The organism is Streptomyces sp. NPDC003284 (assembly GCF_053589675.1).
In genome coordinates, this window is the sequence record NZ_JBSFSI010000016.1 from 114,643 (window position 1) to 172,313 (window position 57,671).

48 protein-coding genes and 1 pseudogene (2 of these 49 only partly in view) are annotated in these 57,671 nt (G+C 72.8%); 25 read left to right on the forward strand and 24 right to left on the reverse strand.

The features are described from left to right. Positions 1-319, forward strand: partial view of a LysE family translocator gene (locus tag ACWDYF_RS28405; protein ID WP_389469387.1) — the 3' portion only. It extends 320 nt beyond the left edge of the window; the window shows 319 of its 639 coding nt (coding positions 321-639); the start codon falls outside the window, past its left edge; it ends in the stop codon at positions 317-319. Between the two features lie 223 nt (positions 320-542). Here ACWDYF_RS28405 and ACWDYF_RS28410 read toward each other — a convergent pair whose 3' ends face one another. After that, positions 543-1,487: an amidohydrolase family protein gene (locus ACWDYF_RS28410; RefSeq protein WP_389469390.1), complete on the reverse strand. Its 945-nt coding sequence runs from the start codon at positions 1,485-1,487 to the stop codon at positions 543-545. Positions 1,488-1,545: 58 nt separating this feature from the next. Between ACWDYF_RS28410 and ACWDYF_RS28415 the strand changes: the two genes are divergently transcribed. After that, positions 1,546-2,076: a MarR family winged helix-turn-helix transcriptional regulator gene (locus ACWDYF_RS28415; protein ID WP_381744551.1), complete on the forward strand. Its 531-nt coding sequence runs from the start codon at positions 1,546-1,548 to the stop codon at positions 2,074-2,076. Between the two features lie 132 nt (positions 2,077-2,208). Here ACWDYF_RS28415 and ACWDYF_RS28420 read toward each other — a convergent pair whose 3' ends face one another. Both ACWDYF_RS28420 and ACWDYF_RS28425 read right to left on the reverse strand, forming a co-directional pair. Continuing rightward, a complete protein-coding gene (locus tag ACWDYF_RS28420) occupies positions 2,209-4,011 on the reverse strand; it encodes a vWA domain-containing protein (protein ID WP_389469393.1) in 1,803 nt (600 codons plus the stop codon). Next, positions 4,008-5,069, reverse strand: a complete 1,062-nt coding sequence (locus ACWDYF_RS28425; protein WP_389469395.1) for an ATP-binding protein — start codon at positions 5,067-5,069, stop codon at positions 4,008-4,010. The genes ACWDYF_RS28420 and ACWDYF_RS28425 overlap by 4 nt, the downstream gene beginning before the upstream one ends. Positions 5,070-5,884: 815 nt before the next feature. Between ACWDYF_RS28425 and ACWDYF_RS28430 the strand changes: the two genes are divergently transcribed. Continuing rightward, the gene (locus ACWDYF_RS28430; RefSeq protein ID WP_381744619.1) at positions 5,885-8,302 is read left to right on the forward strand and encodes an SdrD B-like domain-containing protein; all 2,418 of its coding nucleotides are present in this window, start codon (positions 5,885-5,887) and stop codon (positions 8,300-8,302) included. Positions 8,303-8,534: 232 nt separating this feature from the next. Then, positions 8,535-9,215, forward strand: a complete 681-nt coding sequence (locus tag ACWDYF_RS28435) for a hypothetical protein (protein ID WP_389469400.1) — start codon at positions 8,535-8,537, stop codon at positions 9,213-9,215. 7 nt (positions 9,216-9,222) lie between these two features. On the opposite strand, the gene ACWDYF_RS28440 is transcribed toward ACWDYF_RS28435, so the two are convergent. Next, positions 9,223-10,563, reverse strand: coding sequence for a right-handed parallel beta-helix repeat-containing protein (locus ACWDYF_RS28440; RefSeq protein ID WP_389469404.1), 1,341 nt, complete (start codon positions 10,561-10,563; stop codon positions 9,223-9,225). Between the two features lie 87 nt (positions 10,564-10,650). On the opposite strand from ACWDYF_RS28440, the gene ACWDYF_RS28445 reads away from it, so the two are divergent. The 3 genes from ACWDYF_RS28445 to ACWDYF_RS28455 all read left to right on the forward strand — a co-directional run bounded on the left by ACWDYF_RS28445 (position 10,651) and on the right by ACWDYF_RS28455 (position 13,505). After that, on the forward strand, positions 10,651-11,817 hold the full coding sequence (locus ACWDYF_RS28445) for a Dyp-type peroxidase (RefSeq protein ID WP_389469406.1): 1,167 nt from the start codon (positions 10,651-10,653) through the stop codon (positions 11,815-11,817). A gap of 181 nt (positions 11,818-11,998) precedes the next feature. Next, positions 11,999-13,249, forward strand: coding sequence for an FAD-dependent oxidoreductase (locus ACWDYF_RS28450; protein ID WP_381744557.1), 1,251 nt, complete (start codon positions 11,999-12,001; stop codon positions 13,247-13,249). A 46-nt stretch (positions 13,250-13,295) separates the two neighbouring features. Beyond that, positions 13,296-13,505, forward strand: coding sequence for a tryptophan-rich sensory protein (locus ACWDYF_RS28455; RefSeq protein ID WP_389469409.1), 210 nt, complete (start codon positions 13,296-13,298; stop codon positions 13,503-13,505). Positions 13,506-13,533: 28 nt separating this feature from the next. Here the strand turns inward: ACWDYF_RS28455 and ACWDYF_RS28460 are convergent, their stop codons facing one another. After that, positions 13,534-13,773, reverse strand: coding sequence for a hypervirulence associated TUDOR domain-containing protein (locus ACWDYF_RS28460; protein ID WP_018567837.1), 240 nt, complete (start codon positions 13,771-13,773; stop codon positions 13,534-13,536). 301 nt (positions 13,774-14,074) lie between these two features. Between ACWDYF_RS28460 and ACWDYF_RS28465 the strand changes: the two genes are divergently transcribed. After that, positions 14,075-15,370, forward strand: a complete 1,296-nt coding sequence (locus ACWDYF_RS28465) for a cation:proton antiporter (RefSeq protein ID WP_389469412.1) — start codon at positions 14,075-14,077, stop codon at positions 15,368-15,370. Positions 15,371-15,420: 50 nt separating this feature from the next. Here ACWDYF_RS28465 and ACWDYF_RS28470 read toward each other — a convergent pair whose 3' ends face one another. The 3 genes from ACWDYF_RS28470 to ACWDYF_RS28480 form a co-directional block, all read right to left on the reverse strand. After that, positions 15,421-17,907 carry a SpoIIE family protein phosphatase gene (locus ACWDYF_RS28470; protein WP_389469415.1) on the reverse strand — a complete coding sequence of 829 codons (2,487 nt, stop codon included), beginning with the start codon at positions 17,905-17,907 and terminating at the stop codon, positions 15,421-15,423. A gap of 37 nt (positions 17,908-17,944) precedes the next feature. Continuing rightward, the gene (locus ACWDYF_RS28475; RefSeq protein WP_451584309.1) at positions 17,945-22,219 is read right to left on the reverse strand and encodes a HAMP domain-containing protein; all 4,275 of its coding nucleotides are present in this window, start codon (positions 22,217-22,219) and stop codon (positions 17,945-17,947) included. A gap of 350 nt (positions 22,220-22,569) precedes the next feature. Then, on the reverse strand, positions 22,570-22,950 hold the full coding sequence (locus tag ACWDYF_RS28480; protein ID WP_389469421.1) for an STAS domain-containing protein: 381 nt from the start codon (positions 22,948-22,950) through the stop codon (positions 22,570-22,572). 140 nt (positions 22,951-23,090) lie between these two features. Here ACWDYF_RS28480 and ACWDYF_RS28485 point away from each other — a divergent pair, with 140 nt between their 5' ends. Next, a complete protein-coding gene (locus tag ACWDYF_RS28485) occupies positions 23,091-23,570 on the forward strand; it encodes an ATP-binding protein (RefSeq protein ID WP_389469424.1) in 480 nt (159 codons plus the stop codon). 67 nt (positions 23,571-23,637) lie between these two features. Here ACWDYF_RS28485 and ACWDYF_RS28490 read toward each other — a convergent pair whose 3' ends face one another. Continuing rightward, positions 23,638-24,126: an AraC family transcriptional regulator gene (locus ACWDYF_RS28490; RefSeq protein ID WP_389469426.1), complete on the reverse strand. Its 489-nt coding sequence runs from the start codon at positions 24,124-24,126 to the stop codon at positions 23,638-23,640. A gap of 74 nt (positions 24,127-24,200) precedes the next feature. Beyond that, a complete protein-coding gene (locus ACWDYF_RS28495) occupies positions 24,201-24,773 on the reverse strand; it encodes a TetR/AcrR family transcriptional regulator (protein ID WP_389469429.1) in 573 nt (190 codons plus the stop codon). A gap of 63 nt (positions 24,774-24,836) precedes the next feature. On the opposite strand from ACWDYF_RS28495, the gene ACWDYF_RS28500 reads away from it, so the two are divergent. Next, entirely contained in the window at positions 24,837-25,874 is a 1,038-nt protein-coding gene (locus ACWDYF_RS28500; RefSeq protein ID WP_389469431.1) for an SDR family NAD(P)-dependent oxidoreductase, read from the forward strand. Positions 25,875-25,881: 7 nt separating this feature from the next. Here ACWDYF_RS28500 and ACWDYF_RS28505 read toward each other — a convergent pair whose 3' ends face one another. Both ACWDYF_RS28505 and ACWDYF_RS28510 read right to left on the reverse strand, forming a co-directional pair. After that, positions 25,882-26,757, reverse strand: coding sequence for an SDR family oxidoreductase (locus tag ACWDYF_RS28505; RefSeq protein WP_389469434.1), 876 nt, complete (start codon positions 26,755-26,757; stop codon positions 25,882-25,884). Between the two features lie 9 nt (positions 26,758-26,766). Beyond that, a complete protein-coding gene (locus ACWDYF_RS28510; protein ID WP_389469437.1) occupies positions 26,767-27,732 on the reverse strand; it encodes an amidohydrolase family protein in 966 nt (321 codons plus the stop codon). A gap of 288 nt (positions 27,733-28,020) precedes the next feature. Between ACWDYF_RS28510 and ACWDYF_RS28515 the strand changes: the two are divergent. After that, a pseudogene (locus ACWDYF_RS28515) lies at positions 28,021-28,137 on the forward strand (FAD-dependent monooxygenase); the annotation flags it as partial. Positions 28,138-28,245: 108 nt separating this feature from the next. On the opposite strand, the gene ACWDYF_RS28520 reads toward ACWDYF_RS28515, so the two are convergent. Beyond that, complete coding sequence (locus tag ACWDYF_RS28520) at positions 28,246-28,860, reverse strand: hypothetical protein (RefSeq protein WP_389469439.1); 615 nt, start codon at positions 28,858-28,860, stop codon at positions 28,246-28,248. 68 nt (positions 28,861-28,928) lie between these two features. Then, positions 28,929-29,240: a hypothetical protein gene (locus ACWDYF_RS28525; protein ID WP_389469442.1), complete on the reverse strand. Its 312-nt coding sequence runs from the start codon at positions 29,238-29,240 to the stop codon at positions 28,929-28,931. Positions 29,241-29,777: 537 nt separating this feature from the next. On the opposite strand from ACWDYF_RS28525, the gene ACWDYF_RS28530 reads away from it, so the two are divergent. The 3 genes from ACWDYF_RS28530 to ACWDYF_RS28540 are packed head-to-tail and all read left to right on the forward strand — an operon-like array spanning position 29,778 to position 34,830. Then, a complete protein-coding gene (locus tag ACWDYF_RS28530; protein WP_389469445.1) occupies positions 29,778-30,557 on the forward strand; it encodes a hypothetical protein in 780 nt (259 codons plus the stop codon). After that, a complete protein-coding gene (locus tag ACWDYF_RS28535; RefSeq protein WP_389469447.1) occupies positions 30,554-32,677 on the forward strand; it encodes a bifunctional serine/threonine-protein kinase/ABC transporter substrate-binding protein in 2,124 nt (707 codons plus the stop codon). The genes ACWDYF_RS28530 and ACWDYF_RS28535 overlap by 4 nt, the downstream gene beginning before the upstream one ends. A 2-nt stretch (positions 32,678-32,679) precedes the next feature. Further along, on the forward strand, positions 32,680-34,830 hold the full coding sequence (locus ACWDYF_RS28540; protein ID WP_389469450.1) for a bifunctional serine/threonine-protein kinase/ABC transporter substrate-binding protein: 2,151 nt from the start codon (positions 32,680-32,682) through the stop codon (positions 34,828-34,830). A 124-nt stretch (positions 34,831-34,954) separates the two neighbouring features. Here the strand turns inward: ACWDYF_RS28540 and ACWDYF_RS28545 are convergent, their stop codons facing one another. Beyond that, entirely contained in the window at positions 34,955-35,347 is a 393-nt protein-coding gene (locus ACWDYF_RS28545) for a peptidase inhibitor family I36 protein (RefSeq protein ID WP_381744575.1), read from the reverse strand. Positions 35,348-35,854: 507 nt separating this feature from the next. On the opposite strand from ACWDYF_RS28545, the gene ACWDYF_RS28550 reads away from it, so the two are divergent. The 3 genes from ACWDYF_RS28550 to ACWDYF_RS28560 all read left to right on the forward strand — a co-directional run bounded on the left by ACWDYF_RS28550 (position 35,855) and on the right by ACWDYF_RS28560 (position 39,506). Then, positions 35,855-37,273, forward strand: a complete 1,419-nt coding sequence (locus ACWDYF_RS28550; protein WP_389469455.1) for a family 2B encapsulin nanocompartment shell protein — start codon at positions 35,855-35,857, stop codon at positions 37,271-37,273. Between the two features lie 67 nt (positions 37,274-37,340). After that, complete coding sequence (locus ACWDYF_RS28555) at positions 37,341-38,615, forward strand: family 2 encapsulin nanocompartment cargo protein terpene cyclase (RefSeq protein ID WP_389469459.1); 1,275 nt, start codon at positions 37,341-37,343, stop codon at positions 38,613-38,615. Positions 38,616-38,630: 15 nt separating this feature from the next. Beyond that, entirely contained in the window at positions 38,631-39,506 is an 876-nt protein-coding gene (locus tag ACWDYF_RS28560) for a geranyl diphosphate 2-C-methyltransferase (protein ID WP_018567859.1), read from the forward strand. 136 nt (positions 39,507-39,642) lie between these two features. Here the strand turns inward: ACWDYF_RS28560 and ACWDYF_RS28565 are convergent, their stop codons facing one another. Next, entirely contained in the window at positions 39,643-40,530 is an 888-nt protein-coding gene (locus ACWDYF_RS28565) for a TIGR04222 domain-containing membrane protein (RefSeq protein ID WP_389469463.1), read from the reverse strand. Between the two features lie 323 nt (positions 40,531-40,853). Here ACWDYF_RS28565 and ACWDYF_RS28570 point away from each other — a divergent pair, with 323 nt between their 5' ends. Next, entirely contained in the window at positions 40,854-42,062 is a 1,209-nt protein-coding gene (locus ACWDYF_RS28570; protein ID WP_381744579.1) for a phospholipase D-like domain-containing protein, read from the forward strand. 137 nt (positions 42,063-42,199) lie between these two features. On the opposite strand, the gene ACWDYF_RS28575 is transcribed toward ACWDYF_RS28570, so the two are convergent. From ACWDYF_RS28575 to ACWDYF_RS28605, 7 genes are all read right to left on the reverse strand, one after another. Beyond that, a complete protein-coding gene (locus ACWDYF_RS28575) occupies positions 42,200-43,273 on the reverse strand; it encodes a lysophospholipid acyltransferase family protein (protein WP_389469467.1) in 1,074 nt (357 codons plus the stop codon). After that, positions 43,270-44,145, reverse strand: a complete 876-nt coding sequence (locus tag ACWDYF_RS28580) for a patatin-like phospholipase family protein (RefSeq protein WP_381744581.1) — start codon at positions 44,143-44,145, stop codon at positions 43,270-43,272. The genes ACWDYF_RS28575 and ACWDYF_RS28580 overlap by 4 nt, the downstream gene beginning before the upstream one ends. A 124-nt stretch (positions 44,146-44,269) precedes the next feature. Next, the gene (locus tag ACWDYF_RS28585) at positions 44,270-44,551 is read right to left on the reverse strand and encodes a hypothetical protein (protein ID WP_451584310.1); all 282 of its coding nucleotides are present in this window, start codon (positions 44,549-44,551) and stop codon (positions 44,270-44,272) included. 107 nt (positions 44,552-44,658) lie between these two features. After that, a complete protein-coding gene (locus tag ACWDYF_RS28590; protein WP_381744583.1) occupies positions 44,659-45,033 on the reverse strand; it encodes an ATP-binding protein in 375 nt (124 codons plus the stop codon). 309 nt (positions 45,034-45,342) lie between these two features. Next, a complete protein-coding gene (locus ACWDYF_RS28595; protein ID WP_018567867.1) occupies positions 45,343-46,188 on the reverse strand; it encodes an RNA polymerase sigma factor SigF in 846 nt (281 codons plus the stop codon). Between the two features lie 234 nt (positions 46,189-46,422). Then, a complete protein-coding gene (locus ACWDYF_RS28600) occupies positions 46,423-48,195 on the reverse strand; it encodes a thiamine pyrophosphate-dependent enzyme (RefSeq protein ID WP_389469479.1) in 1,773 nt (590 codons plus the stop codon). Between the two features lie 119 nt (positions 48,196-48,314). Continuing rightward, on the reverse strand, positions 48,315-49,898 hold the full coding sequence (locus ACWDYF_RS28605; protein ID WP_389469481.1) for an FMN-binding glutamate synthase family protein: 1,584 nt from the start codon (positions 49,896-49,898) through the stop codon (positions 48,315-48,317). 404 nt (positions 49,899-50,302) lie between these two features. Here ACWDYF_RS28605 and ACWDYF_RS28610 point away from each other — a divergent pair, with 404 nt between their 5' ends. From ACWDYF_RS28610 to ACWDYF_RS28640, 7 genes are all read left to right on the forward strand, one after another. Beyond that, positions 50,303-51,157 carry an STAS domain-containing protein gene (locus ACWDYF_RS28610; protein ID WP_381744587.1) on the forward strand — a complete coding sequence of 285 codons (855 nt, stop codon included), beginning with the start codon at positions 50,303-50,305 and terminating at the stop codon, positions 51,155-51,157. Then, positions 51,154-51,534 carry an STAS domain-containing protein gene (locus tag ACWDYF_RS28615; protein ID WP_389469484.1) on the forward strand — a complete coding sequence of 127 codons (381 nt, stop codon included), beginning with the start codon at positions 51,154-51,156 and terminating at the stop codon, positions 51,532-51,534. Before ACWDYF_RS28610 ends, ACWDYF_RS28615 begins: the two co-directional genes overlap by 4 nt. Beyond that, positions 51,534-51,950, forward strand: a complete 417-nt coding sequence (locus ACWDYF_RS28620) for an anti-sigma regulatory factor (protein WP_018567872.1) — start codon at positions 51,534-51,536, stop codon at positions 51,948-51,950. The genes ACWDYF_RS28615 and ACWDYF_RS28620 overlap by 1 nt, the downstream gene beginning before the upstream one ends. Further along, a complete protein-coding gene (locus ACWDYF_RS28625) occupies positions 51,938-53,002 on the forward strand; it encodes a SpoIIE family protein phosphatase (RefSeq protein ID WP_018567873.1) in 1,065 nt (354 codons plus the stop codon). Before ACWDYF_RS28620 ends, ACWDYF_RS28625 begins: the two co-directional genes overlap by 13 nt. A gap of 50 nt (positions 53,003-53,052) precedes the next feature. Beyond that, complete coding sequence (locus ACWDYF_RS28630; RefSeq protein ID WP_389469489.1) at positions 53,053-54,831, forward strand: ATP-binding response regulator; 1,779 nt, start codon at positions 53,053-53,055, stop codon at positions 54,829-54,831. Further along, a complete protein-coding gene (locus ACWDYF_RS28635; RefSeq protein ID WP_389469491.1) occupies positions 54,828-56,429 on the forward strand; it encodes a SpoIIE family protein phosphatase in 1,602 nt (533 codons plus the stop codon). The genes ACWDYF_RS28630 and ACWDYF_RS28635 overlap by 4 nt, the downstream gene beginning before the upstream one ends. 120 nt (positions 56,430-56,549) lie before the next feature. Continuing rightward, positions 56,550-57,014 carry a hypothetical protein gene (locus ACWDYF_RS28640; protein WP_026252542.1) on the forward strand — a complete coding sequence of 155 codons (465 nt, stop codon included), beginning with the start codon at positions 56,550-56,552 and terminating at the stop codon, positions 57,012-57,014. A gap of 44 nt (positions 57,015-57,058) precedes the next feature. On the opposite strand, the gene ACWDYF_RS28645 is transcribed toward ACWDYF_RS28640, so the two are convergent. Next, a protein-coding gene (locus tag ACWDYF_RS28645; RefSeq protein WP_389469495.1) for an APC family permease crosses the window boundary here: on the reverse strand, positions 57,059-57,671 show its 3' end. The gene runs 1,031 nt beyond the window's last position; 613 of the gene's 1,644 nt are visible here — the last part of the coding sequence; its start codon lies beyond the right edge, outside the window; its stop codon occupies positions 57,059-57,061.

Here is a 57,671-nt window from a genome sequence, read left to right on the forward strand (position 1 = left end):
CGACGATCCGACGGGCGCGGCGCGCGCCTTCCGCCAGGGCCTCTTGAGCTGTCTGCTCAACCCCAAGGTGGGTGTCTTCTTCGTCGCCGTCGTCCCCCAGTTCCTCCCCGCCGGCCACCCCGTGCTCGCCGTCACCCTGCTGTACGGACTCATCGACGCCGCGATCGCCGCCGGATGGCTCCTGCTCGTGGTCGCCATGGCGGACCGGCTCACGGGATGGCTGCGCCGCCCGAAGACGGCGCGTGCACTCGAAGGCACGGCGGGCGGGGCCCTCGTCGCCCTCGGCGCGGCAACAGTCGTGGAAGCCGTACGCACCTGAGACATCCGAAGTTGCCGCATCCGGCCGGGCGGGCGGGCCGGAAAGGGGTGACGGTCGCCGAGAATTCGCGGAACGTGCACAGACGCTTTTCCCTGCCGGGTCGATCCACGCCGATGTTTCTGCGTGCGGCGGGGAAAGCGTCGTACGACACCGAGTTCTCGGCCTCGTCCCGCTGAGGCGAGATTGCGCCACACGGCGGCCCCGGCCGACTGCGGCCGGCAGGTCAGCGGGCGAGGCGGGGAAAGAGCGCCTCCGCGTTGCCGCGGTCGACGGCCGCCGCCTGGCCGGGGGCGAAGTCCGGGTAGGTCTCCAGGAACTGGTTGTAGTAGGTGCCGGTCTCCTGCGGGGCGAAAGGCCAGTCGCTGCCGTAGAGGATGTGGCCGGGCTCGGCGAAGGCGAGCAGGGACGGCAGGGCGGAGGGGCTGGCGGACAGCGCGGTGTCGAAGTAGAACCGCTTGAGGTCACGCAGGATGTCGTCGGCCTTGCGCTCCCGGTTCACGACGGTGGGGGCCAGACCGGAGAAGCGGTAGGCGGCGTACGGCAGGAATCCGCCGCCGTGGGACAGGATGACGCGGACGTCGCGGTAGCGGTCCATGACGCCGTTGAGCACCATGTCCAGGGCGGTGCGGGTGGTGTCGAAGACGTAGTCCGCGAGCGGGGCGGGGGTACCGGGCAGCAGCGTCATCGGGGGCTGTGCGGGGTGGACGAAGACGTTCGCGGCACGGCGGTCCAGCTCGGCCCACAGCGGCTCGAAGTCGGCGTCGCCGAGGTACTTGCCGTGGGCGTTGGACATCAGCACCACGCCGTCGGCTCCCAGGACGTCGAGCGCGTGGACGGCCTCCGCGACGGCCGCGTCCACGTCGGGCAGCGGGATGCTCGCGAAGTGTCCGAAGCGGCCGGGGTGGTCCTTGACGACCTCGGCGCCGTACTCGTTGACGGAACGGGCCAGGTAGCGGGCCGCCGCGTCGTCGCCGAGGTGGACGCCGGGCGAGGTGACGGACATGACGCCGGTGGCGATGCCCTGCTGGTCCAGCATCGCGATCGCGCTCCGCGGAGTCCAGGCCGGGATGGGCCAGCCGCCGGAGTCCAGCCCGCGCGAGGCCAGGGTCTCGGCCCAGACCGGCGGGACGAGGTGGTGGTGGACGTCGATGCGCGCGGGGAAGTCCATGATTCAAAGCCTCCTAAAGCTTAGCTTGCTAATTACTACCTTGAGTAAGCTAACAGTCATGCGAGAGACCAGCAAACGCGTGGCAGACGACGTCCAGGACCCGGACTGCGGCGAGGCGGGCGTGAGGGAGCTGGCGCAGGCCGCTGACCGGCTGTTCTATGCGATGCGCCGCTCCCGGGCGGCCACCGTGGGCCGCTCCGGGGCCGGGCTGTCCATGGCGCAGCTCACCCTGCTGGAACCCCTCTCCGCGGACGCCAGGGGCGACGGACTGCCGGTCGGCAGGCTCGCCGCCACCGCCGAGGTCAGCGTCCCGACCGCCACCCGCATGCTCAAGCAGCTCGAAGCGGCGGGCGCGGTCACGCGGCAGCGCGCTCCGCACGACGAACGCCAGGTCCTCGTCCGCCTCACCGACGACGGCGCCGATCGGCTCGCGGCGATGCGGGCGGAACTGCGGGCACGCCAGTCCGAGGCGCTGGCACACTTCACCCCCCGGGAACGCCGCGAACTCGCCGCGCAGCTCCAGCGCCTCGCCGCCGTCATCGGCGACACCGTCCCCCAGCCCGGCGGGGGAGACACCGCACGGCCGTGACACACCCTGCGTCACCCCGCCGCCGGCGGTGTGCCCGGCGACCGCGCAGCTCTGGCGGGGCCGGGGCCGGTGGCGACGCCGAGGGCGCCGTGGCCGGGCCCGCGACCCCGGCGCCGTACGCGGCCCTGCCGCTCAGCGCACCCGGAACACCGGTCCGCGCGCGGTGAACGGCAGTCCCGCGCCCTCCGGGATCAGATAGGCGTGTTCACGGCGGATCCGCAGCACATCGCACCAGCCGTCGGTGATCACCAGCACGGGGGCCGTCGGCGGGAAGTCGTCGGCCCGCTGCAACAGGTCGATGCCGGGTTGCAGGACCGTGCCCCCGCGGCCCCTGATCCGTACCCGCCCGGCGATCTCCGTCGGCGCCAGGTACCCGGCGTCGTAGGCCGCGGCGTCGCAGAACACCACGCGGGCGGCCGGTACGTCACGGGCCTCGGCGTAGGAGGCGATCGCGCCCAGTGCCTTGGCGAGCAGCGGGCCGGACATCGAGCCCGAGGTGTCCAGGACGACGCCGAAGGTGCAGCGGGCGACCTCCTCGGGCGGGAAGCTGCGGCCCGCGCGCGGGATGTCGGGTGTCGACGCCTGCCGCCGGGCCGGCCGGGCGTAGCTGCGCACCGGCTCGGGACGGGGCACGAACTCATCGAACCAGCGGGCCAGTCGGGCGTCCCACGGGACGGGCGGGTGCGCGAGTGCGCGGATCTCCTGGACCAGTCCGGCCGGCAGCAGGCCGCGCTGTCGGTCGGTGTGCAACTGATGGCCCTGGACGAGGGCGCGCCGGTAGAACTCGTCGAGGTCGACGGGGTCGGCGATCCGGCCGGGCAGTGGTTCGCCCAGGATGTCGCCGACGCCCTTGCCGCGCAGCGTCGCGAGCCGTCGTCCGCGCCGCAGTCCGGTGGTGAGCCGGTCGTACACCTCCTCGGCCGACAGGCCCTTCAACTCGGCGTCGTACAGCAGCCCTTCGGGCATCGTACCGACGCCCATCTCGACCAGCCAGCCGTTGATGACGTAGTCGGCGGCGACGTTGAAGAGATAGTGGTCGCGGGCGCCGCGGCGCCCGCCGTGGCGCAGAGCCGCGTGCAGCATCTCGTGGGCGAGGACGAACCGCCACTCCTCGTCCGTGAACCGCTTGAGCGGATTGACGTAGATCTCTCCGGCGGTGGCGTCCACGGCGGCCACGGAGATGCCGTGCACGCGGGCGAGTTCGGCGTCGGCGACGACGGTCAGCCCGGCCGCGAGGCCGCCGAGCAGCGGGTAGGACGAGACGAACCAGCTGAGGGCGCGGTCCCAGGGGCACTGGGCGACGCGCTCACCGGTGAGCCGGTCCCGGCGGCCGCCCGCGACGTCCATCGCGGCGGAGACCGAACGGGTCAGGGCGTACGCGAAGGCGAGTTGCCGGTCGGGCAGGACGGTGCCCCAGTGCGGCCACTGGACCAGCAGCTGGTCGGGTTCGCCGTCCGCAGTGCCGCACCGCTCGTTGGCGGCCGGGACGCCGGTCTTGCGCCAGCGGGCGGCGAGCTGCTCCTCGTCGCCGTCGGGGTAGCTCTCGGGGAGGTGGTCGGGGGCGGTGCCGACGGGAAAGGTGGCGAGGAAGCGGTTGACGACGGTGCAGCGGGCGGCGAGGTCGAAGCGGTCCGGCTGTCCGCGGTGCTCCTTGGCGGCGGGGAGGTGGCCGAATCCGAGGTGGAGCAGGGCATGGGCGAGCGCCCAGGCCCACTCGCCGGGTTCGGCCCGCCGGGTGGGGTGGATGTGCAGCCGCCCGTTGGAGTCCGCCCGGACGAGGCCCTGGCCAGGGGCGTCGGCGTTGCCCTTGGTGCGGACGAAGTCGGCGTCGACGGCCGCGAGGGCGGGGTTGCGGCGCACCAGGTCGGCACCGGCGGCGAAGGCCTCGGCGGCCGGGTCGGGGCGGTCCGCGCCCTGCTTGCGGGACCGGCTCAACGCCGGGCCTCGACCAGGCGCGGCATGTCGCGGGCGGCCTCCACCAGGAACCAGGCGGGCAGCACCGGATTGCCGTCGGCGTCCTCGGCGATGACGGTCTGGGCCACCTCGACGGAGATCTCGGCGAGCTGCACCAGCAGCGACTTGGCGCGGTAGGAGGTCTCACGCACGGCGGGCGAGGCGTGCTCGCGCCGGGCCGGGAGCTCCTTGACGAGCCGTCCCCGGAACGCCTCGGCGAGATAGTAGAGCAGGTCGCGGTCCTCGACGCGGCGCGGCCAGGAGGCGTCTCCCTTGAGGATCGCCTCGATACCGTAGGTGTGCCGCACGATCTTGGCGTACCCGCAGAAGGAGACGGCATGGGCGGGGGTCAGCGTTCCGTGCGCCACGATCTTCAGCGTCTCCTCGTCCAGCGCCGGGCCGAAGGAACGCAGCGCGTCGGAGAGCATGTGCCAGGAGCGGGGCGTGGAGAACGGCTCCTCGGTCTTGGGCGGCTGCGACCACAGATGGTCGGGCCGGTCGGTGAGGTACTCCACCACCCAGGGGTGGATGCCGTTCTCGCCCGCCCACACCAGCCAGTCGGTTGCGGAGGCGCGCAGATGGACGTGGGTGAGGCGGTTGACGAGTGCGGAGGCGATGGGGCGCGCCAGGGCGTTGTCGGTGGCGCGGTTGCCGGCGCCGATCACGATCGAGCCCGCCGGGAGTTCGTAGTTGCCGATCCGGCGGTCGAGGATGAGCGAGTAGAACGCCTTCTGCACATCCGGGGTCGCGGCGTTCAACTCGTCCAGGAAGAGGCAGTACGGCTCGTCGCGGGCGATTGCCTCCGGCGGGCAGAACACGGAGCGGCCGTCGCGGATCTGCGGCACGCCGATCAGGTCCTCGGGCGCGAGCTGAGTACCCAGCAGGCTCACGCACTCCAGGCCCAGGGAGTCGGCGAACTTCCGCACCAGAGAGGACTTCCCGATGCCGGGAGCGCCCCACAGGAAGACCGGGCGGACTGTGGCGAGGCCGAGGAGAAGGTCCGGTATCTGGGCGGGGGTGACGGTCACTGCGGCCTGCAAGCGATGGGCTCCTTCGGGGAAATGTCCTGTCCGCCCAGTGTATTGGGGCTGCTCGGGGCGGTCGCATCCGGTTTTTCTCTCCTCCGCCGGTCTGTTGCCTCGCTGAGCGGCTTCAGTTCCGTCGGCGGCAACCGGCGCGGGAGGAGCGGGCCTTGAGGTCCGCCGTGCTCCATGAGGTCCGCCGTGCTGCATGACCCCGACCGACGACCGACGACCGACGACGATCAGCCACCCGCCACGCCGGTCGCGCCGCCGCGCGCCAGGCTGCTTTGGGCACCCGGAGCAGCCGCCCGGCGGATCTCCCTGCGTGCGGGGCCACTTCCCGGAACTGCCGTACGCACGTTTGATATTCGATGGGACCGGATCCGGCCATCGCGGCGCTGTCGCACGTTTTTCCGGGCACCATTCCCCGTCGCCCGGTGAATCTCGCGGTCCCGGCGGATTTCAGGGATTTTGCTGTGGCGGCAAGGCTTCGGTGCATAGAATATCGCGCGCTGCCCGCGACGACGGCCGGGCGGTCGGCGGCGGGGGCGAGGGCGACATGACTGAGCTGCGGGAACAGGGGAGTCAGGGCGGTCCCGCCGGAAGCTCCGCACGCACGTTCGCTTTTCCTCGCCCGCGATGCTTACGGCGTGCCGGTGATATCCCGAGCGGTCACCACAAAGCGGCCCACTCCACAGCGGTGGGCCATTTTCTTTTCCGTGGAGTGTGATGCCATGAAACGAGTCGGAAGAGACTCACGCCGGTCGGCCTGGAGATTCGGGGATCCGCTGGCGCGAACGGGCTTGTCCGTCCTCTTACTGGCGGGCGGCGCCGTGGGAGCGACGTCCGGACCGGCCTCGGCCGCCGCCGACGGCACGCTGACGGTCCAGGTGCTGCGCGACTTCTTCGGCACCGGCGTGCTCAACGCGACGATGGACGTGCCCCAGCGGGGCATGAAGGCCGAGGTCTCCGACCCCGCCGGACACCACGTCACCGGCGTCACGGACGCCACCGGAAAGGTCGTGGTACCGGCCTCGGACGTGCTGAGCGGCGGCCGTTACCGCGTCGACGTCAGCGTTCCGGCGCCGTACGACGGCCATCTGCGGGCGGCGCCCGCCTCGACGGCGGAGAACCACTTCGACAGCTTCACGTCGTTCGTGGACGTGTCGGACGGCAAGGACGCCTCCGTGGTCACGGGGGTGTGGGACCCGGCCGACTACACGCTGCCGGACACGCGGTACTTCGTACCCGTCCACAACGGAGCCAACGGCACCGACGAGCGGGCGCTCGTGGCGTTCGGGACGAAGGTCCGCGGCACCTGCCCCACGGACACGGCGTGCCCGACCACGCTGGCCACGCAGGACCAGGTCGGCACGACGTTCGGGCTGGCGTACGACAAGGACCGGACCCGGCTGTTCCAGAGCGCGTTCGCCCGCCGCTACACTGCCTACGGCCCGCAGGGCGGGGGAGCCGTCTACACGGTGCCGGTCGACGGCTCGGGCGGCCCGCGGCTGTTCGCGCGGGTGCCGGACGCCGCGGTGACGCGGCACGACACCGCGAACCTGGTCAAGGATCCCGGGTTCACCGACGCGCCGGGCAAGGAGAGCATCGGCGGCCTGGCCCTGTCGGAGGACGGAGCCACGCTCTACGCGGTGGACCTGCGCTCCCGCAGCCTGGTGAGCTTCGACGCGACAGGCGCCACCGCCGCGGCACCCGAGGCGACGGTCCCGATCCCGGACCCGGGGTGCGCGAGCCCCGGCGACTGGCGGCCGTTCGGCCTCCAGGTCCACGACAACACGCTGTACGTCGGCGGCGTGTGCAGCGCGGAGAGCACGCAGCGGCGCGCCGATCTGAAGGCCGTCGTCTCCGTCTACGACGGAAAGCGGTTCACGACGGTGCTCAGCCACCCGCTCACGCAGGAACGCGGCAGCGTCTTCGGTTCCGGCGACCGGGTCACCCACTGGAACCCGTGGAACACCCGACCCGACTCATGGGACGACCGGAAGTCGGGCGGCGTGTTCATCGACCCGCAGCCGGAGCTGGCCTCCCTCGCCTTCGGCCGCGACGGCTCCATGGTCCTGGGGTTCCGCGACCGGTTCATGGACGTGCTCAGCTGGGGCGGACTGGACCCGCGCCCGGGGAACGACACCGCGGAGAACGGCATGTCCGGCGGTGACATCACCATGGTCTGCGCCACCGCCACCGGCGAGTACCAGTGGGAAGGCACCGGAAGCTGCCCCGACCACGCCACTCCCGCCGACAGCGGCGGCCAGGCAGCCGGTGTCGTCGAGTACTTCCCGGGCGACTTCTACGCCAACGCGCACCAGGAGACCGCGCTGGGCTCGGTGGCCTACATCCCCCAGCAGCAGTGGGTCGCCAGCACGGAGTTCGACCCGGTCGTGCACGTGGCGACCTCCGGGACGGGATACCACGACATCACGACCGGTCAGGGACCGGGCAACAACCCGACCGCCAACGGCTTCCAGTTCGTGAGCCAGGAACAAGGCGGTTTCGGCAAGGCGGGCGGGCTCGGTGACATCGCGTACGCCGCGGCCAACGCGCCGGTCCAGATCGGCAACGTCGTGTGGTTCGACGGCGACCACAACGGCATCCAGGACCCGGGGCACGTACTGCTGCCAGGGGCGACGATCGACCTGCTGGACGCGGACGGCAAACAGGTCGCGACGACCAGGACCGATGCCGCCGGCGAGTACTACTTCGGTGGCGTCGGCGCCGACTACCAGCTCACACCGGGCGCGAAATACACGGTCCGGTTCGACGTGTGCACCGCGGACACCGGCCAGGTGCCCGAGCAACCCCCCGCGAGCGAGCTGAGGTTCACCCTCCCGCGGGCCGGTGCCGACCGCGCGCACGACTCCGATGTGACCCCGCCGACCACCGGCCCCCTGTGCGACGGCCGCGCACCGGTCACGGCACCGGACAGGCCCGGGGGCGTCGATCACACGATCGACGCCGGGGTGTACATCCCGAAGGCGGAACCGAGCCCGAGTCCCACCCCGACTCCGTCGCCGACCGCCACCCCGTCGCACGTCCCGGCCTCGCCGCCGGCTTCCGTGCCGCCGTCCGCCGCACCGCCCGCGAACAACCCGGCCCCGGCCGACGGAGGTCCGGGCTCGATGGCGCACACCGGTATGTCCGGGGTACCGCAGATGATCGCCCTCGTCGGACTGCTGGTGGGCAGCGGCCTGGTCGTCGCGTTCGTGAGCCGGCGGCGCCTGCGCAAACACTGAGTCACCTGGCCGACAGCGAGCTGCCGACCGTCGGGCGGCGCCGTGACCGCCCGGCGGTGAGGCAGCGGCGAGCGAAGAAGGGATGAGGCGAAGAGTGTCAGCGTCGAGCCGCACGCGGAGCGTCAGAAGCCGGCAGGCTCCACCGGACCGTGCGGCCGACCGACGCCGATGGCGGTGGTCACGCCGGACCGTCGCCGTCGTCGTCGGCCTGGCGGTCGCCGTGGTGGCCGCCGTGGCCGGGTTCCTGTTCACCGGCGGCGGCTCCGGCCCCGGCGGGCCGCGCGCGCTGACCTCGGACGAGTCGAACCGGCTGGCGATCACGCGGTTCCGCAACTACCAGGCGCACGGGCGCGCCGTGACCATCACCGTGCCGGGCACCGCCGGAGCGCTGACCGTCACGGCGTCCGTCGACTACCGGGGCAAGGCCGGCTACGGCGTGGTGCGCGGCACCGGGCGCGGCACCTCCAGCGACGGGCTGATCGGGTGGACGGCCACCTCGGTGTCCGTCCACCCGATGGCGAACGCTCCGGCGTACGCCCCCGCGGTGCCGCCCCGCTCGGACTGGTACCGCCGCCCGCTGCTGGCGTCCGGCAGCGCGCTCGACAGCTCGCTGGCGATCGCGCTCGGCCTGGGCAGCGACCGGCCGGACAACGCCGAACTGCTGCCGCAGAACGGCGCCGCCTGGCAGGGCCGGGACGAGGTGGGCGGCCACCGGGTGGACATCATGACCGGGCCGTCCGCCGGGCACCGCTCCGGCACGGCGGGCAACGTGCGCTACTGGCTCGGCCCGGACGGCACCATGTACCGGGTCCGCGTCAGCGTGGGGTCCGAGCCGCAGCCGGTGGACATCGACTTCGACACCCACCGGTACGTTCCGGTCGCGCCGGTGACCGGAGCCGCGGCGAGCCGGTAGCCGCCGCTCAGGACACCCGCACCCGCGCGTTCGCGGCGAGCAGCGACACCGGCGGCAGGGGGACGTCCGCCGTCCTCGGCAGGGCCGGAACGGCGGGGACGGCGGTGGCGCCCGCGGTGGCGGCCCGGGGGAACTGCGGCTGCGGGCCCGGCGCCGCGACCTCGGTGAACGGGATGCCGCCGGGTGCCGTCGGCGCCGTCCACGCGCCGGCGGGGGAGAGCGACCCGGCCGGACGCGGACAGGCCGCGGTCACCGCGAGCCGGGCGGGCACGGTGGTACGCAGCGTGTTGCCCCGCAGGCAGTTGCCCCGCCCCCGCGCGGCGGTGGGGAACGTCCAGCCGACGTCGACACCGTTGCCGCCGAAGGTGTTCTCCACGATCCGGTTGCCGACCGGAGGCAGGTCGGCCGAAGCGGTCAGCACCAGCCCGGCGCCGCTGTTGCCGATGACGCGATTGCGCGTGAACTCGTTGTCGCTGCCGCCGTCGACGCCGATACCGATGCCCCACCCGCCGTCGGCCTGCTGCGGCGTGGCCGTCTGCTGATTGGCGGCGATCAGATTGCCCGCGATCACGGCACTTCGCTGCGGGAGCAGCTTCTCCTGGTGGTCGGAGTCGGTGGTGAGCCCGACCCGGTTGCCGGCCAGCCGGTTGCCGACCACATACATGTCTCCACCGGCGTTGGTGCCCTCATAGCCGACCGCGTTCAGCTCGGCGACGTTGTCACGCACCACGATGCGGCAGGGCTTGCACTGCCCGACGTAGATCCCCGAGTCGGCCGCGCCCGACGCGTACGAGTGCTCGATCACACCGTTCTGCGCGGAGAACGCGTAGATGCCGTACAGGCCGTTGCGGGTCGCGGTCACGTACGAGACCAGGAACGACTTCAGGAAGGTGACGGGCTCCTCGCCGGTGTCGTAGCCACCGCTGCGCCCCGGCATCCCGGCGGCCGCCTTCGCCGAACCGGTGACCAGGACGCCGTTCTGCGTGTTGTTCTCCACGGTCAGGTTCTGCACGGCCACCCCGGGGGCCGCGACGACCACGCCGTTCGGCTGCCGCAGCCGGCCGTCGATGACGACCTTGTCCCGGGACACACCGCGCAGCGTGACACGTGCCGTGCCGATCCGCACCGACTCGTGGTACACCCCCGCGGAGACCAGCACCAGGTCGCCGGGCCGGGCCAGCGACACCGCGGACGAGATCGTCGGGGCATCGGCGGGCACCCGGATCGTCACCCGCGCACCGGTCGGCCGCCGGCCCTTGTCCGACCCGCCGCCGCCACCGCCGCAACCGGCCGTGAGGGACAGCGTGACCAGGACGGCAGCCAGTAAGCGAAGAGCTGATCGAGGCATGGGGCCAGTCTGGCACGGTGCCCCAACCGCGCGCCGCAGTATGGCGGTTCACCGGCGCGCGAGCTCTCGGTGTGGCACCCTCGCTCCATGCGCCGAGCCGCCCCCCACCCGTCGCGCCGCAGGTTCCTCGACGTCACCGGTGCCATGGTGGCCGCCGGACTGACCAGCGGGTGCACACCGGACCCCAACCGGCCGGGCCGGAGCGCCCCCTCCGCGTCGGCCACCCCCGTGCCGGTTCCGGCGACGGGCCGCCACCAGGCGGGCATCACCTTTCCCCGGACGGCCCAGCGCAACCTGCTCGCCGTGGTGGCCGACCTCGCCCCCGACGTGTCTCCCGGCCCGCTGCTGGCCGAACTCGGACAGACCGTCAGCGCCCTCGCCGCGGGCACCGACCCGCGCCTGCTGGGCCTGCCGCCGGGCGACCTCACCGTGACCGTCGGCGTCGGCCCGCGCCTGGTGCGCACGGCCGGTGCCGCACTGCCCGGCGCGACGGACCTCCCGGAATTCTCCCGCGAGCGGATCGCCCCGCGAGCACGCGGCGGCGACCTGCTGATGCAGATCTGCGCCGGTGACGCGCTGCTCCTCCCGGTCGCCGCCGCCGCGCTCCTGGACCAGGCCGGCGCACGTCTGCGCGAACGCTGGCGGCAGTCCGCACGCCGCGGTGCGGACGTGCCCCTGGGCAACGGCCTGGCCGCGCCCCGCAACCCGCTGGGCTTCATCGACGGCATCGTGGGCCCGCACACGGCCGCCGAACAACAGCGCGACCTGTGGCTGGCCGGGCCGCCCGAGGTCGCCGGTGGCACCCTCGCCGTGCTGCGGCGCATGGAACTCGATCTGCCGCGCTTCGCGGCCCTGTCCGTCGCCGGGCAGGAAGCGGTCTTCGGGCGGCACAGGGCCGACGGCACCCCCCTTTCGGGCGGTCCCGTCACCGCGGGGCCGGACCTCGGCGCCAAGACGGCGGACGGCCGCTATCTCGTCCCCGCGGACGCCCACGCGCGCAGGGCCAACCCCGCCGTGGTCGGCACCGGCCTCATGCTCCGCCGCTCCTACAGCATCGACGACCCCGCACCCGGCCTGCTCTTCATCAGCTTCCAGAACGACCTGCGGACCTTCACCGCCACCCTCACCCACATGGACACCTCCGACGCACTGCTGCGCTTCACCACCACGACCGCCGGAGCGACGTTCCTGATCCTCCCCGGCTTCGACCGCCGACACCCGCTCGGATCCCGGCTGTTCGGCCGACCACACTGAACCCGGCGCACCCGGCGCTTCCTCCCGGCCACGCTCGTCCACCGGCTCGCGCCGTCCCTGGCGCTCGCCCTGCTGCCCCCGGAAGCGTCACCGGCGTTGCGCCGTTCAGGTGCCGCCGCACCTGCGGCGGCGGCCGACGGGGAAGTGTCCCAGGACGGCCGTCGAGCAACGAGGAGAGGTGGTGTCCGTGGCGGACGGACCGGTGGTCGCGGACGTCGTCGTGGTGGGCGCGGGGGTGGCCGGGCTGGCGTGCGCCCGCGACCTGGCCGCGGCCGGACTCGGCGTCACGGTATTGGAGGCCGGTGACGCGGTGGGCGGGCGGATGCGGACCGACCGCCTGGACGGCTTCACGGTGGACCGCGGATTCCAGGTCGTCAACCCGGCCTACCCGCAGCTGAGGCGCCGCCTGCCCGCCCGCTTCCTCGCCCCGCGCCCCTTCCTGCCGGGCGTCCTGGTGCACACCGGCGACCGCCGGGTGCTGCTGGCCGACCCCCGCCGCCGTCCCGACACGGTGACGTCCCTGCTGACCGGGCGGCTCGCGCGGCCGCGCGACCTGGCGGCCCTGGCCGCGCTCGGCGCCCGCGACGCCCTGGCCCCGGCCCGTACGCTGAAACACGCGCCCGAGCGCACCACCCGTGCCGCGCTGGCCGCCGCGGGCTTCTCCGACGCGTTCGTGGAGGACTTCTTCCGGCCGTTCCTCTCCGGCGTCTTCCTGGAGGACGCGTTGGAGACCTCCAGCCGGGTGTTCCACCTGGTGTGGCGCAGCATGCTGCGCGGCGCGCTGTGCCTGCCGGCCTTCGGGGTGCAGTCCGTGCCGCGCGCCCTGGCCGCGGCGCTGCCCGAGGGCACCGTACGGCTCGGCACCCCCGTGGCCCGCCTGGCCGAGGGGGCAGTGGTCACGGCCGACGGCACGGAGCTGCCGGCCCGCGCCGTCGTCGTGGCGACCGGCGCCGCCGCCGCCGCGCGACTGCTGCCCGGCCTGGACGTATCCGCCCACCGCACCGTCACCACGTACTACCACGTCGCGGACCGCTCCCCGCTGGGCCGCCCCCTGCTGCTCGTCGACACCCGCCGCCGCGTGCTGAACACCTGCGTCCTCAGCGATGTGGCGCCCGAGTACGCCCCGCGCGGCAGCGCCCTGATCGCCACCTCGGTGCTCGGCGGCGACACGGCGCCCGTACGGGACGCCGTGGCCGCCGCCCTGTCCGAGATGTACGGCACCGACGCCACCGCCTGGGACCTGCTGGTCGCCCGCACCGTCGAGGGCGCCCTGCCCGCCATGCCGCCGTCCTGGCCGCTGACCCGGCCGTGCCGCACCGGGCCCGGCCGCTACGTCTGCGGGGACCACCGCGCCACGGGATCCGTCCAGGGAGCCCTCGCCGGGGGCGCCCGTGCGGCCCGGGAGGTGCTGCGAGACCTGGCGGCCCCCTGACGGACGGGCACAGGATGCCGGGCACCGGACCGGGAGGCCGGGAGACATGACGCTGACCGGCAGACACCGCGGCGCGCGACGACGGCCCGGCGGACGGTGCCGCCACGGAGCCACAGCGGCGGCGGCGGCGCTCACCGCCGCCCTCGAAGCCGGAGCCGGAGCCGGAGCCACGGCCGCCCGGCCCCTGGTCCCCTACGCGGCGTGGTGCCTGTTCGCCACCGTCCTGAACACCTCGATCGTCCGCCGCGACGCCTGACGCCCCGGCCCGGACGGCCGCCGCTTCGTCACTTCTTCCGCTTCAGGGCCGACGGCTTGTGGACGGCCGACCGCCCGCTCCTGTCGCTGCGGACCTGGTACTGCGGCTCTTCCGGAGAAGCGTCCACCGTGCGGCCTGCGGCCTCGGTCCGCTCGGTGATCTTCTTCTCCACCCGGCCCGTGGTCTCGCTGCCGTGGCTCCGCCAGGCGACCTCGTCGCCCGCGGCCGGCTCCTTCTTCCCGGAGGAACTGCGCTTCGCCATCATCATGGTGTCCTCCCGAACACAAGCGGACAGAGTCTCCTCCAGCATGCGGGCTGCCGTCGCCGGTGTCCTCCGGGACGGCGCTCACCCGGGCGGAACGCACCGCACGGCCGACCGCCCGCCCGCCGAGCCGACTCCGACAGTCCCGACCGCGACATGGACCTGTCCGGTCGGGGACACGGCTCCCTGATGGCCACCCGGCTGCGGGAGGAGGTACAACGCACGCACGAAACGCCGACCGGGCAACCGGCGGCCGACGCACCCCCTGGGGGAGGGAGTTCGTCGTCGCGCGAGCGAAGGGATGCCGGTGAGCACCGACTCGATGGTCACACATGTCGTCGCGGCCCTCGCCGTGGTGATCACGGCCGCCCAACTCCTCGGAGCAGCGGCCCGAAAGCTCCGCCAGCCCGCCGTCATCGGGCAGTTGCTGGCCGGTGTCGCCCTCGGCCCGAGCCTGCTCGGGCTGGTGCCGGGCGGAGTCCACGACGCCCTGTTCCCCGCCCGGATCGCACCGGTCCTGACGGCGCTGGCACAAGTCGCCCTGGTGCTCTTCCTGTTCGCCGTCGGCCATGAACTCGACCTCGGCCGGTTCCGCCACCGCCGCGCGGTGACCGTGGTCGCGCTGAGCGGGTTCGCGGTCCCGATGCTGACCGGCGCCGGTCTCGTCGTACTCCTCCCGGGAGCCTTCCGCTCCGTCAACGCGGGCCGCCCGGTCGACACCGCCTTCACGCTCTACATGGCGGTCGCCCTGTCCATCACGGCGGTACCCGTACTGGCCGGGATCATCACGGATCAGGGACTGGCCGGAAGCCGGCCGGCCGTGATCGCCCTGGCCGCCGCCGGTGTCATCGACGTCCTGAGCTGGCCGGTGCTCGCCCTGTGCCTGGCCGGCGGCGGCTCCCTGACCACGTGGTTCACCAGGGTCGCGCTGCTGGCGGCCTACATCCTGGTGATGGTGCTCGCCGTACGGCCCGTGCTGGTGTGGTGGACGAACCGGCCGGTCTCCCCGCCGACCGACCCGGTGCCCGTCGCCACCGCGCTGGCGCTGGCCTCGGCCTGGGCGACCAGCGCGCTCGGGCTGCATGTGATCTTCGGCGCGCTGCTGGCCGGTGCCCTCATGCCCCGACGGCGCGACGGCGTCCAGGACAGCCGGTTGCCGGGCCCCCTCCGGGAGACCGGCGGCCTGCTGCTGCCGGTGTTCTTCACGGTCTCGGGGATGTCGGTGGAGCTGAGCGCACTGCGTGCCCGGGACATCGTGCTGCTGCTCGTGCTCTGCGCCGCGGCGGTCGTCGGCAAAGTGGCCTCGGGCGCGCTCGCCGCCCGGACCGGCGCCCGCCTGCCCTGGCGCGAGTCCCTGCTGGTCGGCGTTCTGCTCAACACCCGCGGACTGACCGAACTCATCGTGCTGAACGCGGGTTTGCAGGCCCACCTGATCGGTCCGAGGCTCTACGCGCTGCTCGCCCTGATGGCTCTCTTCACCACGGCGCTCGCCGGTCCGCTGACCGGGCCCCAGCACCGCCCGGCCACCCGGCCCCCGCGCGCCCGCGCCGACCCGGCGGGCACGATCGCCCCGGAGCCGGTGGACGCGGGGGAGCGGAGGTGAGACACCCCGGGAGGCCGGCTCCCGGAGGCGCGTGAGACCGCCGTGCCGGGCTACACCACCCGGGTGCCGACCACGCAGGTGTCGTCGTCCGTGTCCGACTTGCTGTAGGTCAGCAGGCGGTCGAGCTGCTGGTCCAGCGTCCTCGGCGCCGTCCGGGCCGTGGCCAGCAGGTGGGCCAGGGACTCCTCCACGCTCCGGTCCCGGCGTTCGATCAGCCCGTCGGTGTACATCAGCACGGTGTCACCGGACGCCAGCTCCAGCTCCGCCTCCTCGTACACGGCGTCGGGCACCGCGCCCAGCAGCAGGCCCTTGATGAGGGGCAGGGGAGCGGCCTCCGGACCGCGGACCAGCACGGGCGGAAGGTGCCCCGCCCGCGCCCACCGCAGGACACGGCGGTCCTGGTCGTACAGCGCGCACACCGCGGTGGCGGTGACCGCGCCCGTGAGATGGTGCGCCACGATGTTCAGCCACGACAGGAGCTGGCCGGGACCCGCCCCGGTCACGGCGAGCCCGCGCAGGGCGTTGCGCAGCACCACCATGCTGGTGGCGGCCTCGATGCCGTGCCCGGCGACGTCGCCCACGCACAGCAGCACCAGCCCGGACGGCAGCACCACGGTGTCGTACCAGTCGCCGCCCACCAGGTGCTCGGTCTCCGCCGGCCGGTAGCGCACGGCGATCTCCAGCCCCGACACCTGAAGCGGAGCCTGTGTCGGCGGCATGATGGCGTGCTGCAATTGCAGGGTCAGCCGGTTGCGCTCGGTCGCCTGCTGCTCGGTGTGGGCGAGCTGGTCCCGGGTGGCGGCGAGCGCGACCTCCGTCCAGTGCTGGGCGGAGATGTCCTGGTAGGCGCCCCGGACGGCGAACAGCCGGCCGTCGGTGTCCAGCACCGGCTCCGCGACCACCCGGATGTGCCGGGTCACGCCGTCTGGCCGTTGCAGACGGAACGCCGCGGAGGCCGGCCTGCGCTGGTGCAGCACGGTCCGCAGGAACCGGCCGAGCGGCACCGCGTCGTCGGAGTGCGCGTGCTGGGGCAACTCCTCCAGCGGGACCGGCGATCCGACCGGCTCACGCCCGTACAGGTGGAACAACTGGTCGTTCCAGGTGATCTCCCCGGTGAGCAGGTTCTCCTCGAAGCCGCCGATACGGCCCAGGCGCTGGGCGTGCTGGAGGAGGCTCGCCAGCCGCGCCGTCTCGTCCTCGATGCGCCAGAGCAGCAGGACGCTGCTGCCGTGCCGGCTGATGCTGATGTCCGCGACCGTCGACAGCGGCACCTGGTCGACCAGCGACATCAACTGCATGCGCCGGGCCCGGAACGGCTCGCCCGTGGCCCACACCCGCTCCACCCGCTGGAACAGCTCGCTCCTGCCCGCGGCCATGGGGTACGCCTCCAGCAGCAGCGCGCCGTTGACCACCGCGCGGGGGCGGCCCGCCGGGTCGAGGAAGCGGCCGTTGACGTGCTGGATGCGGAAGTCGACCAGCTGCCCCGAGCCGTCGACGTGCGGGACCAGGACCAGGGCGGGATCGTGCAACCCGTCCGCCAGGTCCATCAGTTCGGCGGTGGGCGGCAGGATCCCCGCCTCGTGTCCCGCGTCCCGGTGCAGCGTGTACGTCTCCAGGGTGTGCGCGCACAGCTCGGCCAGGGCGTCCACCTGCCGGACGATCTGCGGCGGCTGGGGTTCGAGCGGTTCCGGCCAGGCGATCTCCAGCACGCCGTGGATGCGGCCGCCGGTGCCCGCGGGGACCGCGACCCGGCCGCCGTCCGGGTGCGCGTGCCGGCCCACGGTCGGCAGCCCCGTTCCGGAGAGCGAGGACAGCCACTGACCGGCCCGCTCGGTCAGGGCGCGGCGTGCCACCGTCGCCACCTCCGGCGGGACGTACCGCCACCGGGTGGCTTCCGCCGGGGGGAACCCGGCGCTGCCGACGAGGGTCAGCGAGCCGTCGGCGCCCGCCGCCCACACGGCCACGGCCACCGCGCCCAGCGGACGCAGCGCGTGCTCCAGCAGGGAGTCGGCGACGGCCTGGGTGTCGTCGGCCGCCAGCGCCCCGCTCTCGGCCGCCCGCAGCCGTACGGCGGCGGTGTCGCGCTCCACCGCGCCCCCGGCGGCGGCCAGGAAGGCGTCCGTGACCTCCGCCAGCCGGTCCCGGGCGGCCTGGTTGATGACCTCGACCGCGAACTCCAGCGTCGTCGTCCCGGCCTGCGCGGTCAGCTCGGCGAGTTGCCGGGCCGCCTGCGCCGGGCCGCACCCGAGCCGCTCGACCAGGATGCCCTTGGCCATCTCGACCAGGGCCCGGCCCTCCGCCTCCGCCTGCGCGCTGCGCACCTCGCGGCGCAGCCGCTCCACGGTGGCGGCCAGCCTGCCGACGGGCGACGCCGACGAGGCGGGCGACGCGGGGGCGACCGGGCCGGGCGGGGCCGGTGCGGGGCCGGGCAGGTCCGGCGGCGCCGAGGCGCCGCGGGCGGCCGGCAGGGCGGCCGCGGACGGCTCCGGGCGGGGCCCGGCCTCCCGCGGCCCGTGCGGTTCTTCGGTGGTGCTCACGATGCGGATGCTCCTCGGCTGAAGGGTGCTCGCTCGCTCACGCGGACAGCCAGCGTCGGACACAGGCGATCAGGTCGTGCGCGTCCACGGGCTTGGTGACGTAGTCGCTCGCCCCCGACGCCAGGGACTTCTCCCGGTCACCGGGCATCGCCTTCGCGGTGACGGCGATGATCGGCAGATCGGCGTACCGGGGCAGCTTGCGGATCTCCGCGGTGGCCGTGTAGCCGTCCATCTCCGGCATCATCACATCCATCAGCACCAGTGCGATGCCGGGGTTGCCGAGCAGGGTGTCGATGCCCTTGCGCCCGTTCTCCGCGTGCAGCACCTGGAAGCCGTACATCTCCAGTATCCCGCTGAGCGCGAAGAGGTTGCGCGCGTCGTCGTCGACGACCAGGACCGTACGGCCCCGGAAACCGGTGTCGACGGGCGGCGCGAGGTCATGGGGTTCCTCGGGCCGTACGAGGGAGAGCACATCCCCGGGTTCCTCGGCCGACAGGTGCAGGACGATGCGTTCGCGCAGTTCGTCCAGGCCGGAGAGGAACTCCACGGACCCGTCGTCCCGGTACCGCCGCAGCAGCTCGCCCGAGCCCGCGTCGGCACGGTGGCCGCCGTGCACGAGCACGGGCACACCCGTCAGCCCCGAGTCGCTGCGCAGCGCCGTCAGGAACCGGTCCGCCTCGCCCTCGGGCATGTCGAGGTCCAGGACGACGCAGTGGCAGGGCCTGGCCGCCAGCGCGCCCGCCGCCTCCTGCGCCCCCACCGCGGTGATGACGTCCACCGCGGGCAGCGCGGTGCCGTCGTCCGCGCCGAGCCGGGACAGATCCGCGACCACACTCTCGGCGACCAGGGTCAGCAGCCCGCGGGAACGCTCCTCGACGACGAGCAGCCGCCGCGGGTGCTGCCGGGCCGGACCGGCCGCCTGCACGGTCCCGGCCACCGGACCGGTGACGGCGGCCGGTGCGTCCGGCGCCTGCTCGACGCGGCGGCCGCCGCCCGGCAGCCGCTCGAAGTCGGGGCGGGCCACCGGCAGGAAGAGCGTGAAGGTGGTGCCCCGGCCCGGCGTGCTGTCCACCACCACGGCACCGCCCAGGAGATGGGCGATCTCGCGGGTGATGGACAGGCCCAGACCGGTGCCGCCGTACTTGCGGCTCGTGGTGCCGTCCGCCTGCTGGAAGGCACCGAAGATCGACTCCAGGTGCTGCTCCGAGATGCCGATGCCGGTGTCCTTGACCCGGAAGGCCACGACGGCGCCGCCCCGTACGACACCCTCGGGCACCTCGTCGTCCGTGGCGGACTCGATGGCCAGCTCCACGCTGCCCTGCTCGGTGAACTTCACCGCGTTGGAGAGCAGGTTGCGCAGGATCTGCCGCAGCCGGGAGTCGTCGGTGAGCAGGTCCGCGGGCGTACCGGCCGCGGTGCTGACGTCGAACTCCAGGCCCTTCTGCGTGGTCATGGGCCGGAACGTGGCTTCCACGTACTCGATGAGCCGGTCCAGCGGCACCCGCTCGGGAGTGACGTCCATCTTGCCCGCCTCGACCTTCGACAGGTCGAGGATGTCGTTGATGAGTTGCAGCAGGTCGCTGCCGGCCGAGTGGATGATTCCCGCGTACTCGACCTGCTTCGGCGTGAGGTTGCGCGAGGGGTTCTGCGCCAGCAACTGGGCGAGGATGAGCAGGCTGTTGAGCGGGGTGCGCAGCTCGTGGCTCATGTTCGCCAGGAACTCCGACTTGTACTTCGAGGCCAGCGACAACTGCTGAGCCCGTGCCTCCAGTTCCCGCCGCGCCTGTTCGATCTGGAGGTTCTTCGCCTCGATGTCGCGGTTCTGGTCCGCCAGCAGCGATGCCTTGTCCTCCAGCTCGGCGTTGGAGCGCTGCAGCTCGTCCTGCTGGGACTGCAACTCGGCGGATCGGGCCTGGAGTTCGGCCGTCAGCCGCTGGGACTCCTCCAGCAGCTCGTCGGTACGGGCGTTCGCCACGATCGTGTTGACGTTGACACCGAGGGCCTCGCGCAGCTGTTCCAGGAAGTCCTGGTGGACCGGGGTGAACGCGGTGAGCGACGCCAGCTCGATGACCCCGAGGACCTGGTCCTCGAACAGGATCGGCAGCAGGATCAGCGCACGCGGAACGGCCTGTCCCAGCCCGGAGGAGATGGTGACGTACCCCGGGGGCAGGTCGCCGACGGAGATGGTACGGCGGCTGTGGGCGGCCTGGCCGACCAGCGAGCGGCCGAAGGCGAAGCGGGTGGGCCGGACGTCGTCCTCGGCCCGGCCGTAGGAGCCGACCAGCCGCAGCTCGGGGCCGCGCGCCCCGTCCTCGGCGAGGTAGAAGGCGCCGTACTGGGCCGACACCAGCGGCGTCAGCTCCTCCATGATCAGCTCTGCCACCACCGGCAGGTCCCGGTGCCCCTGGAGCAGGGAGGAGATCCGCGCCACATTGGTCTTCAGCCAGTCCTGCTCCTGGTTGGCCCGGGTGGTCTCGCGCAAGGACTCCACCATGGAGTTGATGTTGTCCTTGAGCTCGGCGACCTCGCCGGACGCCTCCACGGTGATGGACCGGGTCAGATCGCCCTCGGCGACGGCGCTGGCCACGGCGCCGATCGCCCGCACCTGCCGGGTCAGGTTGCCCGCCAGCTCGTTGACGTTCTCCGTCAGCCGCTTCCAGGTGCCGGAGACGCCCTCCACCTCGGCCTGGCCGCCGAGGCGGCCCTCGGTGCCGACCTCGCGGGCGACGCGGGTGACTTCGTCGGCGAAGGCGGACAGCTGGTCGACCATCGTGTTGATGGTCGTCTTCAGCTCCAGGATCTCGCCGCGCGCGTCGACGTCGATCTTCTTCGACAGATCGCCCCGGGCCACCGCGGTCGTCACCAGCGCGATGTTGCGCACCTGCCCGGTCAGGTTGTCCGCCATGGAGTTGACGTTGTCGGTGAGGTCCTTCCACGTACCCGCCACGTTCGGCACATGGGCCTGGCCGCCGAGGCGGCCCTCGGTGCCGACCTCGCGGGCCACGCGCGTGACCTCGTCGGCGAACGCGGAGAGCGTGTCGACCATGGTGTTGATCACGTCGGCCAGGGCCGCGATCTCGCCCTCGGCCTCCACCGTGATCTTGCGGGACAGATCGCCCCGGGCCACGGCGGCGGCGACCTGCGCGATGGAGCGCACCTGCCCGGTCAGGTTCGACGCCATCACGTTGACGTTGTCGGTGAGGTCCTTCCAGGTGCCCGAGACGCCCTTGACGTCGGCCTGGCCGCCGAGGCGGCCTTCGGTGCCGACCTCGCGGGCGACGCGGGTGACTTCGTCGGCGAAGGCGGACAGCTGGTCGACCATCGTGTTCATGGTGGTCTTCAGCTCCAGGATCTCGCCCCGGGCATCGACCGTGATCTTCTGCGAGAGGTCGCCCTTGGCGACGGCGGTCGCCACATGCGCGACGTTGCGGACCTGGTTGGTCAGGTTGCCCGCCATCGAGTTCACCGAGTCGGTGAGGTCACGCCAGGTGCCCTTGACGCCCTTGACGTCGGCCTGGCCGCCGAGGCGGCCTTCGGTGCCGACCTCGCGGGCGACGCGGGTGACTTCGTCGGCGAAGGCGGACAGCTGGTCGACCATCGTGTTGATGGTGCTCTTCAGCTCCAGGATCTCGCCCCGGGCGTCCACGGTGATCTTCTGCGAGAGGTCGCCCTTGGCCACCGCCGTCGTCACCTGGGCGACGTTGCGGACCTGGCTGGTCAGGTTGCCCGCCATGAAGTTCACGGAGTCGGTCAGGTCCCGCCACACACCGGCGACGCCGGGCACCTTCGCCTGGCCGCCGAGGCGCCCCTCGGTGCCGACCTCGCGGGCGACGCGGGTGACCTCGTCGGCGAAGGCGGACAGCTGGTCGACCATCGTGTTGACGGTGTTCTTCAGCTGAAGGATCTCGCCGCGCGCCGGGACGTCGATCTTCTGCGACAGGTCGCCCTTGGCGACCGCGGTCGCCACCTGGGCGATGTCCCGGACCTGCGTGGTCAGATTGCCCGCCATGGCGTTGACGGAGTCCGTGAGGACGGCCCAGGTCCCGGACACCCCGGGCACCTCCGCCTGTCCGCCCAGCGTCCCCTCGGTACCCACCTCCCGGGCCACCCGGGTGACTTCGGAGGTGAACACGGACAGCTGATCGACCATGCCGTTGAACACGGTCGCGATGTCGCCCATGAGACCGGCGGCGTCCTCGGGCAGCCGGGTGCCGAAGTCACCGTCCCGTACGGCCGTCAGACCCGCCAGCAGCTGCCGCAGCTCCCGTGCGTCCGGCACGGCCTCGACAACCTTGGTCCCCTCGCTGGTCATGCGCACCCTCGTCCCGCTCGTCCGTGCCCGAAATCCCCTTGGCCACGCACGCGCGGATCACTCACGTGAACCCCCGAGGGTGTGTTCACGCAAGGCCGGTTCAGCAGAAGGGCAGCCCCCAGCGCTGCGGACACTCCGCGCGACGTGTCGGCTTCCCGGCGGGTCCGGGGGACCTGCCGCGAAACCCGGGCTTCCGCTGCCTGAAAGTCCCGGTGCTGCTCCGTGAGAGCAACGCGACTCCGTAGCTTAGACCAGAGACCCGGGCATCCGACCGGCCAGATCCCCCGGAGTCACCCGGCGGAGCGGCGGCGCGGACGGCCGGCCCGAGCCCCCGGGCGCTGCGGCGACGCTCAGTGGTCCAGGGCGTCGTGGAGGGTGGGGTGGCAGCCGATGACTTCGTCGATGCCGACGATCTGCAAGGTGCGCAGCACGGTGGGGGAGGGGGCGGCCAGGCGCAGCCACCCTCCCGCCGCCGTGGCGGCCTGGTGGCCGTTGAGGAGCAGGTTGATGCCGCTGGAGTCCATGAACGTGACCTGCCGCATGTCGACCGCGACGCGGGAGGGGCCGGGGGCGTCCAGGGCCCGGCGGAGCGTCTCGCCGGTGTCGTGGTCGATCTCCCCGGCCAGGGTCAGGACCCGGACGTCGTCGCAGGTGGTGGCGGTGACCGACAGCCCGACCGGCTGGGGCGCCTGGGCGGCGGCTCGGGCGTCTGTCGTGTGTCCTTCGGCCATGCGGGTGATACTGGCACACCGCGGCCCCGCCCGGCAGTACCGCCCCGCACGGCGCGGACGGGCCGACGGGGTGCGGGGCGTGCTCCGCACGAGCGGGGGTATGCGCGCGGGACGGGATCCGGGCAGTGAGGACGGCAGCAGTGGTGACAGCGCCGGTGGGCGAGAACGGCAGCACGCCGGGCGGACAGGACATACGGACCACGGCCGCGTTGGACGGGGACGGCCCCGGCATCGCCCGCGCCCGCGGGCTGGCTGTCGAGTTCCTCACCCGGGCGCGGGCCGAGCACGGTCTGCCCGTCTCGCGGCGGGCGATGGATCTGACGCAGTTGGTGGTGAGCGAGCTGGTCACCAACGCCCGCAAGTACGCCCCCGGTCCGGCCGTGCTGGACCTGCGCATCACCGGCGGCCTGGTCGAGATCGCGGTGTGGGACCGCGATCCGGTGCTGCCCGTCGCCCGCGCCGCGGACGCCGGCCGTGTCGGGCAGCACGGCCTGGAGATCGTGAGGGCCGTCGCCCAGGAGTTCGCGGTGCGGCGCGAGCCGGTCGGCAAGTGCGTCACGGCCCGCCTCGCCCTCGCCGACGACGTCGGCGAGGAACCCCCGGGGCACCGGCACCTGTGAGCAGGTCCCGGGCCGGGGCGACGTCGGTCCGAGTGCCTGCCGTGGGGAACACGGGCCGCCGGCCGGGTCAGAGAACGGGGACGCAGATCTCGCAGAGGTGCTGGGCGAGCATGGCGGGCCGATAGCGTTCGAGGACAGGGCGTGCGGTGTCGACGGTGAGGGACCGGGCGGCGAGGCCGTCGAACAGACCGGCCCAGGCGTGTGCGAGGCCCTCGGCGGTGTGCGCGGTGGTGAGCACCGCGTGGCGGCCACCGGCGATACGACCGGCCCGGACCTCGGGGTGACGGACCTCGGTGTCGTCGGGCAGTACGAGGCAGGTGTCGTAACGGCAGTCGCCGGGCGGAGTGCGGGCGGGGTCGTCGCGGGCGATGCCCAGGACGGCGGAGTCGGGGCCCAGCAGGCCGTTCGCCGCGGCCCAGGACTTCAGCCTTTCCATCTGCATTCCGTTCGCCTCCCCATAGGGGCCTGTTCGTCTCAGAAAGGCGATACGGAATTCTGGTATTTCTTCCACCGTGAACACGGTCTCCTCCTCTTTTTCGAGCGGATTCGAGACCACGGTACCAAGATATAAAACCAAGTTATAAAATTAACCCTCGGTGGTTTGTAAAAGAAAAGAAGAGCCGGGCGTATTCAGCGCAGCAGGAGACCGATGGCGACCTTCAGCCGTTCGAGATAGAACTCCGGTGCCGCGGCCTGGTGCTTCAGGCCGGTCGACGTGCTGATCAGCGTCTGGGCGATCTGCCGGGCCGTCACCCGTCCCGTCTCGGCGGCGATCGCGCCGGTGACCAGGTGCTCGAAGCGCCGCGGCGTGGTCACGGCGATCTCCCCCAGCAGACCGGGGTTGTCCTCGATGACCACTGCCACATCGCGGGCCAGCGGGCCGATGTAGCGGCCGGCCCAGTGGTCGAACGCATCGAGGAGGCGCTCTCCGAGGGGGCGGCCGGTGTCGCTCAAAACGCGCTCGACCGCTGCGATGTCGCGTTCCAGAGCCTGGGTGACGGCGGCACGGAACAGGCTCTCCTTCGAGGAGAAGAGGAAGTAGAGCCCGGGTCGGGAGATGTCCGCCGCCCGCGCCACCTCCTCCATCGACGTCTTCCGGTAACCGAATCGGGCGAACGTGGCCATGGCGGAGTCCAGCACCATGGTCCGGCGGTCGGTGCCGACGACTGCGTCCGGCGAGTCGCCGGCGGCGGGACGGGTCATGGACCGACCCTACGAGCCGAAGTCGAACTATACAAACCAAGCCCAGTACGTATAGTCAGCGCCATGACTGCTCGCGAACCCGTCTCCACGCCCTTCACCGCCGCCGACACCGCCGACGAGGTACTGCGGGGCGTCGACCTCACCGGCGTCCGCGCGATCGTGACGGGAGCCTCCTCCGGAATCGGGATCGAGACGGCGCGCGCGTTGACCTCCGCCGGGGCGGAGGTGACGCTGGCTGTCCGGAACACGACGGCGGGGGACGCCGTCGCCGCGACGATCGAGAGGTCGACCGGAGGGATACGCCCCCGGGTCGTCCGGCTCGACCTGGCCGACAGGGCCGTCGTCACGCGGTTCACCGACGCGTGGGACGGCCCGCTGCACCTGCTGATCAACAACGCCGGCCTGGTCACCGGCGGGCTCGAACGCACACCCGAGGGCTGGGAACTGCAATTCGCGACGAACCATCTCGGCCACTTCGCCCTCACCACCGGCCTCCACGACGCCCTGGCCCTCGGGGCGGCCGACCGCGACGGAGCACGGATCGTCTCGGTCAGCTCGACGGCGCACATGCGCGCCGGGATCGACTTCGACGACCTCCACTTCGAGCGGCGCGACTACGATCCGCAGATCGCCTACGCCCAGTCGAAGACGGCGAACTCTCTCTTCGCCGTCGAGGCGACCCGGCGGTGGGCATCCGACGGCATCGTCGCCAACGCGGTGAATCCCGGCGGTGTCGCGACAGGGCTGCAACGCAACTTCACCGCACGGCAGAAGGAGTCGCTCGACGCGGCCGAGGCCGCCGGAGTCTTCACCTACAAGACGGTCGAACAGGGGGCGGCCACCAGCATGGTCGCGGCCGTCGCCCCGGAGTTCGCGCGCTCCGGAGGCCACTACCTCGACGACGGGCGGGAGGCCTACACCGTGACGAACGACGCCGACCTCGCACAGCACCCGCACGGGGTCAAGGAATGGGCGCTCGATCCCGCCACCGCCGAGCGCCTCTGGACGGTCTCGGCCGAGCTGCTCCGCCTCTGGCCTCTGACCTCCCGACGCCACGGCAAGCGCCACCACCGGCTTTCCGGCCGGTCACCGCCCCCATGAGGAACAGTCAGACACCCTCAGGATCCAGGTCGTCCAACAGGCTCGGGCCGGACGGCGTCCACCCGAACCGCTGCCGCGTGCGCGCGCTCGACGCCGGCTTGTCCACGGTGGCGAGATGCCCGAGGAACCCGAGCGCGTCCGCCTCCACGGACCGCACGGGAACGTTCAGCGCCCGTCCGATCGCCGTCGCCGTGTCCAGCAGGGTGACGCCCTCCTCGTGCACGGCGTGCAGCACGCTGCCCGCGGGAGCTTCCTCCACGGCGATCCGGAAGAGCCGGGCGGTGTCGCGGACATGGACGGCGGGCCAGCGGGCGGAACCGTCTCCCACGTAGCCGGACACACCGCCTCGCCGGGCCAGGTCGAACAGCACGCCCGCGAACCCTCCGCGCCCGCCCGCGGCGTGGACGGTGTGCGGCAGCCGTACGACGGCGGAACGCACACCCCGCGCCGCCAGGCCGAGCACGGCGCGCGCGTTCTGGGCGCGCCCCGCCAGGGGACCGGTGTCCTGCGGGTCGTCCTCCTCCGTGGCGGCCCTGCCGGGAACGGCCGGGACGGTGGCGGCGGCGACGAACGGCTTCCCCGTTCCGGCCAGTACCGCACCGATCGCGTCGATCGCGGCACGGTCGGTGCGTACGGCCTTGCCGAAGTCGCCGAAGTCGTGGACGAAGGCGAGGTGCACGACACCGGCGGCCGCGCGGGCGCCGGTACGCAGCGCGTCGAGATCGGCGAGGTCACCGCGGAGCACCTCCGCTCCCGCGGCACCGATCGCGGCCGCGGCCGCGTCCGTACGGGCCAGACCGAGGACCTGATGGCCCGCCGAGAGCAGTTCGGGGACGACAGCCGACCCGATGAATCCGGACGCGCCGGTGACGAAGAGTTTCATGCCGCTCCCTCAAAGTCCCAGCAGGCGGCGGGCGTTGCCCGAGCCGATCGTGTCCTTCTCGGCCTGTGTGAGGGAGGTGCCCTCAAGGGCGGCGACGGCGGCGCTCGTCCGCTCGTACGGGTAGTCGACCGCGAACAGGACGGCGTCCGCGCCGAGCACCCTCACCAGTGCCTCGACGGCAGCGGGGGAGAGCACACCGCTGGTCGTGACCAGCACGTTCTCGCCGAAGTAAGCCGACGGGGGGCAGCGCAACGGGTGCGGGTGGGTGAGAGTGGCGTAGCGCGAGTCGAACCGAGAGAGCTGGAACGGCAGGAACTCTCCCGCGTGGCCGAGGATCATCCGCGCGTTCGGATGGCGGTCGAAGACACCGGAGAGGACCACGCGCAGAGCGTGCCCGCCGGTCGTCGCCTGCCAGCTCCACAGCGCGCCGTCCATCTCCGGGTGCCCCGTGAGCACATGCCACGAGTCGGCCGGTGGCATCCCCGGGTGCAGGTAGAGCGGTACGCCGAGGTCGGCCAGTGCGGCCCAGACCGCGTCGAAGGACGGATCGTCGAGATACTTCCCCTGCACATGGTCGTTGACGAGGACGCCCTTGAACCCGAACTCTCCCACCGCACGGCGTAGTTCGAGGACAGCCGCAGCCGGATCCTGGAGCGGGAGCGCCGCGAAGGCCGCGAACCGGTCGGGGTGCGCCGCCACGATCCCGGCGAGGGAGTCGTTGACATAGCGGGCGTTCTCCACCGCCCGGACCGGGTCCGGATCGGCCTCGATGCCCGGCACGGTCAGCGACAGCACCTGCACGGCGACGCCGTTGGCATCCATGTCCGGCAGCCGCAGCTCCGTGACGTCCGGGAGCCGCGCGGTCATGTCGGCGTAGAACTCCGGGGCGATGTTGTCCGGCATGGGGAACGGCGGGCGCCGCTCGGCGAGTCCGGGGAAGGCGATCGCCTCCTCGACAGCGATGTAGCCGCCCATCAGAGGCTCGCCACCGGCACGAGGACCTGCTCTCCGCGCGCTGCCTCGGTCTTGTGTACTGCGATGCGCATGACGTCCCTCTCTTCGGTGCACACCTGCCGACGACATGACTGAACAGGTGTTGGCGAAGTAAGTGAACGACTGTTGGTCAAGGATGTCAAGCAGCTGCTCGGGGCGATGCGCTTCCCCGTTCCGCCCCAGGAGACGGCGGCGGAACCGGCACCCGGACCTCTCCGGGCGCTCATCGAACAGTCCGACCCGGACAACAGCACCCTGCTGTCCATCCGGATGGTTGAACCGGGCGAGCGCTGGCCGCCCGGCCCGGTCACACTGCCCGGCGACGCCCTCCACGCCACCTCTCCGACCGGCGGCAACGGTGCGAACACCGCCCCGCGCGACGCCGCCCTGCTGAGCCGCTGCCCGATCGGGGCCGCCGAGGGCCGTCAGGACCTCCTCACCGCGGTCGACAGCTACGAGCGGCAGATGTTCATGGCAGGCTGCACTCGCCCCCGCTCAGCCGGCCGAAGTGTTCTGTCCCGCCGCGCGTGCCCCGGCGAGGGCTCGCTGCCCGAGGCTGCCGCCGGACAACTGCATCCTGGTGGCGGCCAGGACGTCGTCCCTGCCGACGGTCCGTCCGTTCCGCCCGCGGGTGGACGGAGTCCGGAGAGAATCCTCGCGGACGACCCCGGCCGCGTCCCGGACGAGATCCGTCAGGAACACACTCGCGATGCCGTCCAGATCGCGGACCATCACCGGAACGGCCGTCACCCCCCGGCTCCGCAGCAGCTTCCTGACCCCGGCCTCGAACCTGTGGGCGCCGGCCACAGCGCTCGACCTTCGTGACCCGCGGCGCCGACGAGAAGGCACGACGGCACCCTCGGTGTCGTACAGGACACCGGTCAGACCCCGGAACGTCGGGCTGTGGTCGTACCACTTGGTCCCCACCTCCAGCTCCACGTTCCGGTCGAGCGCCGAGAGCAGGTCCCCGGGAACCAGCTTTCTCCGGGCCTTCTCCGCCGCCGCTCTCGACGCACCGTCGATGATCTCCGTCAGCACTGTCCGCGTCACCGAGGCCGCGGCCCACGCGGCCGAGCGGGAGACGTGCATCGGGGTCACGTCCCTGAACACCGCTTTGACGAGAGCGGGCTTGAACGGCAGGACATCCGTCCCGGAGGCGACCTCCGGAGACCGCGGGCTCACCGGCCGCGGGCGGGAGCGCGCCGGGCGGAGTCGCTCGCGGCTTCGGACGGACGGCCCGGAGCGACGTGACCCGCAGGCGCGGCGGTCCCGGCCGGGAGTTCGGCGACGGCTCGCGACGGAGCGAGGCCGCGCTCCTTGTGAGCCCGCAGTCCGCGGCCCCACACCACTGCCGCCCTCATCCCGCCGACGACCTCCACGTACCGGACCGGGCCGTCGGCCGTGCGCGCGCAGTCGACCGGGGCACCCGGCTCAGGGGTGAAGGAGAGCCTCTCGTCGAACCGCGGATCGCTCGATCGTCCGTCGCTCATGGTGAATTCCAGCTGTCCGTTCCTGCTGTTGTGGTGCTCTTGCCGCGCGTCGGCGTTCCCGCGCGCTCGATGTGGCTGCCAAGTGGGTCTTGTCTTCTCGGCGGCCCTCCATGGTCTTCGCCTCCGCGAGTTCCTTCGAAGGCTTCAGGATAGTCGCGTCGACGTACCACGGTTCTTCGCCGTCGCGGGCGTGCCCGCGGGCACCCGGAACCGGAAGATGAACCGCTTGACCTGGGATTTCACCGTGCCGATTCCGTCTTCGCCGACGTTCTCGACGTACTGCCCCGGGAGATACCTGTCGCCGCGGGGATCGCCGCATGGCCCACGCCCGCGGCCCGCGCACCCGCCGACGCCCCCGGCGGTGCAAGCACGGCTCCGGGCTCCGTCAACAGCTCGTCGAACAAGGCGAGTTGCCCGACGTTGCCCTCTACACTCACCTCGGTCGCACACTGGCACAGGCGCATGGCGGGGGGCTTCATGGCATACGCGACGAGGCACGGACGCGCGAGGTGCGCGAGACGCGCGAGGCGGGGACACGTGGTGCTGGCCGTCGGCGGGCTGCTGCTCGCGGGCTGCTCCGGCTCGGGCGACGCCGGGCACCGGACCGCTCCGAGCGCCTCCTCCGCCGTGACCTCACCGGCCGGACAGCGCGGGACGGCCGGTACCACCGCGCGCTTCACGGTCGACCCCGCGCGCGTCCCCACCGCCCCGTCCGCCGCCCTCGACCTGGTCCGCACCCTCACCGCGGGCCCGGACAGCTACGGTCCGGGCTACGTCGAGCGCCCGCCGTACGAGAGCGATCCGGCCGACTGGCCCGTTCTCGGCACCGACTGCGTCTGGCGGCAGGAGCCCCTGCCCGGCGACGTCCTCGCCACCCTCACCCGCCACAGCCGGCTGCCCGCGGCCGCCTCGAAGGGAGAGGTCCGCACCGCCGCCACCGTCACCCTGCACCGCACCGCCGCCCAGGCCGACCAGGAGATGGCCGAGATGCTGGAGGAGGCGCTGCGCTGCCCCGACCAGCAACTGCGTGCCACCGAGCGGATCAGCGGCCTGAACTCGATGGGCTCCGGCTACGGCACGAACGGCGACACCTCCGCCGACGACTGCCTCATCGAGCTGGGCACGTACGACGATCCGAGGCTCGGCAAGGGATCGACGTACTACCTCTGGGACCAGGTCAGGCTCGGTCCGGTGACCATCGCCGTCGTCGTCGAGGGCGGCAAGGGCTTCGCCCAGGGCGACCTGCTGACCGTCCAGGCACGGGCGGTGGCCGGGATGGAGACCAAGGTGCGCACCGAACTGGGGGCCCGGAAGTGACCGACCGCTCCCTGCGCCCCGCCGACCCGTCGTCCGTCGGCGGACACCGCCTGCTCGCCCGGCTCGGCGAGGGCGGCATGGGCGTCGTCTATCTCGGCCGTACGGAGTCGGGCGCGCTCGCCGCCGTCAAGGTGATCCAGGCCGAGTACGCGCACGACGAGGCCTTCCGCGTCCGGTTCCGCCGCGAGGCGAACGCCGCGCGCCGCGTGGACAGCCCCTGGGTGGTCAGGGTCACCGGTGCCGACCCGGCCGCCGAACAGCCCTGGCTGGCCACCGCCTTCGAGCCCGGCCCGTCCCTCGCCGACGCGGTCGGCCGGTACGGCCCGCTGCCCCTGCGGACGGTACGCCTGCTGGGCAAGACGCTGGCCCGCGCGCTCACCGCGGTGCACGACGCCGGGCTGGTGCACCGGGACGTCAAACCGGCCAACATCCTGCTCGCCGCAGACGGCCCCCGCCTCATCGACTTCGGTATCGCCCGCTCCCAGGACGACACCGCGATCACCTCGGCCGACCTCGTCGTCGGCACCCCCGGCTTCCTGTCCCCGGAGCAGGCCATGGCCCGCGGCGGCTACCTCGGTCCCGCCGGTGACGTGTTCTCGCTGGGCTGTGTGCTGGCCTACGCGGCGACCGGCCGCCCGCCCTTCGGCAGCGGCACCGCCGACGCCCTGCTCTACCGCGCTGTCCATGACAGCCCCGATCTCGACGGCGTGGACGAGGAGTTGCGCGCCGTCCTGCTGCGCTGTCTGGCCAAGGACCCCGCCGACCGGCCCACCCCGGCCGAACTGGACGCCGCCCTGGTGGAGGACGTGTCCCCGGGCACCGCCGAGTGGCTGCCCCCCGACATCGTCCGCATGGTCGCCGAACGGTCGGCCGCGATGCTGGCCCTGCCCGAGATCGAGGCCACGCTCGCCGAGGCGCCGCGCGAGCCGGCCCCGTCGCGCCGCAGGTTCCTCGCCGTCGCCTCCGGCACCGCAGCCGTGGTCGCCGCGGGCGGGGGCGTGGCCGCCTGGGCCGCCCTGCGCCCCGGCACCGGGAAGAAGCAGGCCGGTGCGCCCGGCTGGGCGCTGGGCGTGCAGGCCGACCTCAGCGGTGCGGGCCGGGCGGCCGGGCAGGCCCAGGAACAGGGGGCACGGCTCGCGGTGGAGCAGTTCAACGCCCGCGGCGACAAGCAGTTCACACTGGAGCTGAGGACCTCCGACGACGCGGGCCGGGCCGACCGGGCCGCCGCCGCGGCCCAGCGCCTCGTGGACGACCCGGACGTGCTGGCCGTGCTCGGTTCCAGCACCGACGAGACGACCCAGGCCGCGCTGCCCGTCTACGACATGGCCCTGCTGCCCCTGATCAGCATGTCCGCCGGACAGAACCTGTACCAGAACGTCCGCTCCTTCGTGCGCGGCCGCCCCCTGCACGGCACCGTCGCCATGAAGCTCGCCTTCCAGCTGGAGGCGGCCAGTGCGGCCACCCCCGTCGGCATCCTGCTCGACCGCACCGCCGGTGACGTCTCCTGGCAGACCGTCCAGATGGTCAACCTCGTCGTCCGGTCGTACGGCGACGCCACCCACCCCCGCGTCGTCCCCGCAGGCACGGCCGACTTCGGACCCGTTCTGGACGACATGCGCCGGGCCGGCATCCAGGCGTTCGTCTACGCCGGGCCGTTGGAGGGGGCGATCCGGGCGGCCGGGGAACTGGCCGGCTTCGAAGGACCGAAGTACGCCGCCGAACCCGCGCTCGACCCCCGGTTCGCCGCGCAGGAGAGTGCGGCGGGCTGGACGGTCGTGGCCGCGGCGATCGGGCCGGACGCCGCTCAGGTCCGCCCCTTCGCCCAGGCGTTCCACCAGCGGTTCGGACATCCGCCCGGGTTCTGGGCGGCCGAGGGCTACGACGCGGCGAACCTGCTGATACGGCAGCTCACCGCCACCCAGGGCAGGCGTCCGGCGCGCAAGGCGCTGGCCGCTCGGCTGAAGAGCGCCACGTACCACGGTCTCACCCGGGACTTCGTCTTCGACCCGAAGCTCCTGCAACTCGGCACCCCCGCCACCTTCGTCCACCAGGTGCGCGACGGTGCCTTCCACTACCTGGGACCCGCCCCCGACAAGGCGCCGCGGGCGAAAGGAAAGTGACGGTGCGTCCGCTCACCGCGCAGGACCCGGAGTCGGTCGGCGGCCACCGCCTGCTCGCGCGGATCGGCACGGGCGGCATGGGCGTCGTCTACCTCGCCCGTTCCAAGGGCGGCGCCCTGGCCGCCCTGAAGGTGATCCGCGCCGAGCACGCCGCCGATCCGGGATTCCGGGCCCGCTTCCGCCGCGAGGCACAGGCCGCCGCGCGGATCGACGGCCGCTGGACCACCCCCGTCACGGCCGCCGACCCCGAGGCGGCCGAACCCTGGATCGCGACCGCCTTCGTCCCCGGGCCCACGCTCGCGGAGACCGTCGCGGAGCACGGCCCGCTGCCACCGGACACCGTACGGGCACTCGGGGCGCGGCTCGCCGAGGCGCTCGCCGCCGTCCACGCGGCCGGACTGGTGCACCGCGACATCAAGCCCGGCAATGTGCTGCTCGCCCCCGACGGCCCCCGCCTCATCGATTTCGGCATCGCACGCGCAGGCGGAGCCACCGCCCTGACCGCGACCGACGCGGTGATCGGCACGCCCGGCTATCTCTCACCGGAACAGGCCCGCGCCCGCGACGAGGAGGTGGGCCCGCCCAGCGACGTCTTCTCCCTGGGCTGCGTCCTCGCCTACGCGGCGTCCGCCAGGCCGCCCTTCGGCGGGGGAGTGGCACCCGCCGTGATCTTCCGCACCGTCCACGAGGACCCCGGCCTCGGCGGCATCACGGAGGACGGCCTGCGGACCCTGGTCGCACGCTGTCTCGCCAAGGACCCGGCCGCCCGCCCCACCGTGCCCGAACTCCGCGCCCAGCTCGGCGACTTCGGCTCCGACGACTGGCTGCCACCCGGGCTGCACGCCGTGATCGCCGAACGCTCGGCCCAGGTGCTGCACCTGCCCGAGCCCGAACGGCCCGCTGCGCCCGGGACACCGGTGGACGAGCCGCCCGTGGCGAGCCGTCGGCGCCTGCTGATGCTGGGCGGTGCGGCTGCCGTCGTACTGGCGGGCGGCGGCTCCACGGCCGCCTGGCTGGCCACCGGCGGCAAGGGGCCGTCCTCCGCCGCCGCCTCCCGGCCGCGCCGCACCGTCGCCGTGCAGGCCGACCTCTCCGGCTCGGGCAAGGAGCTCGGCACCTCGGTCGAGCACGGAGTCCGGCTGGCCGCGGAACAGCACAACGCGCGCGCGGACCGCCGCTTCGACCTGGCCCTCACGGTCCTCGACGACGGGGGAGACGCGGACCGGGCCGCAGAGGTGGCCCGGCGCCTCGTCACGGACGGCCGGGTGTGCGCGGTGATCGGGCCGACCTCCGACGCCACGGCCCTCGCGGCCCAGGACCGGTACAAGAAGGCGCTGCTGCCGATGCTGACGGCCTGGGCCGGCTCGGATGCCCTGTACACCGCCGTGGACACCGAGAACCCCACGTCCTCCGTGTTCCAGCTACGCCCTTCCGACAGCGCGAGCGGCGCGCCCCTGGCCCGGTATCTCACCAGCCTGCGCCCAGCCCGCCGTATCTTCCTCGTCGAGGACCAGGCGGCCCGGGACTACAGCTGGCTGATCGCCCACGGCCTGGCGGAGAACCCGCCCTCCGGGCGTACGGTCGTCCGACGCCAAGTCGCTGCCGCCACCGCTGACTTCGGCCCCGTCGCCGTCGCGGCCCTCGCGGCACACGCGCAGGCCGTCGTCTACTGCGGCGAGTCCCCACGGCGCGCCGCCGCCTGCGCGCGGGCGCTACAGGCGGCAGGCTTCACCGGAACCCCTGCGGCGACCGAGGCCGTCCTCACACCCGAGTTCCTGCGCGCGGCGGGGACGGCGGCCGAGGGGTGGGTCTTCTCGGCGACGTTCGTGGACCCGGCCCGTCTCACGACGGCCGCCGGATTCGTACGGTCGTTCACGAAGCGGTACGGCGTGCGGAGCGTCGGCCGGGGCGCGGCCGAGGCCTACGACGCCCTCGGCCTCCTCGCACAGGTCCTCGCCCCCCTGGGAACGGGCCCCGCGGACCGCAGCACCCTCACCCACCGGCTGCGGACCGCGTCCTACCGGGGTATCACCCGGACCTACGCCTTCCGGGCCGCGACGGGCGAGGTGGAGGAGGAACCCGGGCTGTTCCTGTGGCGGGTGCAGCACGGGACCCCCCTCTTCCTGGGCCAGTACCAGCAGGCGAAGGTCTAGCCGAGGCAGCGGCGAGGCAGCGGAGAGGACCGCCGAGCGGCACGCACGGGCCCACCCCTCGGCCACCGCCTTCCCGGTCCGCCGCCGTCGGTCTCCGGCCCCGAGGGGCCGGAGCGGTCCCGGCCTACTGCTTCTTGAAGGAGCGGATCTGGTAGCTGCCCTGGAGGTTGCCGCCGTGGCCGGCGGCCGTCGAGCCGACACGCGAGTGATAGTTGGTCTGGGTGTAGTACTGGACGCGGTGGCCGGTGCCGTTCCACAACGACAGCACCTTCTTGCCGTTGCGGATGAAGGAGCACTTGTCGGCGGTGTTCGCGACCTTCTCCGCCGTCCACTGACAGCGGCTGCCGCCACCGTCCCAGCCGCTGTAGATGCAGAAGTGTCCCGGGTCGCAGTGATAGGTCGCGGCGGAGACGACCGCCGCCGGGGCGGCCGAGACGGCAGCGGTGGCGGCGGGGGCGGTGCCGAGGGCTGCCGCGAAGGCGAGCGAGGCGAGGGCGATCGGAGTGACACGGCGCATGAGAGTCGTTCCCTTTCCACTGGTTTTCCACTGGTTCCACCGTGGTCTTCCTCGAACCACGACCGCCAGTCTCATGTGCTGTGAACAGCGGCCACCAGGGCGTACGGCCGGGCGCGTGAGGCGCCTTGTGCGGCCACCGGTACCCTCTCTCCCTCGCGTGAGCCGGGGCCTCCGGCGGAGTCGGGGGCATCGCGCCGTACACGACCGCCGCACACGGCGCGCCGAACCCGCGCGCCGTCCGGGCCCGGACGCCGTCGGGAACCGCTCAGGTGTCCGGCGAGGCGGGATGATCACACTCGACGGGCCGATAAACGCATTCAGCCGATTGTCACTGCTTCGAGGTAAGCGTCTCGTCTCCGTGGTGAAGGCGGCCGGTTCGGTGGCTAGCTTTGTGCGGGCGGTCGGAACCCCGCTGTTCCTGCCCCGAGTTGCCCGTTCTTCCCATGTCTCCCGGTCGGCGCAGCCGTCTGCGCCGGGCGTCCCGTCGTGCAAGGAGATAGCCCCTCGATGTCCGTCGACAGCACCCCGGAAGCTTCGACCACCGCGCCGCAGCAGTCTCTGGGCACCGCCGCCGCCCGCAACCTCGCCACGATCACCAAGTCCGCGCCGCAGATGCAGGAGATCACCTCCCGCTGGCTGCTGCGGATGCTGCCCTGGGTCGAAGCCCGAGGCAGTACCTACCGCGTCAACCGACGGCTGCGGCACACCCTCGGCGACGGACGCGTCGAGTTCGTCCAGGAGGGTGCCACGGTCCGTGTCATCCCAGCGGAACTCGGCGAACTGGCCCTGCTGCGCGGGTTCGACGACACGGACGTCCTGACCGCCCTCGCCGGGCGCTGCGCGCAGCGGGACTTCACGGCGGGCGAGGTCCTCGCCGAGCGCGGCAGCCCCGCGGACCGGATCCACCTGATCGCCCACGGCCGGCTGAGCCAGACCTCGGCGGGCGAGTACGGCGGCGAGGTCGGCGTCGGGGTCCTCGCGGACGGCGGCCACTTCGGCGACGACGCCTTGCTGGATCCCGGCGCCACACACGCCTGCACGGTCACCGCCGAGACGTCCGGGGTCCTCCTCACCCTCTCCCGCGCCGACTTCGACGCCGTCCTGGCCGCCGCGCCGCATCTCCGGGCCCATGTCGCCGATTTCCGCTCCCGCTCACGGGAGCGGCAGAACAAGCACGGCGAGGCCGAGATCGCCCTGTCGGCCGGTCACGTGGGCGAGGCGGAACTGCCCGGCACCTTCGTCGACTACGAAGTGAGGCCGCGCGAGTACGAGCTGTCCGTCGCGCAGACCGTTCTGCGGATCCACACCCGCGTGTCCGACCTCTACAACGGTCCGATGAACCAGAGCGAGGAGCAACTCAGGCTCACCGTCGAGGCCCTGCGGGAGCGTCAGGAACACGAACTCGTCAACAACCGCGAGTTCGGGCTGCTGCACAACGCCGACTTCAAGCAGCGCATCCAGCCCCGCTCCGGCCCGCCGACCCCGGACGACATGGACGAGCTCCTCTGCCGTCGTCGCGGCACGAAGTTCTTCCTCGCCCACCCCAGGACGATCGCCGCCATCGGACGGGGCTTCAGCGCCTGCGGCCTCTACCCCGACCACGTCGACCTCGGCGGGCAGTCCGTCCCCGCCTGGCGCGGCGTCCCCATCCTGCCCTGCAACAAGATCCCGATCAGCAAGGAGCAGACCAGCTCCATCATCGCGATGCGGACCGGGGAAGAGAACCAGGGGGTCATCGGGCTGCGGCAGACGGGACTGCCGGACGAGTACGAACCGGGCCTGTCCGTACGGTTCATGGGCATCAACGAACAGGCGATCACCTCCTACCTCGTCAGCGCCTACTACTCCGCCGCGGTCCTCGTGCCCGACGCCCTGGGCGTGATGGAGAACGTACGGATCGCACCCGGGGCACGCCAGGACCCCTGAGCAGGATCACGCCTGACACGCCGCACGCACAACGCGGCGCCCATCTCGCCGCAGCAAGGAGCCGCCGATGCCCGAAGCCGCGCCCGACGTCCCCGCCCCGGCGGTCCCGGACCCTCCGGCCACACCGTCCGCGCCCGACTTCCTGACCGCACTGCATCCGCCGGCCGGAATCCCCCACCCGTCACCCGTCCCGGCGTCCGACCCGGCCGAGGGGGAGGCCACCGGCACGACCACGGCCGGCTCCTCCCTCCAGCGGATCCTGCGCGGCCCGACCGGACCGGGCACGGCCTCGCTCTTCCTGACCGGCGGGCACGAACCTCCGCTCCCCGCGCCGCCGGTCCCGGCCACCGTCGCTCCCGCCGCCGGGCGGGCCGTCCCCGGCCTCTACCACCACCCCGTCCCGGAGCCCGACCCGGCGCGCGTCGAGGAGGTGAGCCGCCGCATCAAACACTGGGCCGAGGAAGAGGTCCAGCTCTATCCCGAGGAGTGGGAGGCCCAGTTCGACGGCTTCTCCGTCGGCCGCTACATGGTCGGCTGCCACCCCGACGCCCCGACCGTCGACCACCTGATGCTGGCGACGCGGCTGATGGTCGCGGAGAACGCGGTGGACGACTGCTACTGCGAGGACCACGGCGGATCGCCCGTCGGCCTCGGCGGCCGTCTGCTCCTCGCGCACACCGCGATCGACCCGTTCCACAGCACCGCGGAGTACACCCCGAAGTGGCAGGAGTCGCTCGGCTCGGACGCCCCGCGGCGCGCCTACCGCAGCGCGATGGACTACTTCGTCCGCGCGGCGACACCCTCCCAGACCGACCGCTACCGGCACGACATGGCCCGACTCCACATGGGCTATCTCGCCGAGGCAGCCTGGGCGCAGACCGACCACCTCCCGCAGGTGTGGGAGTACCTGGCGATGCGGCAGTTCAACAACTTCCGGCCGTGCCCCACGATCACCGACACCGTCGGCGGTTACGAGCTGCCCGCTGACCTGCACGCCCGGCCGGACATGCAGCGGGTCATCGCGCTCGCCGGCAACGCGACCACCATCGTCAACGACCTCTACTCGTACACCAAGGAACTCGACAGCCCCGGCCGGCACCTGAACCTGCCGGTGGTGATCGCCGAACGCGAGCGACTGAGCGAGCGCGACGCCTACCTGAAGGCCATCGAGGTCCACAACGAGCTCCAGCACGCCTTCGAGACGGCCGCGGCCGACCTCGCGCAGGCGTGTCCCCTGCCGGCCGTGCTGCGCTTCCTCAAGGGCGTGGCCGCCTGGGTGGACGGCAACCACGACTGGCACCGCACCAACACCTACCGCTACAGCCTGCCCGATTTCTGGTGAGAAATGGATATCTCTGTGACGACCGAAACGACCCCCACCGCCACCGCGAAGATCCCGGCCCCGGCGACGCCCTACCAGGAGGACATCGCCCGCTACTGGAACAACGAGGCGCGGCCGGTCAACCTCCGCCTCGGTGACGTGGACGGCCTCTACCACCACCACTACGGCATCGGCGCCGTGGACCAGGCCGCGCTGGGCGACCCGGCGCACAGCGAGTACGAGAAGAAACTCATCGCGGAGCTCCACCGGCTGGAGTCGGCACAGGCGGAATTCCTTCTGGACCACCTCGGCCCGGTCGGTCCCGACGACACCCTCGTCGACGCCGGCTGCGGCCGGGGCGGCTCCATGGTCATGGCCCACCGGCGCTTCGGCTGCACGGTGGAAGGAGTGACCCTGTCCGCCACCCAGGCCGACTTCGGCAACAGGCGCGCGAGGGAACTGCGCATCGGGGACCATGTCCGCTCCCGGGTGTGCAACATGCTCGACACACCTTTCGACAAGGGAAGCGTCACGGCCTCGTGGAACAACGAGTCCACCATGTACGTCGACCTCTACGACCTGTTCGCCGAGCACTCCCGCTTCCTGAAGGTGGGCGGCCGCTACGTGACGATCACCGGGTGCTGGAACCCCCGCTACGGCCAGCCGTCGAAGGCGGTCTCCCAGATCAACGCCCACTTCGAGTGCAACATCCACTCCCGCCGTGAGTACCTGCGCGCCATGGCCGACAACCGGCTCGTACCGCAGACCGTCATCGACCTCACCCCGGACACCCTGCCCTACTGGGAGCTGCGGGCCACGTCGTCGCTGGTCACCGGCATCGAGAAGGCGTTCATCGAGTCCTACCGGGACGGCTCCTTCCAGTACGTCCTGATCGCGGCCGACCGCGTGTGAGCCCGGTCCACCGCCTCCCGGAACTCCTTCCGGGCTGAAGCAGGTGCCGCCCGCTGCCCCTTGGGCAGCGGTGCAGGCACCGACGGGCACGCCCGGACCGGCGCCCGGACGTGCCGGAGACCAGCGATCGGAGCCGTCACCCGCCGCACCCTCCTCCACCGCCGCACCCGCTGCCGCACCCGCCGCCTCCGCCGCAACTGCTGCCCCCTCCGGACGAGGACGAGGACGACGACGAGGACGAAGAGGACCGGGAGAAGAAGCCGGAGTCGAAGAGGGACGAACCGGTTGCCGGGTCGGAGATGTTGATCCAGCCTGTCGTGGCGGCGGCGAGTACCGCGACCGGCACCTTCGGGCCGTCGCCTGTCGGCCCCCAGCGCACCGGGTGACCCGACCTCCCGGAGTTGCGTACCGCGGACCAGCCCGCGGGGGTGATCCGGGGCGGCGTGCAGAGGAAGACCGCCGCCACCACCAAGGAGACCAGCAGGAAGAGCACCAGCCAGCCCACCGGACGCCCCAGACGGGCGCCGTTCACCATCCGGGCGACGCCGAACCCGATCAGCACCAGCATCGGCAGCCCCGCCGACCGCCCGGCCAGTCGGCGGGTGCGGCCGGGCAGCAGACCGAGGCGGCGCGCGCCGCCTCCGGCCCGGCGGATCTCCGGCAGGCGCAGAGCGGCCTCGTGCATCCGCGCCGCTGTGGTGATCCCCTGGCTCCGCGCGGTCTCCAGGACGGCCCGCTGCACCGGTTCACCGGGGACGCGGCCGGAGTAGGTGAGGGTGCCGTCCTGGGACGTGCGCAGATGGCCGCCCTGGACGAGGGCGCAGACGGCGGTGCTCACCACCTGGCGGGGGCCGCCGACGACCCGGGCGATGCTGTACACGTCGGGTACGGAGGCAGTGTCCGTGGCGGGGTAGAAGCTGCGGGCCGCTCGCCGTACGGCCAGGCCGAGCAGCACGGCGACCGCGAAGCCCGCGGCGTACAGGCCGAGGAACTCAGGGCCGGTGAAACCCCAGGGGTCGTTCATCACTGCCTCCCCATGAACGAAGTCGACGCCCTGTCAGGCGAGGTGATGCGGTCAATGGCGTCGAACACGACGTCGGCGGGCGTCCGATCGGTTCCCGCGCCGGGTGCCGGGGTGCGGGGGCGACGGTTCTCGCACCCGCGACGGCGTCCTGGCCCGGCTCGCCGCACACGGGGTCGGCGGGCCACGCACCGGCCGGGGCACCCGCCCGCCGAGACCGGGCCGGCCCGCTCCGGCTCACCCGTCGGTGGCTGCCGGTCACCCGCTGCCGTAAGGTCGTCCAGCACCCGCACGTTCCGCCCGTCCAGTACCTCAGGAGACCTGTCGTGAGCCTTGACGGCCTGTCCGCCCCCTCCGCTCCGGGCGGAGCCGGCGAGGCGGACGCCCGCAAGCAGCGCCTGCGCCGCCGCCTGGAGCGGCTGATCGGCGTGGCAGCCACCGAGGGCAACGCCCTGGTGCCGCTGCGCAACGGCGACGAGATCTTCCCGGCCATGCTGGGTGCCATCCGCTCGGCCCGGCACACGATCGACATGATGACCTTCGTGTACTGGCGCGGTCAGATCGCCCGCGACTTCGCCGCCGCCCTGGCCGACCGCTCCCGGGCGGGCGTGCGGGTGCGACTGCTGCTCGACGGCTTCGGGGCCAAGGAGATCGAACAGCGGCTGCTGGATCTCATGGACGACGCCGGAGTGCAGGTGGCGTGGTTCCGCAAGCCCGCCTGGCTCTCGCCGTTCAAGCAGAATCACCGCTGCCACCGCAAGGCTCTCGTCGTCGACGAGCACACGGCCTTCACCGGTGGTGTCGGCATAGCGGAGGAGTGGTGCGGCGACGCCCGCGGCCCCGGCGAATGGCGCGACACACATGTGCGGGTGCGCGGCCCGGCCGTGGACGGCATAGCCGCCGCGTTCGCGCAGAACTGGGCCGAGTGCCACGACGAACTCTTCGACGACCGCGACCGTTTCACCGAACACGACCAGATCGGGACCTCGGTCGTTCAGGTCGTCCGGGGCTCGGCCAGTATCGGCTGGCAGGACATGCAGACCCTCATCCGGGTCGTGCTGGCCTCGGCCGAAGAACGCTTCCGCCTGGCCACCGCCTACTTCGCGCCCGACGCGTACTTCGTCGATCTGCTGTGCCGGACCGCCCGGCGCGGCGTGTGCGTGGAGATCCTGCTCCCGGGCCCCCACACCGACCAGCGCGCCTGCCAGCTCGCCGGCCAGCAGCACTACACACGGCTGCTCCAGGCGGGCGTGCACATCCGCCAGTATCAGCCGACCATGATGCACGCCAAGATCATCACGGTTGATTCGGTGGCCGCCCTGATCGGCTCGACCAACTTCAACCGCCGTTCCATGGACCACGACGAGGAAGTCATGCTCGCCGTGCTGGACGAGGAGTTCACCGCCGAGCTGGACCGCGACTACGAGACGGACCTGCTCCGCAGCGTGGCCATCGACCTCGACCGGTGGAAGCGACGCGCGGTGCTCCAGCGGCTCAAGGAGACGGCCGTCACGCCGATCCGCCGCTTCCTGTGAGCCCGGCGCCGATGCGGGCGGCGCCTCCCGGCCCGGCGAACCGGCCCGGTCGGCGCGCTGCCTCCTCCACTGCCCGACCGCCGGAGAAACCGCCGGAGAAGCTGCCCGAGGCATAGCGCTCAGCGCCGGTCAGGACCTCACGCGTGTGTGGCGTCCGGGTCGGCGTGCCGGGCGATCCAGCGGTCGACGCGCTCCCACTGGGCCAGCAGCCATTCGCTGCGGGCTTCCTCGCCGCGCGGGACACGGTCGGCGGGTACGCGCCACCAGTGCGCCCGCACCTCCTCCCGCAGCGGCAGCCGGGCCCAGACGGTGCGCGCCGAGTGCAGGGAGTCGAGGCCGGTGTGCGCGACGAAGACCACGTCGGCGGTGGGCGCGGCGGCGATCGCGGCGAGGGCACCGGCGTCCCGTGGCGGCAGGACGTGGCGCATCCGTTCCGCGCGGGCCGCCCGCCGACGCAGCCCCCGGCGCCGCAGCGAGGTGATCGCGCGCCGACGGCGGCGCGGGGTGAAGTTGCCGCCCTCCGGGAAGATCACGAGGGCGTCGCCCGCGCCGAGCCCGGCCGCCAGATCCCCGATCGCGTCCTCGGCCCGGCGCCCGATGGCCGGGAGGAAGCAGTGCGGGACCCGCCCGACGAGGACGTCCAGGGCCGGATCGGCGCGCAAGGTCCGCTTCAGCACGGTGTGGGGGCGCAGTCCCGCCTGGCTGAGCAGCGTCTGCAACAGCAGGAAGGAGTCGCCGACCCCGGCGTGCCGTACGAACACGAGTACCGGCGCCGCCATGTGTGCGCACCCGCCGGGCGGCGCGGGCGTCACCGTCACCCGGAGCCGGAAGATCCGCTCACCCGCCCGCCTCAGTACCCGAAGCAGCCTCTCCAGCAGGGCGAACGCGTCCGCCGCGCGCCGCGCCCGGTCGTCTCGGCCGGGCAGCCGCCGCGCCCACAGTCCCGCGGCGGCCACCAGCCCGGCCAGATCCGCCAGGAGGTAGAGAAGGGCGAAACCGGCGATCCGCACCGGCCGCCACGGACCGCGGGTGGCGAGCGAGACGGGCGCGCAGAGCACGCACACGGCGACGAGCAGCGCGGCCGCCACGGGCACGAGGGCGAGCAGCAGCGCGGTGGTCACCGTACGGCGCAGCCCGGTCAGCACAGGACCGCCCGGCCGCCGTAGCCGCTCGCCCCGGAGGCCCGCGCCGGGTATCTCCGCGTCGGTCACGGGGCGCCGTCGGATGCGCCGAGGACCGTCTCGATGTACCGGGAGGACGCCGTGTAGGCGCGCTCGATGCGCTCGGCGGTCCGGCCGAAGGTGCGGTACCGCAGCTGCCTGAGGGTGGCCGTGCCCTCGTCGGTGCCCGAACCCGATGGCAGCACCCGCACGGTGACGCCTGCGGGCAGGTCCGCCATGTCGCGCGCGAACCGGTGTCTGCGGGCGATCTCGAACGCCACCAGCGCCACCTGCCAGGGCGCTCGCGGCGGCGAGAGCGCCCGCTCGACGCGGCCGACCTGAAGGACGTAGATCTCGGTCGCGCCGAGGGCCACCGCGCGGCCCACGGGGATGCTGTTGACCAGGCCGCCGTCCACGAAGTGCGTGCCGTCGAGCCGGACGGGCGGCAGCAGTCCGGGCACCGCGCACGAGGCGAGCACGGCGTCCACGAGCGGCCCGTCGGTGAACCAGTGCTCGGCGGCCCGTTCGATGTTCGCGGCGACACACTGGAACGGCAGGGGCAGCGCCTCGATCCGGGTCACCGGCAGGTGGGCGCAGAGCAGTTCGCGCAGCGGCGCGGGGTGGTAGAGGTGGGTGCCGCTGCGTACGGCCGTGGTCAGCCGCCCGAGCAGCGAACCGGAGAACACACCGGCGCGTCCGAGGCCGGTCCAGAGGTCGGCGAGCCGGGTCACCGACGCCTGTGACGGGTCGGCCGCGACCGCGGCCCCGTTGATCGCGCCGACGGATGTGCCGACGACGAGGTCCGGGTGCACTCCGGCGGCGAAGAGCGCCTTGAGCATCCCCACTTCGTAGGCGCCGAGGGCGCCCCCGCCGCCCAGCACGAAGGCACGGGTCGGTGCACGGTCGGGCCTGCTGTCCTCCATGGCCCACAAGTGCCCCGTCCCGGCGCCGCCAACCACCGGGGCGGCGGTCCGCCGGGCGCGGAAGCGACCCGCCGCGCCGCGCCCGCGGCACACAGCAGGGGGAACAGCCGGGGGAGGGGACCCGTCACCCGAGCCGGTCGTGGCGGGCGCCGCGCGCGCGGTGCTGCTCCGTGGGACCGGCCAGCAGCAGGGCCGCCCACAGGGCGGCCTGGACCGCGAGACCGAGCACGGTACGCACACCGGCGCCGGTGGAGATGGCCGAGGCGAGCAGGGCGGCGGAGAGCACCAGGAACGCGAGGCAGGCCAGCTGGGCCGAGCGGAGGGCCGCGCCGGTCCAGGCGGAGGATCGAGGCGGCCGTCGTTTCGGACGCGGTGTCATGTGATGGGTCGGCCGGGCAGTCGGCATCTGTTTCCCCTCCCGTGCTTCCTCCGTGTCGGTTCCGCGCCGGGCGGCGGGACCGCGACAGGGAACGGGTGCCCCGAGGGGAGAGCAGGACACGCGCTACAGGCGGATCAGCCGTCCCCGGGAGGCCGGTCCAGTGCGATACGCGCGGTGATGCGCTTGCCGTCCGGTTCACGCTGGATCTCGACCTCCCGGCTCAGCGCGGCGACGATCTCCAGACCGTGCTGGCCCACGCGCGCCGGGTCGGCGAGTCTCGGCGTCGGCAAGGTGGTGTCGCCGTCCCGGACGGTGACGGACAGTGTCCCGCCGGTGGAGCCCAGCGTCAGCTCGATCGGGCCGGAGCCGTATTTGACGGTGTTGGTGATGAGTTCGCTCACCACCAACTGGACGGCCGCCGCGACACCCTCCGGCAACGGGCGGCCGTCGTCCGTCACCGAAGCGGCCAGGTAGTCGGCCGCGAAGGCGCGTGCGTCAGCGATCCGCACCGTGGCACGGTCCAACGTGACCGAGACGTGCCCCAACCCCGTTTCGCCCCGCACTCCTTCGCCCGACGGACTGTTCAGCCCCGTCTCATCCATTCCAACTGCCACGTTACCCCCGTGTGCCGCACGCTGTGCCGACGATTCCCCACCATGGGAACATCTGTCACTCCCACAGTAGTTCCGCATGTCGACGGCTTGTAGCCTCGCGGTACGTGACCATGACCGGCTCGGGCGGGTCCGGGACGGTGACGAGGCTGTTCGGCCGCGTCGCGCGCTGCACCGTCGCCGGGACCGGCACGGACGTGCCCCGGGTCAGCTCTCGGCCAGCATGCCTTCGCGCAGCCGGGACAGGCAGCGGGACAGCAGCCGGGAGACATGCATCTGGGAGACGCCGAGGCGTTCGCCGATCTGGGCCTGGGTGAGCTCCTCGACGAACCGCATGTGGATGATCCGCCGGTCGCGTTCGTCGAGGGCGGCGATCACCGGCGCCAAGGCGTGGAAGTCCTCCACCAGGGCGAGGGCCGCGTCGTCGAAGCCGATGAAGTCGGCCAGCGGGGTCTCGCTGTCGTCGCTCGTGCTCAGCGCGGCGTCCAGGGACGCGGCCCGGTAGCCGTTGGAGGCGACACGGGCCTCGACGACCTCGGCCTCGCTCAGGCTCATCAGCTCGGCGAGCTCCCTGGTGCTGGGGGTGCGGCCCATGCGGCTGCGCAGTTCCTCGGTGGCCTGCGCGAGGTGGACGCGGGCCTCCTGCAACCGGCGGGGCACGTGCACCGCCCAGGAGGTGTCCCGGAAGAAGCGCTTGATCTCGCCCACGATGTAGGGCACGGCGAAGGAGGTGAACTCCACCTCGCGGGAGATCTCGAACCGGTCGATCGCCTTGATCAGGCCGATCATGCCGACCTGGACGATGTCCTCCATCTCCTCCGGGTTGCGGCTGCGGTAGCGGCCGGCCGCGAAACGGACGAGGGACATGTTCATCTCGATCAGGGTGTTGCGCGCGTAGCTGTACTCGGGCGTACCCTCCTCCAGCGTGGCCAGCCTGCTGAAGAACAGCCGCGACAGCTCGCGTGCGTCCTTGGGGGCCACCTTGGTGGCATCACCGATCTCCGGCAGCACCTCCTGCGTGCGTCCCCGGACCTCTTCGACGGCGATTGCCATGGGTGCCCCTCCCGACCTGCGTCTGAACTCGTCTTCCGATACCGGCGAGACCGCCGGTACCCCCGATCCCGCCGGGCATGCACGGCCGTTACCCATTCGTTATCGGCATCGACGACGCCGGTGCTGCGCCGGTCCGGCTGCCCCGTGCGGGACCCCCCACATCACGACCACGCCCACTGATCCTGCCGCCACGCGCACCCGTAGCGACGCGGAGACAGCGGCGGTCGCGCGGGATCAGGCGGCGCCGTCGTCCCCGTGACTGCGGACGATCTCCTTGACCTTGGCCACCGCGAAACCCCAGCCCTGCTCGACGGTCGGCTTGGCCGGGACCGCGACCTCGTCCGGGTTGGTGAGCACGTCGAGCAGCACCGGACCCGGGGTGCCGAAGGCGCGGCGCACGGACTTCTCCAGGTCGGCCGGGTCGGTGACACGGATGCCGGGGATGCCCATGGCCTCGGCGACCGCGGCGAAGTCCGGATTGTCCAGGACCGTACCGAACTCCGGGAGTCCGGCCTGCTCCTGCTCCAGTTTGACCATGCCCAGCCGGCGGTTGTCGAAGACGACCAGCTTGACCGGGAGCCGGTGGGTCTTCAGCGTCATCAGGTCGCCCAGGAGCATGCTCAGACCGCCGTCCCCGCAGAAGGCCACGACCTGCCGCTCCCGGTCGAGGCACTGGGCACCCAGGGCCTGGGGCATGGCGTTGGCCATCGACCCGAGGTTGTAGGAGCCGATCAGACGGCGCTCCCCGCGCATCTCCACGAACCGCGAGAGCCACACCGTGGCCATCCCGGTGTCGGAGGTGAAGACGGCGTCGTCCGCGGCGAGCCGGTCCACCACGGACGCCAGCGCCTCGGGGCGGATGTCGTCGGAGCGGTTGTCGAAGGAGGACCGCAGGCGGCCGATGAGCCCCTTGTCGTGCGCCGGGTCGGCCAGCCGCGCCTGGCCCGTACGCCACTGCTCGAAGCGCTTGCGTGCCTTCTCCAGGTGTGAGCGGTCCCGCGGGCCGTCCGCCCCGGCCGCGTCGTCGGCGCGGTCGGGGAGGTGCGTCAGGAGGGCGCGGACGGTCGCACCCGTGTCCCCGACGAGACCGGCCTCGACCGGCACGCGCCGGCCGATGTGGGCCGCCTCCGTGTCGACCTGCACGACGGTCTTGCCCTCCGGATACCACTCCCGGTAGGGGAAGTCGGTGCCCAGGAGCAGCAGCGTGTCCGCGTCCTGCAACGCGGACGCGGCGGCGGGGTTGCCGATCAGCCCCGTCTGGCCGACCTGGAAGGGATTGGTGTCGCCTTCGAAGCCCTCCTTGGCCTTCAGGGTGAGGACCATCGGCGCGGCCAGCCGGTCGGCCAGGGCGAGCACCTCCTCGCGGGCCCCGCGGGCGCCCCGCCCCACCAGCAGGGTGACCCGCTCGGCCCGGTCCAGGAGCTCGGCCGCCCGGCTCACGGCCGCGTCCTCGGGCCTGGTCACCGGCGGGTTCAGGGAGAAGCGGGCCGCGCGGTCCGTGCCCACCTCGCGTTCGCCGAGATCACCCGGCACGGTGAGGACGGCCACACCCTTGCGGCCGATCGCGTTGCGCACCGCCGCCTCCAGCAGGTGCGGCAGCTGGTCGGGAGAGGTGAGGGTGGCGCGGAAGACCGCCACGTCGCTGAAGAGGGCGTCGTTGTCGACCTCCTGGAAGTAGTCGCTGCCCAGTTCGCTCAGCGGCACCTGGCCCGCGACGGCCAGGACCGGCGTACGGCTCTTGGCCGCGTCGTAGAGTCCGTTGAGGAGGTGCACGGAGCCCGGTCCGACGGTGCCCATGCAGACCCCCAGGGTGCCGCTGAGCTGCGACTGGGCGCTCGCGGCGAACGCCGCCGCCTCCTCGTGCCGACAGCCCACCCACTCCAGGTCCTCGGTGGTGCGCAGGGCGTCCGTCAAGGGGTTCAGGGCGTCCCCCACGACGCCGAACACCTGCCGTACGCCGAGTTCGCTCAGCGCGTCCACGATGACACGGGCGACAGTACGGGCCACTTCGATCCTCCAGGTGAGACGACAGACGGATGAAACAGGCCGGACGACGACCGGCAGGCCGGGCCGGGCCGGTCGGACGACGACCGGCACGCCGGACGGCCGGACAGCGGGCCGACGGGTCAGACGGTGAAGCGGTCGGGGTCGGCGGCCCTCCAGTCGGCCGCCCAGTCCTCGGGGGGCTCGTCGAGCAACTGCCCCGGCTCCAGCCACGCGTACAGTTCCGCGTAGGAGCGTGCGGTGTGCGGATCGATGCGCTGGCGCAGCATGTGCGGGCGCAGCCCGGCCGGGTCGGTGACCCCCATGGAGGCCATGATCTCCAGGGCGCCGGTCACGGTCGCCTCCTGGAAGCGCCGCACACGCGGGGTCTTGTCCCGGACGTCGAGGGCGCGGGCACGCCGGGCGTCCTGGGTGGCCACACCGCTGGGGCAGGTGTTGGTGTGGCACCGCTGGGCCTGGATGCAGCCGAGCGCGAACATCATCGCGCGTGCGGCGTTGCCGTAGTCGGCGCCCTGGACGAGGCGTTTGACCAGATCGCTGCCGGTGGCGATCTTGCCGCTCGCGCCGATGCGGACGCGGTCGCGCAGCCCCGCGCCGACCAGGGCGTTGTGCACGGTGAGCAAGCCCTCGGTCAGGGGCGCGCCCACATGGTCGGCGAACTCCAGCGGGGCGGCCCCGGTGCCGCCCTCACCGCCGTCCACGACGATGAAGTCGGGCGCCGTGCCCTCCTCCAGCATGGCCTTGCACACGGCGAGGAACTGCTGGCGCGAGCCCACGCACAGCTTGAATCCGGTCGGTTTGCCCCCGGACAGCTCCCGGAGCCGGGCGACGGACCGGACCAGTTCCCGCGGGGTGGAGAACAGCCTGTGGTACGGCGGCGAGATCACCGTCCGCCCCCGGGGCACGCCGCGCACCTCCGCTATCTCCGCGTTGACCTTCGATCCCGGCAGGACACCGCCGATGCCCGGTTTGGCGCCCTGCGACAGCTTGAGGGAGACGCACTTGACGTGGTCGTGCGCGGCCTTGTCGGCGAACTCGGCGGGGTCGAAGTCACCGTCCTGGGTGCGGCACCCGAAGTAGCCGGTACCGATCTCCCAGACCAGGTCCCCGCCCGGCCGCAGGTGGTACGCCGAAAGACCCCCTTCGCCCGTGTCGTGGGCGAAGCCACCGGCCGCGGCACCGCCGTTGAGGGCGAGGATCGCGTTGGCGGACAGCGAGCCGAAGCTCATCGCCGACACGTTCAGCAGCGCCATGTCGTAGGGGCGGCGGCAGTCGGGGCCGCCGATCCGGACGCGCGGGGGTGTGCGCGGCGCCCGGCGCGGGGCCATGGACGGCACCAGGTACTCGTAGCCGGGCAGGTGGACGTCGCGCTCGGTGCCGTACGGCTGCTCGGCGTCGGTGCCCTTGGCCCGCTCGTAGACGATGGTGCGGACGTCCCGGTCGAAGGGGCGGCCGTCGAAGTTCCGCTCGACGAAGTACTGCTGGAGCTCGGGGCGGATCCGTTCCAGGAGGAAGCGGGCATGGCCCAGCACGGGATAGTTGCGCAGCACCGAGTGCCGGCGCTGGGCGAGGTCCCGAGTGCCCAGCAGACCCAGCGCGAGGAGCGGCACGGCGCCGAAGCACCACCACGGCGACGCCGCCACCGCGGCGAGGGCCGCGAGCAGGCCGAGCGTCAGGGTCAGGGCGACGAGTGCGATGCGGGTCACCCCTGGCTCATTGCCCGGCGACGCCCTTCCACTCCCGTGGTCCGCCAGGAAACCGGACCGGGCGGTCGCACCACCACCGCCCGGAGAAGACGGCGACGCCCGGTCCTCCGAGTCCCCCCGGCCCGACGACCCTCCGGAGCGTCCCGGTCCTCCCGGTCCTCCCGGGCCACCCCACTCCCGTCGTACGCTCCGCTCCGGTCGTACGCCCCGCTCCCGCCGGTACACCCCGCCCCCGCGATACGGACCCGCTCCGACCGGGGCCGGATGACGGCGGCCGATGGTGTGATGAGAACGTGAAGCCGCAGATCCCGTGCCGGACACCGCGCGGCCGGACTCCGCCCCGCCGGGCCGCTGCGGTTCACCCGTCTGCCGTACGATCATTGTCTACAGCGAGGAGCGTGGAAGTGACCGACGACCGTGGTTCGCAGCGCCTGGTGGAGCTGCTGACCGGCAACAGCGAGACGTTCGTTGACCAGTGGGTGACGGTGGTGGGCGAGTCGCTCACGGGCCGACTGAGCACCGCCGAGGTGGAGCGGGAACTCCGTGACCTCTACACAGCCATCCGCGCCGGACTCGCCACCGGCGAACTCAGCGTGCACGCCGACGGTTTCGCCGAGGTCCGCAGCCTCCTGGTGGAGCTGTCCCGAAACCGTGCCCGGCAGGGCTTCAGCCCGACCGAGACGGCCATCAGCGTCTTCGCCCTCAAGCAGGTCCTGGAGCCGTCGCTCACCGGGAGCGCCGAGGACGTCCGCGCCTACCTCCAGCTCAGCCGCGTCCTGGACGAACTCGGCCTGCTGACCGTGGAGGCGTACGCGCGCACACGCGAGGAGATCATCTCCGCGCAGGCCGACCAGCTGCTGGAACTGTCGACCCCGGTCGTCAAGCTCTGGGACGGCGTGGTGGCGGTGCCCCTCGTCGGCACCCTGGACTCGGCGCGTACCCAGGTCGTCATGGAGCGGCTGCTCCAGGCGCTGATCGACTACAACTCGACGCAGGCGATCATCGACATCACCGGCGTCCCCGCGGTCGACACCCAGGTCGCCCAGCACCTGCTGAAGACCGTGGTCGCCGCGCGGATGATGGGCGCCGACTGCGTCATCTCGGGCATCCGCCCGCAGATCGCGCAGACGATCGTCGCCCTGGGGATCGAGTTCGGCGACATCCCGACGAAGAGCACCCTGGCCGACGCCCTGCGGCACGCGCTGGGCACCATCGAGCGGGACAAGAAGCTGGCGGAGAACCGCGGGAGCCTCCTGTGACCGATCGCGTCCCCATTCTCCAGATCTCGGACGTCCTGCTGGTGTCCATCCAGGTCGATCTGGAGGACCACACCGTCCTGGACCTCCAGGACGACCTCTCCAAGCGCATCGTGGACACCGGGGCACGCGGCGTCGTGATCGACATCTCCGCCCTGGAGATCGTCGACTCGTTCGTCGGCCGCATGCTCGCCACGGTCGCCGCCATGTCCCGGGTGCTCGGCGCGGAGACCGTCGTGGTCGGCATGCGTCCGGCGGTCGCCATCACCCTGGTCGAACTGGGGCTGACCCTCGGCGGCGTACGCACCGCCCTGAACCTGGAGGCCGGCCTGGCGGCTCTTCGCCGCGCCGTGCACGCCGAGCAGCCGGGCCGCGCCTGATGCCCGGCGACACCGCGCGGCGGGCCGAGTCGATCGAACTCGACGGGAGCGCCGGTGTGGTCAAGGCGCGCCAACTGGTGCGCGCTCTCGCGCAGGAGGCCGGACTGTCCCTGGTCGACCAGACCAAACTCGTCACCGCGGCCAGCGAACTGGCGCGCAACACCGTCGTCTACGGGGGAGGGGGCCGGATGGACGCCGAGGCGGCCTGGAGCAACGGCCGCTCCGGAGTCCGGCTGCTCTTCGCCGACGAGGGACCCGGCATCCCCGACGTGGAGCTGGCCCTGACCGACGGCTGGACCACCGGCAGCGGCATGGGACTCGGCCTCAGCGGCGCCAGACGCCTGGCGGACGAGTTCGAGCTGGACACCGGCGTGGGACGCGGGACCCGGGTCACCATCGTGAAGTGGGCCCGGTGACCGCGCCGCTGCTCTCCGAACCCGGCGAGACCGTCTGGCTCCGGGTCGACGTCGGCCTGCCGATGGCGGCCCGCCGGGAGGCCGCGCGGCTGGCCCGCCGGCTCGGCATCGGCGAGGACCGCGTCGCCTCGGCCGAGATCGTGGCGACCGAGGCGGCCACCAACCTCCAGCGGCACGCCGTCGACGGCGCCCTCGTCCTGCGGGTGGCGCTGGACGGGGAACACGCGGCACTGGACATCCTGGCCACGGACACCGGCCCCGGCATCGCCGACCTCCGGGCGGCGCTGCGCGACGGGGCCTCCTCCGCCGGGACCCTCGGGGTGGGCCTCGGCGCCATCGTCCGGCTCGCGGACGCCTTCGACATCCACACCCTGGCCGGTCGCGGCACGGCCCTGCTCGCCCGCTTCCACGCCGACGGCCGAGGCGCCGCCTGCGCCTCCGGGGTGGAGATCGGCGGCCTCACACGCCCCATCGGCGGCGAGGAGATGTGCGGGGACACCTGGGCCGTGCGGTACGCCGACACACCCGCCGAGGGGGCCGAGGCCACCACCCCCCTCCTCGCCATGATGTGCGACGGGCTGGGCCACGGCCCGCAGGCGGCGCGGGCCGGCGAGGTGGCGCGGGAGGCCTTCCGGACGAGCCGCGGCACCCGCCCGCAGGCCGTCCTGGAAGACATGCACCGCGCCCTGCGCGGCACCCGGGGCGCCGCGGTCGCCGTGGTCCGCGTCGACTTCCCCGGGCGCCAGATCGAGTTCGCGGGCGTCGGCAACACCACGACCTGTCTGGTCTCCGACGGCCGCAGGTCCTCCCTGCTCTCGTCGCCGGGCATCGTCGGGGCCCATCTGCCGCGGGCGCGGAGCGTCTTCGCCGACGCCGCTCCCGGCGCGGTCCTCGTCATGCACTCGGACGGGCTGAACGACCGCTGGTCGCCCGGTTCCTTCCCCGGCCTCTTCGCCCGCACCCCCACGGTCGTCGCCGCGCAGATCCTGCGGGACGCGGGCGCGCGCCGCGACGACATCGGCGTCCTGGTCCTCAAGGCGGCGACTTCGTGAACCCCGGGCCGGCGAGAGACCCCGCCGACCGTGAACGCATCCTCGCCCGGATGCAGTTGACCAGGCAGGACGATCTGTTTCAACTCCGCCGTCACGGGCAAGCGGTGTGTCAGGCCCTGGAGCTCGGCGAAGCGAAGCGCGTCCGCCTCGTGACTCTGGCCAGCGAGGCGGGAGCCGAACTCCTCGGCTCCGCCGGTCTGGTCACCGAGTTCGTCCGCCTGGCCGGGCAGCCCCACCGGGTTGCCGTCCGCTATCTCTGGAAGGGGGACCAAGCGCCGAGTCACGACCTGCTGACCGCTTCGCACAGGCTCCTCGACCTCTGCACCGACGGCCCCGGCCGTCTGCTCATCGGCCAGGACCTGACCGCCCCGTTCACCGCCGAGGAGGCCGCGGAGCGGGTGACGGCGGAACTGGCGGGTCTGCGCGGCCCCGATATGAGCGAGGAGCTCCGCAGGCAGAACAGCCAGCTTCTCCAGGCGCTTCAGGACGAACGAGCCCGCGCCGAGGAACTGGAACGCCTCAACAAGGAACTGGACGAGACCAACGCGGGCGTGATGGCGCTCTACTCCGAGCTGTCCGCCGAGCTGGAGGAGACGAACCGCGGTGTCGTCGCCCTCTACGCCGACCTGGAGGACAAGAGCCGCCGCCTGCGCCAGGCGAGCGCCGCGAAGACACGCTTCTGGGCGAACGTCAGCCACGAGCTGCGGACCCCGGTCAACGCGGTGATCTCCCTCGCCCGGCTGCTGCTGGACGAGAACGCCGATCCGCTGACGGCCGAACAGCACCAGCAGGTGTCGCTCATCGCGGGATCGGGCAGCACCCTGCTCGCCCTGGTCGAAGAGCTGCTCGACACCGCGAAGGCGGAGTCGGGACGGCTGGAGCCGCAGCTGGTCCGCGTCGACCTGCGGACCGTCCTGCACCAGCTGCGGGGCACCCTCGCCTCCTCCGCCGCCGAGGGCGTCACCCTGGACATCGCCGACACGACCTTCCCCGGCCCGTTCACCACCGACGAGGTGATGCTCACCCGGGTGCTGCGCAACATCCTCTCCAACAGCCTGAAGTTCACCGCCTCCGGCACGGTCCGGCTCACGGCGCGCGCCGAGGAGCGGCCGGACGGCCCATGGGCCGTCCTCACCGTCACGGACACCGGCGTCGGCATCCCCGAGGACAAGGTGGAGCAGGTCTTCGAGGAGTTCTACCAGGTACGCGGCGCCCACCAGCGCCACGTCTCCGGAACCGGCCTGGGCCTGCCCTACGCCCGCAAACTCACCGAACTGCTCGGCGGCACACTGACCCTGACCAGCCGCCTCGGCCAGGGCACGGAGGTCACCGTCGAACTGCCCGCGGCCCCGACGCACGCCGGGCCCGTCCCGCTGCCGCAGGAGCCCCTGCTGCGCAGCGTCGTCATCATCGACGACGACCCGGTCTTCCTCAGCACGCTCCGGCCGACGCTGGGCCGGCTCGCGGAGACCACCACCGAGGTCACCCGCAGCGTCGAGGCGCTGCGCACCATCCGCACCACGCTGCCCGACGCCGTCCTGGTCGACCTCGCCATGCCACCGCCCGACGGCTACCAGGTGCTCCAGCAGATCGCGGCGGTCCCCTCGCTCGCTCAGGTACCCGTCGTCGTCCTCACCAGCATGGGCGTCTCCGACATCGACCGGGCCCGGCTCGGCCGGGCACGGGCGGTGCTCAGCAAGACCCACCTGACCGCCGAGCGGCTGGCCGAGGCCCTCGGCCTGCGCCCCGCCGCCGAGGGCCGCACCACGGCCGCCGAACCGGCGGACACGAAGGACTCGAAGGACACGAAGGACACGCCGCCACCATGACGATCCCCCGGCAGCCCGACGAGAAGCCCGCACTGATCCTCCTCGTCGACGACAACCCGACCAACCGCTACGTGCTCGGCACCACCCTGCGCCGCGCGGGCCACCAGGTGGTGGAGGCCGCCGACGGCCAGGAGGGACTGGCCCGCGCCGCCGACCCGGAAGCGCCGCCCGAGGTCGTCCTGGTCGACGTACGGCTGCCCGACATGACCGGTTTCGAGGTGTGCGAGCAGATCAAAGTGGACCCGCGCACGGCATCGCTGCCGGTCATCCACGTCTCCGCGTCGGCGATCAGCGCATCCGACCGGACACAGGGGCTCAACCGGGGCGCCGACGCCTACCTCACCGAACCGATAGCCCCCGGCGAACTCCTCGCCACCGTCACGGCGACCCTGCGCTACACCCGCGCCAGGCGCCGCGCCGAGACCCTGGCGCAACGGCTCGGCCTGCTCAACCGCACCACGCTCGGACTGTACTCGGCCATGTCGGCCACCGCCCTGGCCCGCACGGCGGCCGAAGGCACCGCCGCCGTGCTCGGCTGCGCCGCCGCAGTCGTCCTCAGCGACCCGGAGGGCCGTACGATCCAGCACGCGGCCCCCGCCCCCGGGCAGCCCGCCGACAGGGGCCCGGCGCCCGCGGTACCCGCGGAGATCTTCGAACGGCACGTGCTCGGAGCCGCCGTGGGAGCGGCCGTGGAGACGGTGGCGGACTCCTGGACCGCCCCGCACACCGGCGGACAGCCGCACAGCACCCGCGCGATCGCCCTGGCACGCACCAAGCCCGGCCGCCCCCCGGCCGCGGTCGTCGTCCCCGCCGACGCGGTGCCCACCCCCGCCGACACCGACCTGCTGACCCAGCTCGCCCACGCCACCGCGCTGGCCCTGGAGGCGCTGCGCTCCTACGACGAGGAACACGCGCTCGCCCTCAAACTCCAGCGCAGCTTCCTGCCCGAGGCCCTGCCCTCTCCCGAGGGCATCGACCTGGCCGTGCGCTACGACCCGGCGAGCAGGCACGCCGAGATCGGCGGCGACTTCTACGAAGCGGTCCGGACGCCCGACGGGCTGGTGCTGGCCGTCGGCGACGTGGCCGGGCACTCCCTGGAGGCCGCCATGGTGATGGGCCAGGTACGGCACGCGCTGCGCGCCTACGCCCTGGACGGACACGCGCCCGACCAGATCCAGGTACGGCTGGAGAAGGTGCTCGCCATCAACGAGCCCGTCCGCGCCGCGACCCTGTGCATCATCCAGGTCGACCGGACGGCGGGTGTGCTCCGCGTCTCCAACGCCGGCCACATCCCGCCCGTCTTCCGCGACAGCGACGGCCGCACCTGGCTCCACCACGAACACGGCCCGCTCCTGGGCATGGACATGCCCCACCCCCCGCCGGCCGAGGTGCCGCTCACCCCCGGCACCGAGTTCGTCCTCGTGACCGACGGCCTGATCGAGCGCCGGGGCGTCGACCTGGACAAGGCGCTGGTGTCGCTGCGCGAGGCGGTGGCCTGCGGCCCCGCGAGCCCGGAAGCGATGTGCGAGGCGCTGATGACGGCCTTCCCCCCGGACGGCAAGGACGACGTGGCCATCCTGGCGGCCCGGCTGCGGTAGGCGACGGCCGTACGAGGCTCTCGGGGGCCCGGACCGCGAGGTCCACCGCGTGGGTGGTCCGTGCGGTCCGGGCGGCTGACCCCTGGTGCGCGGCTCCGCTGGGCGGGGGAGTGGTGAGGCATGAGACCTCAGCACGGCGACGGCCCGGACGGTGCGCACCTGCGCCCTGCGGGAGTGTCGGACACCCTCGTCCGCGCCCTGGGGGCGCTGTCGGAGGCGCTGGAGACGACCGAACGCGCCCGCGGCCACCTCTACGCCTTCCACCAGCTCACGGGAGGCGCGGACTTCACGCTGGACCGCGCGGTGGAACTGCTGCGGGAGGCCGGCCACCCCGGGTGGGCGGACCGGGTCCAGCGGGAGATCCTGGGCCGCAACGTGATCCCGGGACACTGGACGTTCCAGATCATCGAGGCCTACAACGCCACCTACTACCAGCCGTTCAAGGACACCGAGGCCGACGCACGCCGGGAACTGGCCGAGGGCAGGGACCACCTGTACGAGGCGGAACTGAAGGAGCGGCGCCGCACGCGCGGACACCCCGACCACAGCGCACGTCCGGACACCGTCGGTCCACCGGACGAGTAGGCGCACCCCGGCGGAGGAGCCGACGTGCCACGCTCACCCCCCGCCTACGGGCGCGGCGACGGACCCGGTGGTGACGCCGCTCCGGGCAGGGCGCCCCCGCCCATGCGCCGGGACTCCCGCAGCCAGCTCGTGCCCGACCGTACCGCCCAGAAGAACACCGCGAAGGCGAACGCCGCCACCGTCAGTGAGTCCCACGGAGCCGGGAGCCGTCCGGAGCCGCCGAACGAGCCGAGCCAGGACAGGAGAGTGAGCACCGCGAGGAACACCACCAGCCACGCACCCGTGCGCAGCTCCGCGGCGAGCGGCCGCCCCGCCATGGCGCCGCGGTGCATGGCGAGGAACACCAGCAGCCCGGCCAGCACCAGCGGCAGCGCCAGCCGCAGATCGTGCCAGCCCGACCAGTACACGAACTCGGCCGCCACCGTGAAGCTCACCGGAGCGATCCAGCGCAGTCCGGGCACCCAGCCCGCGGTGCCGCCGTCCGGGTCGGCCAGGAACACCGCGGCCGCCACCGCGGAGGCCGCGTAGGTCAGCAGATACATGTCGCCCATCACACTCACGATGTGCTGCCAGCCGCCGAACGGCAGCAGGAACACCACGATCACCGCGAGGTTCAGCACCAGCGCCCGGCGCGGGATGCCCGAGCGCGGTTCCACC

Excerpts from the sequence above, each read along its gene's own strand:
- ACWDYF_RS28525 (WP_389469442.1), bottom strand. The coding sequence starts at position 29,240 with ATGAGCGACGGACGATCGAGCGATCCGCGGTTCGACGAGAGGCTCTCC.
- ACWDYF_RS28640 (WP_026252542.1), top strand. The coding sequence starts at position 56,550 with ATGAGACCTCAGCACGGCGACGGCCCGGACGGTGCGCACCTGCGCCCT.
- ACWDYF_RS28440 (WP_389469404.1), bottom strand. The coding sequence starts at position 10,563 with ATGCCTCGATCAGCTCTTCGCTTACTGGCTGCCGTCCTGGTCACGCTG.
- ACWDYF_RS28495 (WP_389469429.1), bottom strand. The coding sequence starts at position 24,773 with ATGACCCGTCCCGCCGCCGGCGACTCGCCGGACGCAGTCGTCGGCACC.
- ACWDYF_RS28460 (WP_018567837.1), bottom strand. The coding sequence starts at position 13,773 with ATGATGATGGCGAAGCGCAGTTCCTCCGGGAAGAAGGAGCCGGCCGCG.
- ACWDYF_RS28510 (WP_389469437.1), bottom strand. The coding sequence starts at position 27,732 with ATGGGCGGCTACATCGCTGTCGAGGAGGCGATCGCCTTCCCCGGACTC.
- ACWDYF_RS28545 (WP_381744575.1), bottom strand. The coding sequence starts at position 35,347 with ATGCGCCGTGTCACTCCGATCGCCCTCGCCTCGCTCGCCTTCGCGGCA.
- ACWDYF_RS28410 (WP_389469390.1), bottom strand. The coding sequence starts at position 1,487 with ATGGACTTCCCCGCGCGCATCGACGTCCACCACCACCTCGTCCCGCCG.
- ACWDYF_RS28555 (WP_389469459.1), top strand. The coding sequence starts at position 37,341 with ATGCCCGAAGCCGCGCCCGACGTCCCCGCCCCGGCGGTCCCGGACCCT.
- ACWDYF_RS28580 (WP_381744581.1), bottom strand. The coding sequence starts at position 44,145 with ATGGAGGACAGCAGGCCCGACCGTGCACCGACCCGTGCCTTCGTGCTG.
- ACWDYF_RS28630 (WP_389469489.1), top strand. The coding sequence starts at position 53,053 with ATGCAGTTGACCAGGCAGGACGATCTGTTTCAACTCCGCCGTCACGGG.
- ACWDYF_RS28475 (WP_451584309.1), bottom strand. The coding sequence starts at position 22,219 with ATGACCAGCGAGGGGACCAAGGTTGTCGAGGCCGTGCCGGACGCACGG.
- ACWDYF_RS28505 (WP_389469434.1), bottom strand. The coding sequence starts at position 26,757 with ATGAAACTCTTCGTCACCGGCGCGTCCGGATTCATCGGGTCGGCTGTC.
- ACWDYF_RS28445 (WP_389469406.1), top strand. The coding sequence starts at position 10,651 with ATGCGCCGAGCCGCCCCCCACCCGTCGCGCCGCAGGTTCCTCGACGTC.
- ACWDYF_RS28480 (WP_389469421.1), bottom strand. The coding sequence starts at position 22,950 with ATGGCCGAAGGACACACGACAGACGCCCGAGCCGCCGCCCAGGCGCCC.
- ACWDYF_RS28415 (WP_381744551.1), top strand. The coding sequence starts at position 1,546 with ATGCGAGAGACCAGCAAACGCGTGGCAGACGACGTCCAGGACCCGGAC.
- ACWDYF_RS28565 (WP_389469463.1), bottom strand. The coding sequence starts at position 40,530 with ATGAACGACCCCTGGGGTTTCACCGGCCCTGAGTTCCTCGGCCTGTAC.
- ACWDYF_RS28635 (WP_389469491.1), top strand. The coding sequence starts at position 54,828 with ATGACGATCCCCCGGCAGCCCGACGAGAAGCCCGCACTGATCCTCCTC.
- ACWDYF_RS28595 (WP_018567867.1), bottom strand. The coding sequence starts at position 46,188 with ATGGCAATCGCCGTCGAAGAGGTCCGGGGACGCACGCAGGAGGTGCTG.
- ACWDYF_RS28500 (WP_389469431.1), top strand. The coding sequence starts at position 24,837 with ATGACTGCTCGCGAACCCGTCTCCACGCCCTTCACCGCCGCCGACACC.
- ACWDYF_RS28550 (WP_389469455.1), top strand. The coding sequence starts at position 35,855 with ATGTCCGTCGACAGCACCCCGGAAGCTTCGACCACCGCGCCGCAGCAG.
- ACWDYF_RS28585 (WP_451584310.1), bottom strand. The coding sequence starts at position 44,551 with ATGCCGACTGCCCGGCCGACCCATCACATGACACCGCGTCCGAAACGA.
- ACWDYF_RS28455 (WP_389469409.1), top strand. The coding sequence starts at position 13,296 with ATGACGCTGACCGGCAGACACCGCGGCGCGCGACGACGGCCCGGCGGA.
- ACWDYF_RS28620 (WP_018567872.1), top strand. The coding sequence starts at position 51,534 with ATGCCCGGCGACACCGCGCGGCGGGCCGAGTCGATCGAACTCGACGGG.